The 57,671-nt window shown below is 59.4% G+C and carries 51 protein-coding genes and 1 pseudogene (1 of these 52 only partly in view); 16 read left to right on the top strand and 36 right to left on the bottom strand.

Features of this window, described 5'->3' with window-relative positions; all coding sequences use genetic code 11:
• Positions 1-500, bottom strand: the beginning of a protein-coding gene (locus CCGE525_RS22900) for a trimethylamine N-oxide permease (RefSeq protein WP_120706678.1). Its footprint begins 1,285 nt before the window's first position; only the first 500 of its 1,785 coding nucleotides appear in the window; it begins with the start codon at positions 498-500; its stop codon lies off the left edge, out of view.
• 246 nt (positions 501-746) lie between these two features.
• Here CCGE525_RS22900 and CCGE525_RS22895 point away from each other — a divergent pair, with 246 nt between their 5' ends.
• Complete coding sequence (locus CCGE525_RS22895) at positions 747-3,116, top strand: trimethylamine N-oxide demethylase (RefSeq protein ID WP_120706677.1); 2,370 nt, start codon at positions 747-749, stop codon at positions 3,114-3,116.
• A 3-nt stretch (positions 3,117-3,119) separates the two neighbouring features.
• On the opposite strand, the gene CCGE525_RS22890 is transcribed toward CCGE525_RS22895, so the two are convergent.
• The 14 genes from CCGE525_RS22890 to CCGE525_RS22825 form a co-directional block, all read right to left on the bottom strand.
• Positions 3,120-3,719: a methyl-accepting chemotaxis protein gene (locus tag CCGE525_RS22890; RefSeq protein WP_120708580.1), complete on the bottom strand. Its 600-nt coding sequence runs from the start codon at positions 3,717-3,719 to the stop codon at positions 3,120-3,122.
• 115 nt (positions 3,720-3,834) lie between these two features.
• Positions 3,835-5,172 (bottom strand): NAD(P)-binding domain-containing protein, encoded by a 1,338-nt coding sequence (locus tag CCGE525_RS22885; RefSeq protein WP_120706676.1) that lies wholly within the window; start codon positions 5,170-5,172, stop codon positions 3,835-3,837.
• A gap of 68 nt (positions 5,173-5,240) precedes the next feature.
• The gene (locus CCGE525_RS22880; RefSeq protein ID WP_120706675.1) at positions 5,241-6,281 is read right to left on the bottom strand and encodes a heme-dependent oxidative N-demethylase family protein; all 1,041 of its coding nucleotides are present in this window, start codon (positions 6,279-6,281) and stop codon (positions 5,241-5,243) included.
• Between the two features lie 27 nt (positions 6,282-6,308).
• The gene (locus tag CCGE525_RS22875) at positions 6,309-7,274 is read right to left on the bottom strand and encodes a PDR/VanB family oxidoreductase (RefSeq protein WP_120706674.1); all 966 of its coding nucleotides are present in this window, start codon (positions 7,272-7,274) and stop codon (positions 6,309-6,311) included.
• On the bottom strand, positions 7,271-7,876 hold the full coding sequence (locus CCGE525_RS22870; protein WP_120706673.1) for a dimethylamine monooxygenase subunit DmmA family protein: 606 nt from the start codon (positions 7,874-7,876) through the stop codon (positions 7,271-7,273). Before CCGE525_RS22870 ends, CCGE525_RS22875 begins: the two co-directional genes overlap by 4 nt.
• Positions 7,877-7,886: 10 nt before the next feature.
• Positions 7,887-9,020: an aminomethyl transferase family protein gene (locus CCGE525_RS22865; RefSeq protein WP_120706672.1), complete on the bottom strand. Its 1,134-nt coding sequence runs from the start codon at positions 9,018-9,020 to the stop codon at positions 7,887-7,889.
• A gap of 114 nt (positions 9,021-9,134) precedes the next feature.
• Entirely contained in the window at positions 9,135-10,034 is a 900-nt protein-coding gene (locus CCGE525_RS22860) for a bifunctional methylenetetrahydrofolate dehydrogenase/methenyltetrahydrofolate cyclohydrolase (protein WP_120706671.1), read from the bottom strand.
• A 3-nt stretch (positions 10,035-10,037) separates the two neighbouring features.
• Entirely contained in the window at positions 10,038-10,922 is an 885-nt protein-coding gene (purU, locus tag CCGE525_RS22855; protein WP_120706670.1) for a formyltetrahydrofolate deformylase, read from the bottom strand.
• A 99-nt stretch (positions 10,923-11,021) separates the two neighbouring features.
• Positions 11,022-12,329 (bottom strand): type III glutamate--ammonia ligase, encoded by a 1,308-nt coding sequence (gene glnT / locus CCGE525_RS22850; protein WP_120706669.1) that lies wholly within the window; start codon positions 12,327-12,329, stop codon positions 11,022-11,024.
• 80 nt (positions 12,330-12,409) lie between these two features.
• Positions 12,410-13,738 (bottom strand): FMN-binding glutamate synthase family protein, encoded by a 1,329-nt coding sequence (locus CCGE525_RS22845; protein ID WP_120706668.1) that lies wholly within the window; start codon positions 13,736-13,738, stop codon positions 12,410-12,412.
• Between the two features lie 18 nt (positions 13,739-13,756).
• Positions 13,757-14,443 carry a GltB/FmdC/FwdC-like GXGXG domain-containing protein gene (locus CCGE525_RS22840; RefSeq protein ID WP_120706667.1) on the bottom strand — a complete coding sequence of 229 codons (687 nt, stop codon included), beginning with the start codon at positions 14,441-14,443 and terminating at the stop codon, positions 13,757-13,759.
• A gap of 54 nt (positions 14,444-14,497) precedes the next feature.
• Entirely contained in the window at positions 14,498-15,394 is an 897-nt protein-coding gene (locus CCGE525_RS22835; RefSeq protein WP_120706666.1) for a class II glutamine amidotransferase, read from the bottom strand.
• Positions 15,395-15,484: 90 nt separating this feature from the next.
• A complete protein-coding gene (locus CCGE525_RS22830) occupies positions 15,485-16,168 on the bottom strand; it encodes a helix-turn-helix domain-containing protein (RefSeq protein WP_120706665.1) in 684 nt (227 codons plus the stop codon).
• An 80-nt stretch (positions 16,169-16,248) separates the two neighbouring features.
• Positions 16,249-17,208, bottom strand: coding sequence for a GlxA family transcriptional regulator (locus tag CCGE525_RS22825; RefSeq protein WP_120706664.1), 960 nt, complete (start codon positions 17,206-17,208; stop codon positions 16,249-16,251).
• Positions 17,209-17,294: 86 nt separating this feature from the next.
• Between CCGE525_RS22825 and CCGE525_RS22820 the strand changes: the two genes are divergently transcribed.
• From CCGE525_RS22820 to CCGE525_RS22805, 4 genes are read left to right on the top strand one after another with little or no spacing between them, the layout of a single operon-like run.
• Positions 17,295-18,545, top strand: coding sequence for a sarcosine oxidase subunit beta family protein (locus CCGE525_RS22820; protein ID WP_120706663.1), 1,251 nt, complete (start codon positions 17,295-17,297; stop codon positions 18,543-18,545).
• A gap of 12 nt (positions 18,546-18,557) precedes the next feature.
• Complete coding sequence (locus CCGE525_RS22815) at positions 18,558-18,836, top strand: sarcosine oxidase subunit delta (RefSeq protein ID WP_120706662.1); 279 nt, start codon at positions 18,558-18,560, stop codon at positions 18,834-18,836.
• Positions 18,833-21,766, top strand: coding sequence for a sarcosine oxidase subunit alpha family protein (locus tag CCGE525_RS22810; RefSeq protein ID WP_120706661.1), 2,934 nt, complete (start codon positions 18,833-18,835; stop codon positions 21,764-21,766). The genes CCGE525_RS22815 and CCGE525_RS22810 overlap by 4 nt, the downstream gene beginning before the upstream one ends.
• Entirely contained in the window at positions 21,759-22,283 is a 525-nt protein-coding gene (locus tag CCGE525_RS22805) for a sarcosine oxidase subunit gamma (protein ID WP_120706660.1), read from the top strand. Before CCGE525_RS22810 ends, CCGE525_RS22805 begins: the two co-directional genes overlap by 8 nt.
• A 245-nt stretch (positions 22,284-22,528) precedes the next feature.
• Here the strand turns inward: CCGE525_RS22805 and CCGE525_RS22800 are convergent, their stop codons facing one another.
• The 13 genes from CCGE525_RS22800 to CCGE525_RS22740 form a co-directional block, all read right to left on the bottom strand.
• A complete protein-coding gene (locus CCGE525_RS22800; protein ID WP_120706659.1) occupies positions 22,529-23,983 on the bottom strand; it encodes an NAD-dependent succinate-semialdehyde dehydrogenase in 1,455 nt (484 codons plus the stop codon).
• Positions 23,984-23,993: 10 nt separating this feature from the next.
• On the bottom strand, positions 23,994-25,070 hold the full coding sequence (locus CCGE525_RS22795) for an ABC transporter ATP-binding protein (RefSeq protein WP_120706658.1): 1,077 nt from the start codon (positions 25,068-25,070) through the stop codon (positions 23,994-23,996).
• Positions 25,067-25,867: an ABC transporter permease gene (locus CCGE525_RS22790; protein WP_120706657.1), complete on the bottom strand. Its 801-nt coding sequence runs from the start codon at positions 25,865-25,867 to the stop codon at positions 25,067-25,069. Before CCGE525_RS22790 ends, CCGE525_RS22795 begins: the two co-directional genes overlap by 4 nt.
• Before the next feature lies 1 nt (position 25,868).
• On the bottom strand, positions 25,869-26,741 hold the full coding sequence (locus tag CCGE525_RS22785) for an ABC transporter permease (protein ID WP_120706656.1): 873 nt from the start codon (positions 26,739-26,741) through the stop codon (positions 25,869-25,871).
• Positions 26,742-26,860: 119 nt separating this feature from the next.
• Positions 26,861-27,871: a polyamine ABC transporter substrate-binding protein gene (locus CCGE525_RS22780; RefSeq protein ID WP_120706655.1), complete on the bottom strand. Its 1,011-nt coding sequence runs from the start codon at positions 27,869-27,871 to the stop codon at positions 26,861-26,863.
• Between the two features lie 38 nt (positions 27,872-27,909).
• Entirely contained in the window at positions 27,910-28,242 is a 333-nt protein-coding gene (locus CCGE525_RS22775) for an NIPSNAP family protein (RefSeq protein ID WP_120708579.1), read from the bottom strand.
• A gap of 5 nt (positions 28,243-28,247) precedes the next feature.
• Positions 28,248-29,711 (bottom strand): aldehyde dehydrogenase, encoded by a 1,464-nt coding sequence (locus CCGE525_RS22770; RefSeq protein WP_120706654.1) that lies wholly within the window; start codon positions 29,709-29,711, stop codon positions 28,248-28,250.
• A gap of 5 nt (positions 29,712-29,716) precedes the next feature.
• Entirely contained in the window at positions 29,717-30,757 is a 1,041-nt protein-coding gene (locus CCGE525_RS22765) for an LLM class flavin-dependent oxidoreductase (RefSeq protein WP_120706653.1), read from the bottom strand.
• Entirely contained in the window at positions 30,754-31,689 is a 936-nt protein-coding gene (locus CCGE525_RS22760; protein WP_120706652.1) for a flavin reductase family protein, read from the bottom strand. Before CCGE525_RS22760 ends, CCGE525_RS22765 begins: the two co-directional genes overlap by 4 nt.
• Complete coding sequence (locus CCGE525_RS22755; RefSeq protein ID WP_120706651.1) at positions 31,686-32,528, bottom strand: alpha/beta fold hydrolase; 843 nt, start codon at positions 32,526-32,528, stop codon at positions 31,686-31,688. Before CCGE525_RS22755 ends, CCGE525_RS22760 begins: the two co-directional genes overlap by 4 nt.
• Positions 32,529-32,545: 17 nt before the next feature.
• Positions 32,546-33,148: an amino acid synthesis family protein gene (locus tag CCGE525_RS22750; RefSeq protein ID WP_120706650.1), complete on the bottom strand. Its 603-nt coding sequence runs from the start codon at positions 33,146-33,148 to the stop codon at positions 32,546-32,548.
• Positions 33,149-33,664: 516 nt separating this feature from the next.
• Complete coding sequence (locus CCGE525_RS22745) at positions 33,665-34,360, bottom strand: GntR family transcriptional regulator (RefSeq protein ID WP_120706649.1); 696 nt, start codon at positions 34,358-34,360, stop codon at positions 33,665-33,667.
• Between the two features lie 631 nt (positions 34,361-34,991).
• Positions 34,992-35,801, bottom strand: coding sequence for an SDR family NAD(P)-dependent oxidoreductase (locus tag CCGE525_RS22740; RefSeq protein WP_120706648.1), 810 nt, complete (start codon positions 35,799-35,801; stop codon positions 34,992-34,994).
• 47 nt (positions 35,802-35,848) lie between these two features.
• Between CCGE525_RS22740 and CCGE525_RS22735 the strand changes: the two genes are divergently transcribed.
• Positions 35,849-36,226 (top strand): winged helix-turn-helix transcriptional regulator, encoded by a 378-nt coding sequence (locus CCGE525_RS22735; RefSeq protein ID WP_120706647.1) that lies wholly within the window; start codon positions 35,849-35,851, stop codon positions 36,224-36,226.
• A gap of 256 nt (positions 36,227-36,482) precedes the next feature.
• Entirely contained in the window at positions 36,483-37,511 is a 1,029-nt protein-coding gene (locus CCGE525_RS22730) for an IS110 family RNA-guided transposase (protein WP_120703055.1), read from the top strand.
• A gap of 220 nt (positions 37,512-37,731) precedes the next feature.
• Here the strand turns inward: CCGE525_RS22730 and CCGE525_RS22725 are convergent, their stop codons facing one another.
• Both CCGE525_RS22725 and CCGE525_RS38405 read right to left on the bottom strand, forming a co-directional pair.
• Positions 37,732-38,085, bottom strand: coding sequence for an endonuclease/exonuclease/phosphatase family protein (locus tag CCGE525_RS22725; RefSeq protein ID WP_120706646.1), 354 nt, complete (start codon positions 38,083-38,085; stop codon positions 37,732-37,734).
• A gap of 289 nt (positions 38,086-38,374) precedes the next feature.
• Positions 38,375-38,566 carry an HIT family protein gene (locus CCGE525_RS38405; RefSeq protein ID WP_162950273.1) on the bottom strand — a complete coding sequence of 64 codons (192 nt, stop codon included), beginning with the start codon at positions 38,564-38,566 and terminating at the stop codon, positions 38,375-38,377.
• Between the two features lie 223 nt (positions 38,567-38,789).
• On the opposite strand from CCGE525_RS38405, the gene istA reads away from it, so the two are divergent.
• Together istA and istB are read left to right on the top strand one after the other, a co-directional pair.
• Complete coding sequence (gene istA, locus CCGE525_RS22715) at positions 38,790-40,319, top strand: IS21 family transposase (protein ID WP_120703235.1); 1,530 nt, start codon at positions 38,790-38,792, stop codon at positions 40,317-40,319.
• Between the two features lie 12 nt (positions 40,320-40,331).
• Positions 40,332-41,069, top strand: a complete 738-nt coding sequence (istB, locus tag CCGE525_RS22710) for an IS21-like element helper ATPase IstB (protein WP_120702904.1) — start codon at positions 40,332-40,334, stop codon at positions 41,067-41,069.
• Positions 41,070-41,312: 243 nt separating this feature from the next.
• Here istB and CCGE525_RS22705 read toward each other — a convergent pair whose 3' ends face one another.
• The 4 genes from CCGE525_RS22705 to CCGE525_RS38400 form a co-directional block, all read right to left on the bottom strand.
• Positions 41,313-42,053, bottom strand: coding sequence for an extracellular solute-binding protein (locus CCGE525_RS22705; protein WP_120706644.1), 741 nt, complete (start codon positions 42,051-42,053; stop codon positions 41,313-41,315).
• The gene (locus CCGE525_RS22700; RefSeq protein WP_120706643.1) at positions 41,986-42,579 is read right to left on the bottom strand and encodes an ABC transporter substrate-binding protein; all 594 of its coding nucleotides are present in this window, start codon (positions 42,577-42,579) and stop codon (positions 41,986-41,988) included. Before CCGE525_RS22700 ends, CCGE525_RS22705 begins: the two co-directional genes overlap by 68 nt.
• Before the next feature lie 44 nt (positions 42,580-42,623).
• Entirely contained in the window at positions 42,624-43,046 is a 423-nt protein-coding gene (locus tag CCGE525_RS22695; RefSeq protein ID WP_120706642.1) for a type 2 periplasmic-binding domain-containing protein, read from the bottom strand.
• A gap of 823 nt (positions 43,047-43,869) precedes the next feature.
• The gene (locus tag CCGE525_RS38400) at positions 43,870-44,100 is read right to left on the bottom strand and encodes a hypothetical protein (protein ID WP_162950254.1); all 231 of its coding nucleotides are present in this window, start codon (positions 44,098-44,100) and stop codon (positions 43,870-43,872) included.
• Between CCGE525_RS38400 and CCGE525_RS22690 the strand changes: the two genes are divergently transcribed.
• Complete coding sequence (locus tag CCGE525_RS22690) at positions 44,027-45,955, top strand: methyl-accepting chemotaxis protein (RefSeq protein ID WP_120706641.1); 1,929 nt, start codon at positions 44,027-44,029, stop codon at positions 45,953-45,955. The genes CCGE525_RS38400 and CCGE525_RS22690 overlap by 74 nt on opposite strands.
• Before the next feature lie 236 nt (positions 45,956-46,191).
• On the opposite strand, the gene CCGE525_RS22685 is transcribed toward CCGE525_RS22690, so the two are convergent.
• Both CCGE525_RS22685 and CCGE525_RS22680 read right to left on the bottom strand, forming a co-directional pair.
• Entirely contained in the window at positions 46,192-47,574 is a 1,383-nt protein-coding gene (locus tag CCGE525_RS22685; protein WP_120706640.1) for a sensor histidine kinase, read from the bottom strand.
• The gene (locus CCGE525_RS22680) at positions 47,552-48,235 is read right to left on the bottom strand and encodes a response regulator transcription factor (protein WP_120706639.1); all 684 of its coding nucleotides are present in this window, start codon (positions 48,233-48,235) and stop codon (positions 47,552-47,554) included. The genes CCGE525_RS22685 and CCGE525_RS22680 overlap by 23 nt, the downstream gene beginning before the upstream one ends.
• Before the next feature lie 229 nt (positions 48,236-48,464).
• Here CCGE525_RS22680 and CCGE525_RS22675 point away from each other — a divergent pair, with 229 nt between their 5' ends.
• The 6 genes and pseudogenes from CCGE525_RS22675 to CCGE525_RS22650 all read left to right on the top strand — a co-directional run bounded on the left by CCGE525_RS22675 (position 48,465) and on the right by CCGE525_RS22650 (position 57,412).
• Positions 48,465-49,154, top strand: a complete 690-nt coding sequence (locus CCGE525_RS22675; protein WP_120708578.1) for a response regulator transcription factor — start codon at positions 48,465-48,467, stop codon at positions 49,152-49,154.
• A 175-nt stretch (positions 49,155-49,329) separates the two neighbouring features.
• Positions 49,330-50,478: pseudogene (locus CCGE525_RS39060) on the top strand (efflux RND transporter periplasmic adaptor subunit); the annotation flags it as partial.
• Positions 50,479-50,536: 58 nt separating this feature from the next.
• Entirely contained in the window at positions 50,537-53,695 is a 3,159-nt protein-coding gene (locus CCGE525_RS22665; protein ID WP_120706637.1) for an efflux RND transporter permease subunit, read from the top strand.
• Positions 53,679-55,112 carry an ABC-2 transporter permease gene (locus CCGE525_RS22660; RefSeq protein ID WP_120706636.1) on the top strand — a complete coding sequence of 478 codons (1,434 nt, stop codon included), beginning with the start codon at positions 53,679-53,681 and terminating at the stop codon, positions 55,110-55,112. Before CCGE525_RS22665 ends, CCGE525_RS22660 begins: the two co-directional genes overlap by 17 nt.
• Complete coding sequence (locus CCGE525_RS22655; protein ID WP_120706635.1) at positions 55,109-55,840, top strand: ABC transporter ATP-binding protein; 732 nt, start codon at positions 55,109-55,111, stop codon at positions 55,838-55,840. The genes CCGE525_RS22660 and CCGE525_RS22655 overlap by 4 nt, the downstream gene beginning before the upstream one ends.
• A 657-nt stretch (positions 55,841-56,497) precedes the next feature.
• Positions 56,498-57,412, top strand: a complete 915-nt coding sequence (locus CCGE525_RS22650; RefSeq protein ID WP_120706634.1) for a hypothetical protein — start codon at positions 56,498-56,500, stop codon at positions 57,410-57,412.
• The last annotated feature ends 259 nt before the right edge of the window (positions 57,413-57,671 follow it).

Here is a 57,671-nt window from a genome sequence, read left to right as displayed (position 1 = left end):
GCATGGGCGGCAATATATTCGGCGACGCGAGGGCTATCGGCCGTTACGGAAGCGGCATGCGCGCTGATCCAGGCGATGACGGCCTGCGAATCCGCCGCTGGAATCGGGAAGAAGGCATTCAAGATATAACCGGCCGCGATAGCGCAGCCAAGGGACAGCACCGGCGACCAGGCGAACCAATTGCACCAGACGGAGAGCGGCGCGATGAACTTCGAATAGCGCAGCCATGCGGTGGCACCATAGACCGAGGCGCCGCCGGACTTGTTGCCGAACATTCCAGCAATTTCCGCGTAAGTGAAGGATTGCAGAAATCCCATGATCATCGAGATGATCCACACGGCAAAGGCAAGCTTGCCGGTCGCACCCGCGATGCCGCCGATGGAAAAGAGAACGAGCGGCGGTACGCCCGCAGCAACCCAGAATGCGCCCTTCCAGTCGAGCGCGCGTATAAGCTTACCTTCGGTGCCGGCTGCTACGCCGGCGTCGACTAAATCCGTCATCGGTGAAGTTCCCCATTCTGTTGTTCCGGACGTATCTCTCGTACGTCTCCCTGAACGTGCCTCCCATGGCATCGCAGGCCTGCCGGTGGTTTTAACGTCCGTATTCCCACACGGATTTCCGAGTCTCGACCCTTTATACATAGTGAAGATTTTTTCTTTTTAGTCAATATCCCTTTACTTTCGGAGAGCATTTTGTCAGCATGACCAGAGTGCTGCGATGCACATCATTCCCCTCAAGAGGGTCACATGCGAAATCTCCATCCGACGATGGCCGGGGCTCGGCCCATTTCGGCTAGCATCGTCCGCTATCCCGGCATACCGACGCTACCGGGCGATACCGAGCGCTACCGCTGCAAGGGCGGTGGATCGCTGGTCGTGCGCGTCGAGCCCGGCGATCATGTGGCGGTGACCGACAGTGAGGGCGGTCAGGTCTGCGAGATTTCCTTTCTCGGCGAGAACGGCCGTTTCCAATCTGAGGGCCTCGGTGCCGCCTTTACGAATGCCGCCGAGGGACTGAAGGGCATCCTGTCCTCCGACGCGGAAAGTGCGATCCGAACACGCACCGCCCTGCAGCGGCGTGGCGCCGATCTCGCTTCGGCTGGTACCGTTCGAATCTTTGGACAAGCCTCGTCTCCTGGCAGCAAGGTTGAATTTGCCATCGCCCTGGAAGGCCTACTGATCGTTGCAGCGCCGGGCGAAGCAATGTCGCCGCAGACGCAGGATACGGCAACGCCGATCGAGATCAGGATCCGGCGCAGCCGAGTCATCCGCGACTATCTCTCCGCCCTGCCCGAGCCAGTGGCCGATCCGATCGAAGATATCCGCATCAGGGCCGCGACCGCATCCGCCTATTTCGTCCGCGCGGGCGAGTTCATCCAGATCATCGACGTCTATGGCCGGCAATGCACCGATTTTCAGGCTTTTGCTGCACGCAAGGTGGACAAAGGCCTGGATCTGGCGCTCGATTCCACCGTCACACGCACTTTGCTCGGCCGCAGCTACCCGACGCCGGGCTTGCCGTCCAAGGCTTTCGACCGCGATTTCGAGCCACTGGTGGAGATCGTCCAGGACACGGTTGGCCGCCACGACGCCTTCGCGACCGCCTGCAACTCCCGTTATTACGACGATATGGGCTATCCGGGGCATGCAAACTGCACGGACAACTTCAATGCAGCGCTGGCGCCTTATGGCATAGCCGGCCGCAAGGGCTGGGAAGCACTCAACTATTTCTACAATACCAATATCGATCACAACAATCAGCTCTACCTCGACGAGCCCTGGTCGCGGCCGGGCGACTATGTGCTGATGCGGGCGCTGACGGACCTTGTCTGTGTCTCCTCCTCTTGCCCTGATGATATCGATGCGGCAAACGGCTGGGATCCGACGGATATCCATGTCCGCACCTTTTCCGGAAAAGAGAAATTCTCACGAGCGGTAGCCTATCGCATGACCCCTGATTCAGACGCCGAACTGACGCGGGAAACCGCCTTCCATCCCCGTCTCTCCGCCCTGACGCGGGATTACACCGAATATCGCGGCTACTGGCTGCCGAACCGCTTTGCGGCCGAAGGCCCGGTCGAGGAATATTGGGCCTGCCGGGAACGAGCGGCGGTTATCGATCTCTCGCCGCTCCGAAAGTTCGAGGTCACGGGACCGGATGCCGAAGAGCTGCTGCAATATTGCCTGACACGCGATGTCCGCAAGCTTTCGACCGGCCAGGTCGTCTACTCCGCCATGTGCTACGAAAACGGCGGTATGATCGACGACGGCACGCTCTTCCGGCTCGGCGACAAGAATTTCCGTTGGATCGGCGGCGATGACTACAGCGGCATCTGGCTGCGCGAGCAGGCCGAGAAAAAGGGCTTCAAGGCCTGGGTGCGCTCATCGACCGACCAGATGCATAATATCGCCGTGCAGGGACCGAAGAGCCGCGACATTTTGAGGGAGATCATCTGGACAGCGCCGCGCCAGCCGACGATCGGCGAACTCGAATGGTTCCGCTTTTCCGTCGGCCGCATCGGCGGCTTCGAGGGTGCTCCTGTCGTTGTCTCGCGCACCGGCTATACCGGCGAACTCGGTTACGAAATCTTCTGCCATCCCAAAGATGCTTTGACTGTCTTCGACGCAGTCTGGGAGTCAGGCCAGCCGCATGGTCTGAAGCCCATGGGTCTTGAGGCCCTAGACATGGTGCGCATCGAGGCGGGGCTGATTTTTGCCCATCACGAATTCACCGATCAGACCGACCCCTTCGAGGCCGGCATCGGTTTCACCGTGCCGCTGAAATCCAAACAAGACGATTTCATAGGCCGCGAGGCGCTGATCCGCCGCAAGGAGAACCCACGCCACCTTCTGGTCGGGCTGGATGTCCAGGCCAATGAGGCGGTCGGCCATGGCGATTGTGTTCATATCGGCCGAGCACAGGTCGGCGTCGTCACCAGCGCCACCCGCTCGCCGATTCTCGGCAAGACGATCGCGCTTGCCCGCATTGACGTGACCCATGCCACGGTCGGCACAGCGGTCGAGATCGGCAAACTCGACGGCCAGCAAAAACGCTTGCCGGCCATCATCGTGCCGCTCTCACACTACGACCCGCAAAAGACGCGGCCACGGTCCTGAGCTTCAATCCGTCTTGCGCTGAGCATTCGAGATCGCCCGCGCCGCCTCTTCCGAGGAGTTGGCGAGCGTACGCATTTCCGCCGCCAAGACCGCGAAGCCGGATCCCGCGGTTCCGGCTCTTGCCGCCTCGATGCCGGCGTTGACGGCAAGCAATTTCAGGTAACGCAGTGACTGCAGGATCTCGCCGGTCTTCGACACCGTCACTCGCATGTCGGCCGTCTGCTCGTCTATGCGCTGATAGAGCGATTCGATATTGATGATGCTGCCTTCCAGATAAAGCAGCTCGCCGTTCTCGGCCCAAACACCGCCGCCGGTTTCCGTCACCCAGATGTAATGCCCGTTATTGTGACGGATGCGGTATTCCATCGTCCAATCGGTGTGCTTTTCCAGCGCCATGCCGACGACATTGTCCATGAGAGGCACGTCATCCCCGCACATGATCGAAGTGAAGGTCCGTGTCCGATTGCCGATGATTTCATCCGCGGGATAGCCGAAGACACGCTCGATGCCGTCGGTCATTTCCAGCATCGTATAGTTCTCATCGGCGCGGCAACGATAGAGAAAGCCGCTCATGCGGCCGAGAATGCTCGTTTGAAAATCCATGAAGACCATGCCCGAAGAAAAAGGAATTGCGGATCAAATTGCTTCATTTCGTCTCGAATAGGCCGGCAAGGGCGACGGCGCGCGCGCCTTGCCGGTTACGCAACACTGGAGGCCACTAGTTGCGCAGATATTCCTCCATGGAATCGTCAAGTGCATCGACCCAGGGCGTATGATGCTTCGGCGACATGTTGCCGGTCATCAGCGAGCGATAGGCATGGTCGCGGAAACCCATGACGTTCTCCGCCTTGTGGTGCTCCCACTCCATGAAGGTCTTGTTGGTGCCTTCGATGTCGAAGCTCGGATAGTCGGTTTCGGCAAGCAGCTCCTTCACGTAATCGCCCTGGTACCAGATCATCTGCTCGGCATCTTCCAGCGTTTCCTCGCGGGCGCGCCACATGTCGAAATTCGCCTTCAGGCCCTCTTCCGATGGCAGCTTGATGCGGCCCATCATAACGTCGCGCGCCCACCAGGCCTGCACGTCGAACATGTTGAAGGTATAAAATTGGTCCTGCATGCCGATGTAGAAGAGTTGCGGATTCTTGTCGAAGATCACGCCCTTGTAGAGGCCGTCGGCCCACAGCCGGTTGGCGGTCTTCAAGCGCAACTCGTCCGGCAGGAAGGGGAAATGGTGTTGATATCCGGTGCAGAGGATCAGCGCGTCGACATCCTTCGATGATCCATCGAGAAAGTACGCCGTCTTGTTTTCAAGTCGGGTCAGTAGTGGCCGTTCCTCGAAATTCTCCGGCCATTTGAAGCCCATCGGCTTCGAGCGGTAGCTCGTCGTCACCGACTTGGCGCCGTATTTCCAGCATTGCGATCCAATGTCTTCGGCCGAATAGCTGCGGCCGACGATGAGGATGTCCTTGCCCTTGAATTCCAGCGCATCGCGGAAGTCATGGGCATGCAGCACACGGCCGTTGAAGGTCTTGACACCCTCGAAATAGGGAACGTTCGGCGTCGAGAAATGTCCGGTGGCGACCACGACATAATCGAACGCCTCGTCATACATGCGATCTTCGACGCGGTCGTGCGCCGTGACCGTGAATTTCTTCGCCTCCTCATCGAAACGCACCATGCGCACCGGCGTGCTGAAGCGAACCCACTTGCGCACATCCGCTTTCTCAACGCGTCCCTTGATATAGTCCCAGAGGACGGCACGTGGCGGATAGGAGGCGATCGGCTTGCCGAAATGCTCCTCGAACGAATAGTCTGCGAATTCCAGGCATTCCTTCGGGCCGTTCGACCACAGGTAACGATACATGCTGCCGTGAACCGGCTCGCCATATTCGTCTAGGCCGGTCCGCCAAGTGTAATTCCAAAGCCCTCCCCAGTCCGACTGTTTTTCGAAGCAGACGACTTCCGGAATGTCGGCACCCTTCTTGGCAGCCGACTGGAAGGCGCGCAACTGTGCCAGCCCCGAGGGACCCGCGCCGATAACGGCAACTCTTGTCATGAAGCATTCCCCTCTTGATTATATCGAAATTCTTGTCGCGTGCGGTCGTTCGAACGCTTCGTTCGGCATCAATCCGGGAAGAAGCCGGGACTGGTCGAGGCGCCGTCGTCGTATTTTGAAAGCCAGTCGATCGTGGTCTCGCGGAAGCGTGTGAGCCCCTTGTAGTCGATCAGTTCCGGCGGCAGCGTGCGCAGCACACGCGGAAACCGTCGCGCCCATTTCGGGACGGTGACGAGTTCGCTCATGTTCATCAGATAGCAGCGGATGACGAACAGAATTGCGTTCGAACGCGGCAGGCGCCATAGACTCTGCAATTCGACGCGCAGATGCACTTTCTCGCCGACATTGTCGGGTGTTACCGTCGTGCGGTCCGGGCCCCATTTGGGATAGTTTTCCGGGCTGGTGTCGAGGCGCGGATTGATGGTCATCGTCCAGTTGAAGCGGCGCGTCGGCTTGCCCTGTTGCAGGTTCAGGAGGAATTTCAGCGCGCGGTCGAAGATGCCGATCTGATGGGCGAGCGGCACCGGTCCATGCCATTCCATGAAATTCATGCCGATGTCGAAATCGAGCGACCAGTCGGCCTGTGTTGTGACCATGCCGGCATCCATCCAGAGGTTGCCGTCGCGCTGGTCGACGATGCAGAAGTCGCCCTGGGCCTGACGGGTGATATATTCGAACGGCTCATAGGGCAGCGTCGACGCATCCCCGAACGTGAAGCTGTCATCGATGCCGAGTGGCCGATTGATCCAACGCCACTGGTCACCGTTTTTGACCAGGGAGAAGTGTTCGGGATAGCCGGAGGCCTGTTCTTCCATCAACAGTTCCAGCGTGTCCCATTGTGCCGTCATCATATGCGGCAGCGCCTGATAGCGCAGCGGATCCTCCTTCAGCACGAGAGCCCGGTCGCGCATTTCGGCAACATAATGCTCATCGACATCGATGAGGCTTTCGTAAACGGTTCCATTTTGCCCCTTCACATGCGGTTCCATGTTGACGGAATACATGTACTCGTCGCGGTCGAAGGGAAAGGGAAAACGCCGGATATTTTCCGGACTGTTTCGATAGCTGAAATCGTCCCGGAACGTTTCCTGCTTGAAGGCGATTGCCATGTCCGTTCTCCTGGTTCGGCCCGATGCCTAAAGGTCGAGATGCAGTGTGTTTCCCTCGAAGCGGGAGACGCAGATCATCACCTTGCGGCCGGAAGTCTTTTCTTCATCTGTCAGATAGACGTCGTGGTGCAAAAGCTTGCCCTCGCAGGCGGCGACCGCGGTCTCGCACTGTCCACAAGCCCCGCCGCGACAGAGAAAAGGCGCGTCTACACCTGCCGCCTCGATCGCCTCCAGCATGCTTTCGTGATGGCCGACATGAACCGTCTTCCCGGAACGCGTTAGCTTTATCGAGAAGGGCTTGCCGGGTTGCGAAGAGAGAAAGCGCTCGGAATGCAGGTTCTGCTCCGGCCAGCCGGCCTCCAACCCTGCCTTCAGCACTCCGTCGATCATGCCGGAGGGGCCGCACACATAGAGATGCGTGCCGAGCGGCTGGCTCTCGAGCAGGCGGGCGAACGGAATAAAATTCTTTTCGACGTCGCAATAAATCTTCACGCGATGGGGGCCATAGCGCGCGACGAGTTCCTCGCAATAGGCGCCGCGGTCGCGGGCGCGCACCGCGTAGTGCAGCTCGAAATTGCCGCCCTCGCGGGAAAACTGCTCCATCATCGCGATGAACGGCGTGATACCGATGCCGCCGGCGATCAGCAGATGCTTGCGGGCGCGCCAATCCGGCTGGAAGAGGTTAACCGGATAGCTGACCTTCAGTTCGTCCCCTTCACTCACTTTCTCATGCATGAAGGTGGAGCCGCCGCGTGAATCCTCGACATGCAGCACACTGACCTCATAGGCCGTGCAATCATGCGGAGGCGACATCAGCGAATAGGCGTTACGCCTGATATGGCCGTCATCGTTCATCGAGACGATGATATGGGCGCCGCCGGAGAAATAGGGCATCGGCATGCCATCCAGGCGCTCGAAGCGGAAGCGCTTGATGCGATGGGCGACCGGCGTCACCTTCGTTACCCTAACTGGAATTTCAGTACCGCCGCTCACAGGAACAATTCCTCCGGATCGGGTGCATTTCCAGGCTCTTCCGCATCGATATTGACGCCCTGGAAGGCGCCGAGGCGGCGCGAATAGTGATCGCGCACGAGCAGCGGAAGGCCGCAATGGCTACAGGTGAAGGGGCTATGGGTGACGTCCTCGGTGATGCCTTTGCAGTGGACACATTGCACACGACGCGCCAGAGAACCACGATGCTCCGTCATGACCGAGGCGTGGTCCATACCGTAATCGAGCGCCACCATCATCGCCTGGCCGATAAAGCCTTCGGTGCCGGCAATATAAAGCCGCGTGCCCATATGGGCGGTGGCGAGCGAACCTTTGAGGCGGAAGAGCAGCGTCGCGATCGTCGGCGCTGCGAAGAACATATCGGCGCCGAACCTGCGCAGGATCTCATCACGGCCCTTGCCCCGCGAACCACGTGCTACATAGAGGACTTCGCTTCGAGCGAGCGCCGTTTCGTCAAGCGCAGCCTGCTGCTCGGTAAGGGCCAGCGCGCCCTCGCCTTCCAGAGCGAAAATATGCTTGCGCGCCTTCGGCTGGATGATCAGGCCTCTGTAGACGGGTCGGCTCTTGATGCCTTCAACGAGCATGGCGCGCTCCCTAACCGACGGCGGTCCGCTTCTTCTTCTCCGGATCGTCGAATGGCAGTGTATGCGCGGTCGCATCGGCTTTGACGTTCTTGCCGCGAACCTCAAGCTTTGTGCCTTGCACGGCCTTATCGACGTCGAGACGGGCGATCGCCATGGATTTCCCCGTCAGCGCGGAATAGCTCGGGCAGGTGATGACGCCGACCTTCTTTCCGTCGGCAAAGACCTCGTCGCCGAGATCGGCGGGGCCATCGGCATCGATCAGCATGCCGAAGATTTTGAAGCGTTCCTTTCCCTTCAGGCGCGCATGTTCTTCAGCACCGCGGAAGCCGGTCTTGCCGGGGCTGACCGTGAAGTCGAGGCCAAGTTCCCAAAGACTGTCGCCGGGTGGCTGGTCGGCAAAGGGATACATCTGAGAATTGTCGTAGGGATAGAAGAGCAGGTAACTTTCGACGCGCAACATGTCGAGGACGCTGAAGCAGCAGGGAATGATCCCCATATCTTCGCCTTCGGCGACAATCCGGTCCCACACCATGACGGCATCCTGACCGCGCACGAAGATTTCATAACCACGCTCGCCCGTATAGCCGGTGCGCGAGATCATTACCGGCGCGCCGAAAAGCGTGGTCTGCATATGATGGAAATATTTGAGATCGCGGATGCCAGGCACATATTTGGCGAGATAATCGACCGCGATCGGCCCCTGCAGCGAGAGATCGTGCAGGTCGTCGTCGAAAAGCACGGCGCAATTGCGGCCCGCCGCCTGCTTGACGATTTCCTCGTGGCCGGAGCCCGAGCCATGCACCAGCATCCAGGAATTCGGGCCGGTGCGATAGACGATACAATCCTCGGTGAAATGGCCGCGGTCGTTCAGCATCGCGGCGTAGACCGAGCGGCCGGGATAGATCTTCGTCATGTCGCGGGTGGTGATGTAGTCGAGGACGGCGATGGCATGCGGGCCGACAAGATGAACCTTTTTCAGGCCCGAGACGTCCATGATGCCGGCCTTGGTCCGGATCGCGACATGCTCTTCGGACATGTCCTTATCGTATGTCCAGGCGGTGCCCATTCCGCTCCAGTCCTCAAGCTTCGACCCCAGAGCGCGATGCCGGTCCGCCAAGGCGGAGAAACGCCAAGATAACGTCATTTCGTTCCCTCTTTTTTCCTGTACGGAATATTTATTTCTTGACTATAATCGTCTTTTACGCCGTGGCAAGCCGATGGTAACGATTTTGTCGGCTCCGCCCCCAACGGTATTCACTCAGAACTTCGGCGCCGGCTTGCCGGCGGCACGATGTGCGGCAATGGATGTATTGGCCATCAGCATGGCGATGGTCATCGGGCCGACGCCACCCGGCACCGGAGTGATAACCGCGGCAACCTCCATGGCTTCCGTAAAGGCGACATCGCCGACAAGGCGGGTCTTGCCCTCCCCCTTGTCCGGCGCGGCGATGCGGTTGATGCCAACATCGATGACGGTCGCACCGGGCTTGATCCAATCCGCCTTCACCATTTCCGGCCGGCCGACGGCGGCCACCAGAATATCGGCGCCGCGGGCGACGGCGGCCAAGTCCTTCGTGCGCGAATGCGCCGTCGTCACGGTCGCATTGGCATGAATCAGCAGCTGCGCCATCGGCTTGCCGAAGAGGTTGGAGCGGCCGATGACGACGGCGGTGAGACCCGACAGGTCTTCGCCATGCATGCGGCGCACCAGCAGCATGGCGCCGGCCGGCGTGCAGGAGATCAGGCCGGTGTCGAGATCGCCGGTCGCCAGCTTGCCGGCATTAACGACATTCAAGCCGTCGACGTCCTTGTCCGGCCGGATCGACTGGATGATCGCTTCGGCATTCAGGTGCTTCGGCAATGGCAATTGCACCAGGATGCCATGAATGGCAGCGTCCTCGTTCAGCGACGCCACCAGCCTTGCCAGCTCATCCTGCGTCGTCTCGGCGGGCAGCGTGTGCTGGATGGAATTGAAGCCGCATTCCTTGGCCATGCGGCTCTTGGAGCTGACATAGGTGTGGCTGGCCGGATCATCGCCGACGATGACGACGGCCAGTCCGGTCTTCGTGCCCGTGTCCCTTTCGAGCGCAGCGGTCGCGGTCTTCACCGCATCAATTACCGAAGCAGCCACCTGCTTGCCATCAATGATGTCAGCCATTGCTCACCCCATCCGCTCCGAAGCATAGCTTCCGGGGCTCGCCGGGAAGACGATGGTGCGGTTGCCGTTGAGAAAGGTGCGGTAGTGGATATGGGCATGGATGGCGCGGGCCAGCACCTGGCTTTCGACATCGCGGCCGATCGAGACATAGTCCTCGGCCGATTGCGCATGCGTGATGCGCGCGGTGTCCTGCTCGATGATCGGACCTTCATCCAGATCGCCGGTGACGTAATGCGCCGTCGCGCCGATCAGCTTGACGCCGCGCTCATAGGCCTGCTTGTAGGGGTTGGCGCCCTTGAAGCTCGGCAGGAAGGAATGGTGGATGTTGATGATCCGGCCCGACATCTTCTTGCAGAGCGCATCCGACAGCACCTGCATGTAGCGGGCCAGCACGATCAGCTCGGTGCCGGTCTGCTCGACGAGTTCCATGAGCTGGGCTTCGGCCTGCGGCTTGTTGTCCTTCGTCACCCTGATGTGGTGGAAGGGAATGTCGTGGTTGACGACTACCTTCTGATAATCGAAATGGTTGGAGACGACGCCGACGATGTCGATCGGCAGCGCGCCGATCTTCCAGCGGTAGAGCAGGTCGTTGAGGCAATGGCCGAAGCGCGACACCATCAGCAGCACCTTCATGCGCTTATGGGCATCGTAGATCTCGGCGTCCATCTCGAATTTGGCGGCGACCGGCTTGAAGCCTTCGACCAAGGCGTCCTGAGCCACACCTTCTTCGGAGATGAAGGAGACCCGCATGAAGAACTTGCCGGTATCGAGATCGTCGAACTGGCTGGAGTCGACGATGTTGCAGCCTTGATCGGCCAGATAATTCGCTATCGCCGCAACGATCCCGCGGGTCGACTTACACGTCACTGTCACTACATAGCTCGTCATGGTGCTCTTCCTCCGCCGTCGACGGCCAGAAATCCGCCCGTGTGCCGGGGGATTGCGCCGCGGCACATGGGTCAATTCAGGCATCTTTTCGCTACGCACTCAGATATCGAGCGTGCTGTCGCGCTCCCACTGCGTAAAGTGCGAGCAGTAGGCGTTCCATTCCTGATGCTTGAGCTTGAGATAGGCTTCGGAGAACTCTGAACCGATCGCCTGCTTCAGGCCCTCGTCCTCGTCATAGGCCCGAAGAGCATCCAGCAAATTGAGCGGCAGACGCGGCGCATTCTTCACCAGGTGACCCTCCGCATACATATCGATATCGTGATGCAGGCCGGGATCGGCCCTGCTGCGGAGGCCGTCGAGGCCGGCTGCAATGATGATGGCCTGAAGCAGATAGGGATTGACCGCACCGTCCGGCAGGCGCAGTTCGAAACGGCCAGGCCCAGGCACGCGCACCATATGGGTGCGGTTATTGCCGGTCCAGGTCACCGTGTTCGGCGACCAGGTGGCGCCCGACGTCGTGCGCGGCGCGTTGATGCGCTTGTAGGAATTGACCGTCGGATTGGTGATCGCCGCAAGCGACGAGGCATGTTTCATGATACCGCCAAGAAAGTGCCTGCCTTCCGCCGAGAGGCCGAATTCCGCTTCCCTGTCGGCAAAGACGTTTGTCCTGCTGTCATTGTCCCAGACCGAGATATGGCAATGGCAGCCATTGCCGGTGAGCCCCTTGAAAGGCTTCGGCATGAAGGTAGCGCGAAGCCCGTGCTTTTCGGCGATCGACTTCACCATGAACTTGAAGAAGGAATGCTTGTCGGCTGTCTTTAGCGCGTCGTCGAATTCCCAGTTCATCTCGAACTGGCCGTTGGCGTCCTCGTGATCGTTCTGATAGGCGCCCCAACCGAGTTCGAGCATGTAGTCGCAGATTTCGGCAATGACATCATAGCGACGCATGACAGCCTGCTGGTCGTAGCAGGGCTTTTCAGCGGTATCGTATTCGTCTGAAATCTTGGAGCCGTCGGCGGTGATCAGGAAGAATTCCGCCTCGACGCCGGTCTTGACCCGCTTGCCCTCCGCCTCGGCTTGCTCGATGAGCCTCTTCAGCACGTTGCGCGGCGCCTGGGCGACAAGTTCGCCTTCCATCATACAATCGGCGGCGACCCAGGCGACATCCTTCTTCCATGGGAGTTGGATGACAGAAGATGCGTCCGGTACCGCGAACAAATCAGGATGAGCGGGAGTCATGTCGAGCCAGGTGGCGAAACCTGCAAAACCCGCGCCCTCTTCCTGCATGCCGGCGATCGCCTGTGCCGGCACCAGCTTGGCGCGCTGGCCGGCGAAGAGATCGGTATAGCTGATCATGAAGTATTTGATGCCTTTGTCTTTCGCAAAAGCAGCAAGATCCAGTGTCATTCTCGTTCCCCTTTGGATTTCTTAGAGACACTTTGGTTATGGATGCGAAACGGCCGGGATGTTCGCCCGGCCGGTAGAAATCAGTAGCCTCCCTTTCCCGGGATCCAGTTCGTGCCGGCAAGCGGCACCTGCGCCATGGCGGATGCCTCGATGGTCAGCGCGCAGAGATCCTCCGGTTCGAGGTTGTGGACATGGTTTTTGCCGCAGGCCCGGGCGATGGTCTGTGCTTCGAGCGCCATGACCTTCAGATAGTTTGCCAGGCGGCGGCCGGCGGCCACCGGATCGACACGCTTCATCAGTTCGGGATCCTGCGTGGTGATGCCGGCCGGATCCTTGCCCTCATGCCAGTCATCATAGGCGGCAGCCGTCGTCCCGAGCGCTTCATAATCGGCCGTCCAGCGCGGATCGTTCTCGCCGATTGCGATAAGCGCTGCCGTGCCGATGGAGACAGCATCGGCGCCGAGCGCCAGCGCCTTTGCCACGTCAGCGCCATTGCGGATACCGCCGGAGACGATAAGCTGAACCTTGCGGTGCATACCGAGATCCTGCAGCGCCTGGACGGCCGGCCGGATGCAGGCAAGCGTCGGCATGCCGACATGCTCGATGAAGACTTCCTGCGTTGCAGCAGTACCGCCTTGCATGCCGTCGAGCACGACGACGTCGGCGCCGGCCTTCACGGCAAGCGCCGTATCGTAATAGGGCCGCGCGCCACCGACCTTCACGTAGATCGGCTTTTCCCAGTTGGTGATTTCGCGCAGTTCGAGAATCTTGATCTCGAGATCGTCCGGACCGGTCCAATCCGGGTGACGGCTGGCCGAGCGCTGATCGATGCCCTTCGGCAGCGTGCGCATCTCGGCAACGCGATCGGAGATCTTCTGACCGAGCAGCATGCCGCCGCCGCCAGGCTTGGCGCCCTGGCCCACAACGATCTCGATCGCATCGGCACGTCGCAGATCCTTCGGGTTCATGCCGTAGCGCGAGGGAAGATATTGATAGACGAGGAGCTGCGAATGACCTCGTTCCTCCTCCGTCATGCCGCCGTCGCCCGTGGTGGTCGACGTGCCGGCTATTGTCGCGCCACGGCCGAGCGCCTCCTTGGCAGGCCCGGAGAGCGAGCCGAAGCTCATGCCCGCAATGGTGATCGGGATCTTCAATTCGATCGGCTTCTTGGCGAAGCGCGAGCCGAGCACGACATTAGTGCCGCATTTTTCGCGATAGCCCTCCAGCGGATAGCGGGAGATCGAGGCGCCAAGAAAGAGAAGGTCGTCGAAATGCGGCAATTTACGCTTGGCGCCGCCGCCGCGGATGTCATAGATGCCGGTCGCCGCCGCGCGTCGGATTTCCGACATCGTATATTCGTCGAAGGTTGCCGAAAGGCGAGGCTTTGTGGGCGGATTGTGATAGCTCATGAAGAACCTCGATAGGGCTTAGTAGGCGTCGGCATTGTCGACGTGGAAGCTATAGAGCTTGCGGGCGGAACCGTAGCGGCTGAATTCCTCGGGCCTTGCATCGGTGATGCCGGCCTTTTCGAGGAGGCGGCCGAGCAATTCGATGTGCTCGGAGCGCATCTCCTTCTCAATACAGTCGGCGCCGAGGCTTTGGACCTTGCCGCGCACGAAGATGCGTGCCTCGTAGAGGGAGTCGCCAAGCGCCTCGCCAGCGTCGCCGAGAACGACGAGGTTGCCGGCTTGCGCCATGAAAGCGGACATGTGGCCGATATTGCCACGCACGACGATATCGATACCTTTCATGGAGATGCCGCAGCGCGACGAGGCATTGCCTTCGATCACCAAAAGGCCACCGCAACCGGTCGCGCCCGCGTACTGGCTGGCGTCGCCTTTGACGGTTATCCGGCCGGACACCATGTTCTCGCCGACACCGGGGCCAGCCGAACCGTGCACAGTGATAACGGCCTCGTCGTTCATGCCGCCGCAGTAATAGCCGACGCTGCCGCGGATATCGATGCTGACAGGCGCGTGCACGCCGGCGGCGACCGCATGATGGCCACGCGGATTGACGACTTCGAACTGAAGGTCGTTATCGCCCTGTACAATGTCGTGCAGGGTCTGATTGAGATCGCGAAGCGGGGTCACCGCAAGATCAAATGTGGGCATATAATCGTCCTGAAATGAAATCGAACCGATAGGTTGAAGTTGCCATGCCGGCTTTCAGCGTTCCCAGAAATAAACGGTTGCCGGCTCCGGCTCCCAGACACGCGCCGCTTCGATGCCGGGCAGGCTGACAAGCGCACGATATTCCGAGCCGAAAGCAACATAACGATCCGTTTCAGCCATGACGGCAGGCTTGCAGGCGATCGCATCGCGCACGACGCCGAAGCCTGACTTGGTGCCGACGACGAAGGTGAAAAAACCGTCGAGGTCGTCGACCGCGCTCTCCAGCGCTTCACCCAGATTCTTCCCCTTGGCCATCTCGGCCGTCAGATAGGCAGCGGCAACCTCGGAGTCGTTTTCCGTCTCGAAGGTCATGCCCTGATGCTTCAGTTCGCGGCGAAGATTGTTGTGGTTCGACAGCGAGCCGTTGTGCACAAGGCACTGGTCGGAGCCGGTCGAGAAAGGATGGGCGCCAAGCGTCGTCACGGCGGACTCCGTTGCCATGCGCGTGTGGCCGATACCGTGCGTGCCCGCCATCGCGGTGACGGAAAAGCGGGAAACGACATCCTTCGGCAGGCCGGTTTCCTTATAGATCTCGATCGCATCGCCGCTGCTCATGATCCGCACGTCGGGACGAAGTTCGGCGATTGCCGCGCGGCCGTCGTCGAGCCGGTTCCTTGGCAAGGTGATGACCGCATGCGTACTCTTGACCTCGATCGAAAGATAGCTGTCGAGCGCCCTCATCAATTCCGTTTCCAGGCCAGCGAAATCCTTCTTCGGACTGGCGGACTGAACGGTGATCTTCGCCTTGTCGCCGTCACCGTCGCCATAGATGGCAATGCCGGCGCTATCCGGCCCGCGATCGGTCATCGTCACCAGCATGGACGACAGGAGCGCTCCGAGCTGAGGCTCCAGGCTTTTATCCTTCAGGAAGAGACCGACAATTCCGCACATGATCAAACCCTCCGTTCGCATCTGCAAAATGAGTAACAGGTCTTTTTTTGAACTTCAACTAGGAAGAATAATTTTTTCTTTTAAGGCAAGTTAGGTATTCTTGTTCACTTGTGGATAGCTAATGATCGACAGGTAGCGGCTCGGCAGCTTGACAAGCACTTCGGGGCCATGCGGCGCATCGGCATCAAAGAACAAGCTGTCGCCCGGTTGCATAGGGAAAAGCTGGTCGCCATGACGATAAACGACCTCGCCTTCGAGCATATAGAGAAACTCCATGCCCTCGTGCTGGAAGGTCGGGAAGACGTCGGAATCCGCGGTCAGGGTTATGAGGTAGGGCTCAACGATGACGCCGCTCGTATTATTGTCGATGTGTCCGAGCAGATTATATTGATGGCCCGCGCGCGTGCCGCGGCGTTCGAGTTCGACACCCTGTCCCGCCTTGACGAAGACAGCGTTACGCGGCTCCTCGTAACGGCGGAAAAAGGCGGTGAGCGGCACGCCGAGGGCGCGTGACAGCGATTGCAGCGTCGTCAGCGACGGCGAAATATTGCCATTCTCGATCTTCGACAACATGCCGAGCGATATGCCGGTCGCAGCGGCGAGATCCGTCACCGTGATACCGAGTTTCTTGCGGAAGGCGCGCACCTCGTGGCCGATCGCCATTTCGAGGTTGTTTTCCTTCGGCTCGCGAACGGCATGCGGATCCTGAGTGAAGGCAGAGCGGCTGCCATGCGCGTGGTCCTTCTGCTCCGTCGTTTCGCGCTTGGTATTCATTCAATTTTCCTTCGTCGTCAGATGTTTTCCTGGAATTCACCCTATCGCCGTAGTGAAAATTTCTCAACCGTGAAGAAAGTCTAGTCCCGCCGCATATCGCGCGGCGCCCTGCCATAAGCCTCGCGAAACAGTCGCGAGAAATGGCCAGCGCTGGAAAAGCCGGTCGCAACCGCGATTTCCGAGATCGACAGCGGGCTTTGGCGAAGCAGGCGTAATGCATGCTGCAGCCGGATGCGGCGATATTGCTCGAGAAAGGTCGTTTCCAGATGGGCGGCGAACAGCCTGTCGAGATGGCGGGCGGTAACGCCGGCGATCCGAGCCATCGTCGTACGATCAAGCGGCATCTCAATGGTCTCTTCCATCTTGGCAAGGACGCTGAGCAGGCCCGGGTGGTGCACGCCGTAACGTTCTGCAAGCGAGGCCCGCTGCGGCGCGGCCGGCTCGCCGATCTCCGTATGCAAATACCAGTCGCTGACGCGGCGGGCGAAATCGGCGCCGGTGCGCTCGGCAATCAGCGCATGCATCATGTCCAGCGGCGCGATACCGCCACCGCAAGTGATGCGATTGCCGTCGATGACGAAGCGGGCCTGACGTGGTGTAAGATCCGGGAATGCTTCGAGCAGCGCCGGCGCATGTTCCCAATGAATGGTGAAATCACGCCCGGCAAGCAGCCCTGCGGCGGCAAGCAGGTACGGGCCGCCCGAAATACCGCCGATCCGCACGCCTTCGCGTGCCAACTGCCGGAGGCAGGCATGCACGGTCGGGTGGTGCCAATCGCGCGGCGAACCACCGGCGCAAACGAAGACCATGTCGAGACCAGTGCCGCGAGACGGCAGAGGTGCCGCGGGAACTACGGCACCCGACGAGGACGGCACCGACGTGCCGTGCGAAGAAAACATGGAAAGACGGTATAGTTCGCGTCCAGCGATGAGGTTTGCGGCGCGAAGCGGCTCGATCGCGGACGCATAGGACATCAGCGCAAATCCTGGCACGAGGAGGAAACCGATTTTCTGGACGCTTTTGCTATCGGCTGGGGTCATGTCTCTTTTCTAGCGAATAATGTCCTCTTCATGCAAGTCAGCGCGCTTCGATCTGTCATCATGGGACACCTCTTCCGGATATCACCATGCGCTATTCCGCACTTTCGATCTTTCTGAACGGCCTTCGGGGCAACAAGGACTGGACCGCAGCCTGGCGCAGTCCGGCACCGAAGCCGCATTATGATGTTGTCATCGTCGGTGGCGGCGGCCATGGGCTTGCAACGGCCTACTACCTCGCCAAGACCTTCGGCATCACCAATGTCGCGGTGTTGGAAAAGGGCTATCTCGGCTCGGGCAACATCGGCCGCAACACAACGATCATTCGTTCGAACTACCTGTTGCCCGGCAACAACCCTTTCTACGAGTTGTCAATGAAGCTCTGGGAAGGCCTGGAGCAGGATTTCAACTTCAATGCCATGGTCTCGCAGCGCGGCGTGCTCAATCTTTTCCATTCCGATGCACAACGTGACGCCTATACCCGTCGCGGCAACGCCATGCGGCTGCATGGCGTCGATGCCGAATTCCTTGATCGAACGGCCGTGCGTAAGATGCTGCCTTTCCTCGATTTCGATAATGCCCGCTTCCCTATCATGGGCGGCCTGTTCCAACCGCGCGGCGGGACGGTTCGTCACGATGCGGTCGCCTGGGGCTATGCTCGTGGCGCCGACAATCGCGGCGTCGACATTATCACAGGCTGCGAGGTAACCGGTATCCGCGCCGAGAATGGCAGCGTGACCGGTGTCGAGACCTCAAGGGGCTTCATCGGCTGCGGCAAGCTGGCGCTCGCCGCAGCCGGCAATTCCACCACCGTCGCCGATATGGCGGGCCTACGCCTGCCGATCGAAAGCCATGTGCTGCAGGCCTTCGTGTCCGAGGGCCTGAAACCCTTCATCGATACGGTCGTCACCTTTGGCGCCGGCCATTTTTATGTCTCCCAATCGGACAAGGGCGGCCTTGTCTTCGGCGGCGACATCGACGGGTACAATTCCTATGCACAGCGCGGCAATCTCGCGACCGTCGAACATGTCGCCGAGGCCGGCGTCGCCATGATCCCGTCGCTGACCCGCGTGCGCTACCTGCGCACGTGGGGCGGCGTCATGGATATGAGTATGGACGGATCGCCGATCATCGACCGGACCCATATCGACAATCTCTATCTGAATGCCGGCTGGTGTTACGGTGGCTTCAAAGCGACGCCTGCCTCCGGCTACTGCTATGCCCACCTGATTGCCCGCAATGAGCCGCATGAAACCGCCCGGCAACTGCGGCTTGACCGCTTCCGACGCGGCTATCAGATCGATGAAAAGGGCGTCGGCGCCCAGCCCAACCTGCATTGAGGACAAAACGAGATGGCAAGCCTGATTTCCTGCCCTCACTGCGGCCTCCGCCCCAAGGAGGAGTTTTCCATCAAGGGCGATGCAAGCCTGACACGTCCCGCCCCGAATGCCGGCCCTGAGGCGTGGTATGACTATGTCTACCTCCGAGACAATCCGAAGGGGCGCCACAAGGAATATTGGCACCATTCCTCCGGCTGCCGCCGCTGGCTGGTCGTCGAGCGCGACACCGTCACCCACGCCGCTTATGAGGTGAGCGACGCTGCCCTCGCCAAGCTCGGAGGCCAGGCATGACGAGCTACCGTCTCTCCGTCGGCGGTCAAATCGACCGCTCGAAAACCGTCAACTTTACCTTCGACGGCCGGGAGCTGACAGGCCATCCCGGCGACACACTCGCCTCCGCCCTGCTTGCCAACGGCATCCAGCTCGTGGGCCGTAGTTTCAAGTATCATCGGCCGCGCGGTATCCTGACGGCGGGTGCCGCCGAACCCAATGCGCTGGTGACGACAGGGACCGGCGGCCGGACCGAAGCCAATAGCCGCGCCACGATGATCGAACTCCATGAAGGATTGATCGCGCGCAGCCAAAACCGCTGGCCCTCGCTCGGCTTCGATATCGGCGCCGTCAACGGCCTGTTCTCGCCCTTCCTCAGCGCCGGCTTCTATTACAAGACGTTTATGTGGCCGGCAGGCCTTTGGGAGAAACTCTACGAACCGCTGATCCGCAAGGCCGCCGGCCTCGGTAAGGCGTCCTACGAGGCCGATCCAGATTCCTATGAGAAACGCTGGGGTCATTGCGACCTGCTTGTGATCGGTGCGGGACCGACGGGCCTCGCCGCAGCCCTGACGGCGGGACGCGCGGGCGCCCGCGTCATCGTCGCCGACGAGGGTCCTGCACTCGGCGGTAACCTTCTCCTTGAGGCCGGCACAATCCTGCGGGATATTCTCGACGAACTCGAAAGCCTCCCGAACGTGCGGCTCCTGTCGCGCACCACAGTCATCGGCTGGTACGACGATAATGTCTTCGGCGCCGTCGAGCGCGTGCAGAAACATCTGGCAACGCCCGATCCGCACCGTCCGGTCGAGCGCCTTTGGCGCATCATCGCCACGCGGGCGATCCTTGCGACCGGCGCAGAGGAACGCCCTCTCGTCTTCGGCGGCAACGACATTCCTGGCGTTATGATGGCCGGCGCCATGTGCAGCTACCTCAACCGTCAAGCGATTGCTCCCGGCGTTCGCACCGTCGTCTTCACAACGAACCAATCCGGTTACCGCACCGCCGCCGACCTTGAAGCCGCCGGCCTCGAGGTCGCCGCCATCGTCGACAGCCGTGCCAATTCCCACGACACCTGGTCAGGCCGTGCTCCGGTGCTAACCAATGCCCGTGTCGTCGACGCGCATGGCCGCAAGTGCTTGCATCGTTTGAGCGTCGCGACCGCCTCGGGCACTCAACGCATCGAGGCCGATGCACTGGCTGTGTCCGGTGGCTGGAGCCCGATCATCCACCTTGCATGCCAACGCGGCGCAAAGCCCATCTGGTCCGCGGAGAAAGCCGCGTTCCTGGCACCGGAAAGGCAAGAGGGCTTGCTGATTGCCGGCTCGGCCGCCGGCCTTGCCGCCACGGATGCCTGCTTAGGCGATGGCGCCGGCAAAGCGGTTGAGGCACTGAAGGCGATCGGCTTCAGCAACGTCATGCCAGCCTTTGCAGTGGTGGAGGAGATCTCCCCGGCCGTTGCGTCGCTCTGGTATGTTAAAGGCGGCAAGGGCAAGGCGTTCGTCGATTACCAGAACGACGTTCATCTGAAGGACCTCGGCCTTGCCGTGCGCGAAGGCTACGGCCATGTCGAGCTCGCCAAGCGCTACACCACCAACGGTATGGCGACCGATCAGGGCAAGCTGTCCAATATCAACGCTATCGGCATCCTTGCAGAAGCGCGCGGCGTCTCGCCGGCCGAGGTCGGCACGACAACCTTCCGCCCGTTTTATACGCCGGTCTCCTTCGGCGCGCTGACCGGCACCGCGCGCGGCAAACACTTCCAGCCGGCGCGCAAGTCGCCGCTGCATAACTGGGCCAAGAAGAATGGCGCCACCTTTGTCGAGACGGGCCTTTGGTATCGCTCATCCTGGTTCCCGCGCCAAGGCGAGACCACCTGGCGTGAAAGCGTCGATCGAGAGGTGCTGAACATCCGCAAGAACGCCGGTATCTGCGATGTCTCGACGCTCGGCAAGATCGAGATCCTCGGCAGGGATGCGGCAACCTTCCTTGACCGCGTCTATTGCAACGGCTTTGCCAAGTTGTCCGTCGGCAAGGCACGGTATGGCGTCATGCTGCGCGAAGACGGCATGATCTACGATGACGGCACGACCAGCCGGCTCGGTGAAAATCACTTCTTCATGACGACAACGACGGCGCTCGCGGCCGGTGTGCTCACTCATCTCGAATTCTGCGCCCAGACGCTCTGGCCTGAACTCGACGTCTACTTCGCCTCCTCGACCGACCAATGGGCGCAGATGGCGATTGCTGGCCCAAAATCGCGGGCAATCCTCTCCGAGATCGTCGATGAGGATTTGTCCGACGTTGCCTTCCCCTTTATGAGTGCCCGCATTGTCTCGCTCTTTGGCGGTACGCTCGAAGGCCGACTCTTCCGAATCTCCTTTTCCGGCGAACTCGCTTATGAGCTCGCCGTACCTGCCGGTTACGGTGAATGGGTGGCGGATGCCATCATGGAGGTTGGCGAGAAGCACGGTATTTGCCCTTACGGCGCCGAAGCGCTCGGCGTGATGCGCATCGAAAAGGGCCATGTCACCCACGCCGAAATCAACGGCACGGTGACGCCAAATGATCTTGGCCTCGGTCGGATGGTCTCAGCGACCAAGTCGGATTTCATCGGCAAGGCCATGCTGACTCGCGAAGGCCTGCAGTTACCCGACCGACCGCGCCTTGTCGGCGTGAAGCCGATCAATCCTGCCACGAGCTTCCGCACCGGCGCCCATATCCTGGCGGATCGGGCCGCCGCCACGCTCGAGAACGACCAGGGCTATGTCACCTCCAGCGCATTTTCGCCAAGCCTCGGCCACACGATCGGCCTGGCACTGATCAAGCGCGGGCCGGAGCGTATTGGTGAAAAGGTCACGGTCTGGAATGGCCTTAGAAACGAATTCACCGAAGCGCTGCTCTGCAGCCCGATCTTCATCGATCCTGAGAACGAGAAACTGCATGCGTGATCGTCCCGCACACAGACCGGCACTTGCCGGCAAGGCCGTATTCGAAGGGTCGGGCATCCGGCTGGAGACCCTGCCGGAAGGCCATCTACTGCATGTGATGGGCTCGATCGATACCAAAATCCTAGCCGGCTATCTTTCGGCAGCCGACCTTGCGGAAAGCAGTCTCCGCCCGGCCGGCTTCCGGCAATGGTTCGTCGTCGGCGACGACAAGCTTGCACCTGCGCGCATTGCCGCTCTCTCATCAATCCTCCAAGGGAATGCCTTTGTCTCCGACCAGAGCCATGGGCGGGTTCGTATCGGCCTTTCCGGTCCCCTTGCGGCCGAAACCCTAGCGAAAGGCACCGCCGTCGATCTCGATCCCTCAGTTTTTCCCGAAGGCCATTCGGTGGTCACGCTTTTCGGCCATGTCTCGCTGCACCTGACGCGTACCGGACTGGAGCGGTTCGAACTGACGGTATTGCGCAGCTATGCCGAACATCTCCATGAAGAGCTGGAGCACCTGGCAGCCGCCGCCTGAAGCGAGTGTCTCGCCCATCGCGCTTGAGCAGCACGTGAACGCGGCGATATTGTCGGGAGCAACTGATACCGCGGCATTGTCATTTCAACTATGAAATCGTTTGGCGGTTTGCCCTGTCTTTGAGCGCTTATCGCTCGTGCATGGCTTCTGACGTATAACTCGAATAAAAGTGATCGCCGCTCTGACGGATCTTCCGCTGGCCGCGCTCCATATTACAAATGACCGCCCGTAGCTCTGCCTTGCGCCTAGGAAATACTCCCAAGGCAAACATATTTCAGCTCCGTGTATTCCTCCAATCCGTGCCTGGACCCTTCGCGGCCGAGACCCGACATCTTCACGCCGCCGAACGGAGCCTCCGCCGTAGAGACGAGACCGGTATTGACGCCGACCATCCCGAATTCGAGCGCTTCGGCCACACGAAAGACACGCGAGAGATCACGAGCGTAGAAATAGGAGGCGAGCCCGAATTCAGTGTCGTTTGCCTGTTCGATGACGTCCTGCTCGTCGCGGAACCGAAAGAGCGGCGCGAGAGGCCCGAAGGTTTCCTCACGCGCGACCTGCATGCTGGCATCGACGTCGCGGAGAATGGTTGGCTCGAAGAAGAGGCCGCCAAGTGCATGGCGTTTCCCCCCGGAAACGATGCCCGCACCCTTTGCCACGGCATCGTGAATATGGGTGTCGATCTTGGCGACGGCGTTTTCGTCGATGAGCGGGCCAAGCACAACGTCGCGCTCCAGCCCGTTGCCGACCTCCAATTTCTCAACCGCATCGGCGAGCTTGGCCGCAAAAGCTTCGTAGACACCATCCTGGACATACAGGCGGTTGGCGCAAACGCAGGTTTGTCCGTTGTTGCGAAACTTGGCGATGATCGCACCCTCGACCGCAGCGTCGAGATCCGCGTCGTCAAACACGATGAATGGGGCATTGCCACCAAGCTCGAGACCGAGCTTCTTGATCGTCGGCGCGCATTGCCGATAAAGCAGTTCGCCCGTGCGCGTGGACCCGGTGAAGGTCAGAACCCTGATGGCCGGGCTTGCGGTCAACGCCCCGCCAATTGCCGCGGCATCACCGGTGACGATATTGAGAAGGCCCGGCGGCAGACCCGCGCGCTCCGCAAGGACGGCAAGCGCGATGGCGGAAAAAGGCGTCTGTGGCGCTGGCTTGAGGACGACTGCGCAGCCGACGGCAAGCGCCGGGCCGACCTTGCGGGTCACCATGGCATTCGGGAAGTTCCAGGGCGTGATGGCAGCGACGACGCCTGCAGGCTGGCGCAGGACAAGGATCCGCTTGTCCTGCTGATGGCCAGGTATGGTCTCGCCGTTGATGCGCCTCGCCTCCTCGGCAAACCATTCGATGAAGCTCGCACCATAGGCAATTTCCCCCTTGGCCTCGGCCAAAGGCTTTCCCTGCTCCAGCGTCAGGATCATCGCCAGATCATCGATATTTTCGATCATCAGGCGATGCCACGCCTTCAATATGGTAGCGCGCTCCCCCGCGGTCTTCTTTGCCCAGAGCTTTTGGGCGATGACGGCAGCCCGGATTGCCTCCTCGGTTTCCGCGGCCCCCAGATCCGGAACTGCGCCCAGTGCGTCGCCAGTGGCCGGATTGCGGATCGTCGTCGCCTGATGATCCTTCGCTTCGATCCAATTGCCCGCGACCGGACATGCCTGGCGAAATAGTGAAACATCATTCAGCTTCATGGGACGACTTTCAGCAAAATACGTGAGCAGCATCCGGATCGAAATCCAGATGCACCTGTTCGCCGCGGCTGAGCCCGGTGATGGCCTCATGCCCGAAGGGAAGACGCACGGCCAATGCCTCGCCGGCTGCAGTCTCGGTGGCAACGTGGACGTTGTTGCCGAGGAAAGTGATATCGCTGACCGTTGCCGCGAGGCTGCCCTTCTGCATCTGGTTTCGCGACAACCGGATGCGTTCCGGCCTCAGCATCAAAGCTCCCCTTCTGCCGGAGATGGCCTTGCCATGCACCGGGATCCTAAAGACGGCGTCGCCACCCAGCGAGATCGTCGCATGCCCATCCGTCGAAGACAGCAAATCGCAGGAGATAAAATCGCTGTCACCGATGAATTCGGCAACAAAGCGTGTGCGCGGATTGGCGTAAAGTTCCGGCCCGGTCCCGATCTGGTCGATAACGCCCTTGGAGAAGACCGCAATGCGATCGGAAAGACGCAAGGCTTCCTCCTGATCGTGTGTGACGTAGAGGATCGTCACCTCTGTCTGCTGGTGGATCCGGCGTATCTCATGCTGAATTTCCTCGCGAAGCTTCTTATCGAGCGCAGAAAGTGGCTCGTCCATCAAAAGCACCGGCGGATCGTAAGCGAGTGCCCGGGCGAGTGCCACGCGCTGCTGCTGGCCGCCCGACATCTGCGCAGGCTTGCGATCCTCGAATCCTTCAAGCCTGACGAGCCGCAGCATTTCCTTCACCTTGCTGTCGACTTCCGCCTTGGACTTGCGCCGTACCTTGAGGGGAAAAGCGATGTTTTCGCCGACCGTCAAATGCGGAAACAAGGTGTACCGCTGGAAGACCATGCCGATATTGCGCTTGTGCGACGGGGTCGAAAGCAGCGTTTGGCCGCTGAGGAGTATGTCGCCCTTTGTCGGGTTTTCGAAGCCGGCCAAGATGTAGAGCGTCGTGCTTTTGCCCGAACCGGACGGTCCGAGAAAGGTCAGGAACTCGCCACGCTGGACCTCGAGATTGACATCTTGCACCGCGACGACAGGGCCGTATTCCTTGCGGATGCCTCTGATCTGTAGGAAAGACTCGTTCATGATTTCAGTACCTTGCGTGCGATCGCGACAAGCGCCATCAAAGTGATCGTCAATAGGATGAGAAGGGACGATGCCGCAGCGATGACCGGCGTCAGATCTTGCCTGAGGGTGGACCATACCTTCACCGGCAACGTCTGCAGCGTGGGGCTCGCCATGAAAATCGCCACCACCACTTCGTCCCAGGATGTCAGGAACGAGAAAACAGCGGCGGAAAACAGTCCATGGCTGATGGCTGGCAGGGTCACCCTGATCTTCGCTTCAAGAGGCGAGGCACCGCAGAGCACCGCGGCATCCTCGATGGATTTGTCGAAGCCTTCGAGCGCATTCGAAATGGACAGGATGGAGAAGGGCAGTGCCAGAACGAGATGCGAAATGACAAAGCCGATCGTGGTTCCGCCGAGACCCATCCTCAGGAAGAAGGCATAGAGAGCAACGGCAAGGACGACGACGGGCAGGATCATCGGCGTCAGGAAAAGCGCCTTCAGCGCATCGCGGAACATGAAGGTTCCGCGCACCAGACCGAACGAGGTTACCAGCCCAAGCAGCACGGAAAGAACCGTGACGATCGAGGCGATCCTAAAGCTCGTCCAGGCGGATGCCAGCCATTGCGGATCGGCGAAGAGCTGGCTGTACCATTTAAGCGTCCAGCCCGGAGGCGGAAAGATCAGCCACTGCGAAGATCCGAAGGAAAGCGCGGCGATAAAGAGGATGGGCAACAGTAGGAAGGCAGCCGTCAAGACGGTCACCGCCACAAGCACATATTTCCACCAGCCGAGGCGATCGAAATCGAGCAGCATGTCAGCGCCCTCCCGTGTTCTGCACGCCGAACAGCCGTAGCTGGACTGCATAGAGCGAAAGCGTGACGACGAGGAGAACCAGGGCCGCGGCACCGCCCATTCCCCAATTGACGAGGGACTGCACGAACTGGGCGATGAGTTCGGCCAGCATCATATTCGCCGTTCCGCCGAGAAGCGACGGGGTAACGTAGTAACCAAGCGACATGACGAAGACCATCAGCGCACCGGCAACCATGCCTCTCGCGGCCAAGGGCAGAAGAACGCGCGTAAGACATTGCCAGCGATTCGCTCCGCAAAGTGCCGCCGCCTGCAGAATGGCCGGGTCGATCTTCTTGATGACGCCGTAGAGCGGCAGGATGATGAATGGCAGCATGATATAGGTCATGCCGATCGTCACACCGGTCAGATTGTTGACGAGCGGCAGAGGCTGGTTGATCAGCCCCATTCCCATCAACATCTTGTTGATCAGTCCGGTGCGCTGCAGCAGGACCATCCAGGCGTAGGTTCGGGCCAGCAGATTGGTCCACATCGACAGCAGCAAGACCGCGAAAATCAGTGAAGCCAGCCTGGTGGGCATGATTGCCAGCGTCCACGCGACCGGAAAGCCGATCAGCAGTGAAATCGCGGTGACAAGACCGGACACAATGAAGGTGTTGGCGAAGATCTTCAGATAGGTCGCCGAGCCCAGCAGTTCGGCATAGTTGCCGAAGCCGGCAACCGGTTCAAACACGCTTCGCAACAGGAGCGCGACGACCGGGACAATGAAGAAGATCCCGACGAAAAGCAGCGCCGGCATGATTTCGCCGAAGCCCGTAGGCCTTGCGGCCTTGGATGTGGTCGCAGTTTCACTGGCGACGTCAATATAGGTCGACATGGCAATCCTTTCCCGCCGTAGGATCAGACAACGGCGCCAGCTCCCAGGAAGATTTAGAACCTGCGCCACACACCGCGAGCAGAATGACGCTCGCGGTGCTGCCTCGGAGTTTCTTCAGCTTATTTGGCCTGCCAAGCATACCACCGCTTGCCGATGGCATCGCGATTTTCAGCCCAATAAGCCATGCTGGCATTGACCTGGCTTGCGGTCTGCTGATCCGGCAAGGTCTTGGCCGTTGCCGGGTCCATCAACTTGGCCGAGTCGATGTTGATCGGTGCATAACCGGTCGTCTTCGCCAGATCAGCCTGGGGCTGTGCCGACGTCGCAAGGGCAATGAACTTCATCGCGGCTTCAGAGTTCGGCGCACCCTTCGGCACGACGAGCGAATCGGCCGCCGTGATGTTCTGCTCCCAGGAGGTTTCCGACTTGACGCCGCTGGCGGCGAGCGCAGTCATGCGGCCATTCCACAGGCTGCCGAAGGGAGCCTCGGCAGATGCGAGAAGCTGCTGCGACTGAGCGCCGCTGGACCACCAGATGATATCGGATTTGATCGTATCGAGCTTCTTAAAAGCCCGATCGAGATCAAGCGGATAAAGCTTGTCGGCGGGAACGCCATCGGCCAGCAGAGCCGCTTCGATCACGCCCGGTGCCGACCACTTGTAGAAGGTGCGCTTGCCGGGAAATTTCGTCGTATCGAAGAGATCCGCCCAGGTCTTGGGGCAGGCTTTCACGGCATCCGCATTGCAGCCGATCACGAAGGAATAGTAGAAGCTGCCAACCGAATAGTCCGTGACGAAACGGGGATCGAGCTTGGACTTATCGATGACGGAGAAATCCAGCTTTTCCAGCAGCCCGTCCTTGCCAGCCTGTGCGGCGTAGTCGCCTTCGACGTCGACGACATCCCAACTGACCTGGCCAGCTTCGACCATGGCTTTCAGCTTGCCGTAATCGGTGGGTCCGTCCTGTGCGATGACGATGCCGGTCTTATCCGTGAACGGATTGGCCCAGGCGACCTTCTGCGCGTCCTGCGTCGTTCCTCCCCAGCTCGTGAAGACGAGCGTATCGGCCTTTGCAGTCCCGGACACAGCCATTATTGCGGCGAAAGCCGCGAGTGCAATTGTTCTTTTCATGTTCCCTTGTCCTTGTATTGTTGTCTTACAGGCATGCTTTATGCGGCTGGCGCACTCTTCCCGAGAGGAGAGAAATTCGCCGGCTTCATAATCTTGTTCTCGGCCAGTTCGATCAGGTCGCGTATCTTCGGCAGGAAAGCCTGCCATTGCGGATCGGACGCCAATCTCTGGCGCCTTTCCTCGCGATCATCGAGGCTCGCATAGGCCCAGATATGAACGATCTCGTTGATGGTCCCGATCTCCGAATAGAAGTAGCCGACCAGATTGCCGAGATGCGCTTTCTGAATGGCGATCCCTTCGTCCTCGACGACCTTCAAATATTGCGGGATTGCACCGTTCTTCAGCCGATAGGTCCGGATTTCATAGAACATCGGCATCACCTCATGACGAAAGGATCGGGGATCGGATCGTCCGACGTCCTGAGCCAGATCGTCTTCGTGCGGGTATAATCGAGCGCCGCGGCCAAGCCGCCTTCCCGGCCGTGGCCGGAAAGGCCAAAGCCGCCGAAGGGAGCGATCGGCGATACGGCGCGATAGGTATTGACCCAGACGATACCGGCACGGATGCCTTTCATCAGGCGATGGGCGCGGGTGAGGTTCTGGGTGAAGACACCGGACGCAAGGCCGTAGCGGGTATCATTGGCAAGCTTCAACGCTTCGGCTTCGGTGTCGAACGCAACAACGGACAGCACAGGACCGAAGAACTCCTCGGCAAGCGAAGGCGATGCAACGCCGTCGCAGTCAAGAATCGTCGGCGGGAAGTAAAAGCCGTCGCCGCTCGGCATTTGCCCACCCGTGACAATGCGGGCGCCGCTTTGAACGGATTTGTGAATGAGCGCTGCAACATGATCCTGCTGGCGCTTCGTCGCCAGCGGACCGACTTCGGTCGCCATATCCAAGGGCGTGCCGACACGGATCGCCTCGGCCTTGTCCTTCAGCAGGTTCAGGAACCTGTCCTTGATGCTTCGCTCGACGATTAACCGCGAACCGGCAACGCAGCTTTGGCCGGTCGCAGCGAAGATTCCCGCGACCTGGGCATTGGCGGCGCTTTCGAGGTCGGCGTCGGCAAAGACGATGAAAGGCGACTTGCCGCCAAGCTCCAGGGATGTCGAGGCAAGGTTTTCGGCCGAATTTCGGACGATATGGCGCGCTGTTTCAGGCCCACCAGTGAAGGCGATATGGGCGACCTTCGGATGCCGGCTAAGGGCAGCGCCGCACGATGCGCCGAAACCTGTGATAATGTTGACGACGCCCGCCGGGAAGCCTGCCTCATGAATGAGGCGAGCGAATTCCAGAAGCGGCGCCGGTCCATCTTCGGACGCCTTGACGACCATCGTGCAGCCGGCTGCCAGCGCCGGACCTATCTTGACGGCGGAGAGAAACAACTGGCTGTTCCAGGGCACGACCATGGCCACGACGCCAATCGGCTCACGTCGCAGCCAGACGTCCATGTCCTGCTTGTCGATCGGGAGATAGGAGCCTTCGATCTTGTCGGCGATACCGGCATAGTAACGGTAGTAGTCGGCGACATAGGCGATCTGCGCCGAAGTCTCGCGGATGATCTTGCCGGTGTCGCGCGTCTCCAGTTCGGCGAGCTTCTGGGCATTGGCGGCCACCAGATCGGCAAGCTTATAAAGGAGCTTGCCCCGTTGCGTAGCGGTCATCTTCGACCAGGGGCCGTCATAGAGTGCCTTTTCGGCCGCATTGACCGCGCGATCGACATCCCCCTCGCGCGCTTCCGGCATATCCGCCCAGTTCTTGCCGGTGGCGGGATCGATGCTTTGATATCGGGCCTCTCCGTCCAGAAATTCGCCATCGATATAACTCTGGAAACGCTGCATGGGGTTCACTCCGCAAATGCCGGCATGACCTCGGCGATAAAGCGCTCAAGTGACGCTTTCTTCCGCTCGAAGGACATGCCCGTATCGATCCAGAAGGAATATTCGTCGTAGCCCATGGCTTCATAGGCCTTGAGCCGAGCAATGACGGTCTCGGCATTACCGACGACGTTGTTGCTGCGCATGACCGCATCGGAAAGCATCGCGTTCGCGCCGATCTCCTCTTCGGGTATCCGCTCGATCAGGCCCTGCTTGATAGGCTTCTCGTTTTTGAACCAGGCGAAGAAGTAGTTGTAGTAGACGCTGAGTTCGTGGGCCGCCTGGGCTATGTCCGCCTCTGTCGAGCCGACATAGGTATGGCGCAGCAGCATGATCTTGGGCCGATCGATATCCGGATTCTTGGCGCAGGCATCGTTGAAACGGCCCATCAGCGCCACGACTTCTTCATCGCCCTGCCAGAGCGGCGTCACCTGAACATTGCAACCATTGGCGACGGCGAACTCATGCGAATTCGGATCGCGCGCGGCCACCCAGATTGGCGGGTTCGGCTGTTGCAGGGGCTTCGGCGCCGAAGTGGTCGCCGGGAATTTATAAAACTCCCCATCATGCGCGTAGTCGCCTTTCCATATGCCTTTGACCGCTGGAATGAGTTCGCGCATCCGCTGACCGGCGCCCCAGGCATCGAGACCCGGCAGCAAGCGCTCGTATTCAAAGGAATAAGCACCGCGCGCGATACCGATATCTAGCCTTCCATCACAAATGATGTCGGTCATGGCCGCTTCGCCGGCGAGCTTGATCGGATGCCAGAACGGCGCGATCACCGTCCCCGTACCGAGCCTTGCGCGCGAGGTGCGGCGCGCCAGATCGGCAATGGTGACGAAAGGATTGGGCGCAATGGTGAAATCCATGCCGTGATGCTCGCCCGTCCAAATGGCATGCATGCCGCCTTTGTCCGCGATCTCGCAGAGAGCGACGAACTCCTCATAGAGGCTCTTGTGGCTCTGGCTGGCGTCGAGACGCTCCATGTGAACGAAAAGAGAAAATTTCATGGCTGTGCCGCCTTTGTTGGAACCGAACGGACCGTGCCGACGGTCTCGTCGCCGAAATAAACGCCAAAATTGCCGAGCTGGCTCTCCACCGCGAAGCGCGCAACGATGTCGGCGGTCGAGCTTGTCTTGAAATGGGTCTTGGCCAACGTATCCGGCTTCAGGAACCTGCCATTACGCGGCTCGCCTTCCGAAGCGAAGGCACGGTAGACAATGTGTTGCTTGCCGTCGCTCTTGCCCTCATAGACCGAGTAGAGGAAGCCGATCGTCACCGAAAGACCGGTGAGTTCCTCCAGATAATCCCGAAGTATGTCAGCGGGGCTTCCGTCCTTGCCGTCACAGGTCGGCAGGGAAAAGACATCATCGCCGATAAGAAGAACCTCGCTATGACGCTCCAGAACGGCTCCGAGCTCGATATTGCCTTCCGCTGCGGCCGAAACGGCCTTGCTGGCGAGGATGGGCGTGAAATAGCCGCCGCGGGCATAACCCAATCCATTCAGTCCGCTGTTTTCGAAGGCTTCGATCCGCCCCATCAGGATGACGTGGTCACCCGCTTCGACCAGCTTTTCGGTCGCGCATTCGAACCACGCTGAGACATTCCCCAGGATAGGGCACCCGGCGGCGCCTGCTTGCCACTCGACCGCGGCAAACCGGTCTTCGACAGGCCGCGCAAAGGTGTTGGAGACATCCTTCTGGCCTTCCGACAGAACATTGACGGCAAAATGCTTCGCACCCGTCATAGTCGCGTAATTGCGGGAGGTCTTGGCCAGGCAGACAAGCAAAAGAGGCGGATCGAGCGACACCGATGTAAATGAATTTGCCGTAAAGCCGATGGGCCTTCCATCGGCATCCTGGGCGGTCACGACCGTTACCCCTGTCGCAAATGCGCCAAAGGCATCGCGCAACGCTCTCGGGTCCGCAAGCTGTAGCGTCATTTCACATCCTCCCCTTCGGAAAGCCATTCGGCGAGCAGCGCATTTACGATGTCGGGGGCCGTCAGATTGACCATGTGACGATGGCCCTCGACGATCCGCACCCAGCCATTGGGGGCGAGTGCCGCCATTTGCGTCGCCATCAACGGCGTCGAATTGGGATCATCCGATCCCGTCAGAAACAGCGCCGGGCCCGCCACGTCCTTCCAGCGATCCGCATAGGTCTCGTCTCCTTCGGCAAATGCCGAATAAGCAACGGCATACCCCTCCGGATCGACGAGGTTCAGCCAGTTGCGCGTCAGATCGCGTGCAACGACACTATCCGGATCGTCGCCGAACCATCGAAGCAACGGGCCTTCCTTGTCCACACCCGTCAGCGGAATCGCAGCGGCGCGTGCCAACACCGCCGCTTTTGCCGCCGGATCGCGCCGGTAGACGCCATTGAGGTATGCCACCCGCTTGATACGGCTGCCAAACGTTGCGGCCGCCCCGCCAGACACCAGAGCACCCATCGAATGGCCGGCGACATTTGCTGTCTCGATTGCCATTTCGTCCAGGAATTGCCCGAACCAGGCGACGAATTGCTCAAGGCGGCTTCCGACCGGTAGCCTGGCAGTTTCGCCATGCCCGGGCATGTCGACGGCGATCACACGGTGGCCCGCAGACAGGGCGAGAATCTGCGGCGCCCAGGCTTCGAGCCGCATGCCGACACCATGGATCAGGACAAGCGGCTCACCGTTGCCGGCTTCGTGATAGGCCGTTCCACCTGCAGTCTTGTTCCTTGCAAAGACCCAGTTGGTCTTTGCGGAAGCGCCCGGCGCAGTTGATCCAACGGTCAGCATGTCAGCGCCCAGCCTTTTCAAACGTCGGCGGGGTTGGCGACGTCTTGGCCCAGATCCTTGAGATCCTGGTAGCGATCGCCGATGCGATGATGGGGACGCCCGCCCACGGATGCGCCAAGCGCCACGACAATTTCGTCGGCTGCGGGTGCATCCGGGATCGCGGTCTGGATCGTCAGGTAATGCGAGCGGCGCCCTTCATCGTTTTTGTCCATCAGCGGGATCATGATCGGCGCATTGGCAGGGCCGCGCGTGTTGCAGAAGGCGAGGTAGGATTTCGCGCCAACAGCATGGCGATAATGATTGCCGAAGCGAAGCGTGTGGATCAGCGCCGAGGCATGCTCGAGCTCGCCGTCCAGACCGACCACCGCGCATTTTCCATAGGCTTCAACCCCATCGCCGGAGCCAACGGCCTGGATGATCATCTTGGTCAGCAGCTCGCCAAGGATCGGAGCGGCCGCATGAATTTCGGGCTTCAGGTCTTCGACGAAGCCACGTCCCGCCCAGGGATTCTTCACGACGGCGTAGGCGGTAAACAGCTTCAGCGGAACCTGCGCTGCCTTGCCACCCTCGATCAGCGTCGTCTCGATCTGCAGCCCGGTTTTGCGAATTTGAATGGTCATCGAACACCTCAGTTTTGACGTTATATATTATGGTATGCCATAATATGAAAGTGTCAAGCCGATTCCTTCCCGCTGCGAAGGTTCAAAAGCGAAGCTCTAAAATACGTCGTAAAATCACGTAATTGCCGCGGCGCCGATGGAGCCGCCAGGGGCGAACCCCTCAGATCACGAAGACTTCAAGGTCGATGCAAGGCACTTCGAACGGATATCGGCCAACCTGATCTCTCCAAGCGCGAGCGTCAGCCTCGGCGGGCAATGTCTGCTCGGATATCCTTAGATGCGGGTGGGCGTTGGGAGGCACGGCAATGCACTTCATATGATGCTCCGCCTTATTACTTAATATGGCATACCATCACATCGAGCAAAGTTAGGTGTCAAGCTTGCAATATTGCTTTGCCGTCTTTTGCGGAGTCGCGATCGCGCCCGCGAGCAAACCCGCGTCCCGAAACGGATCGAAAGAAAAGGTCGAAAGATATTTCCAGTCGCTCCGGCTGTAAGCAGGGAGCATCCACCGCTTTATTCGGCGGATTCCTTTGCGGATAGAACCGCTTCCGCAATAGCGCTGGCGGCGGCAACGTGGTCCATGGCAGCCTTATATGCGGCCTCCCCGTCACCATTGCGGATCGCCTCCACGATCTTCGCCATTTGGCGCGGGCCTTCGATGTCTCGATTCTTCGTCTTGATCGTCATCGACCGCAGATGGTTTATTCGCACCGTGAGGAGATTGACGACGCCCCAGGCGACATGTCTGTCGACCATTGTGAACAGCGTTTGATAGAAAGCAGATGTGTGCGCCAGCACTCCGGGCATGTCCTTGTCGCGGTAGCTGTCGCGGATTCCCTGCAGCGACGTTTCCAGCGCCGCCACAATATTAGGACTTCTGCGCTGCGCGCACAACCGCGCTGCCATGCCCTCAAGCACACCGCGGATCTCGTAGATCTGCTTGGCCTCGTCGAGATCGAGCTGGGCAACAATCGGGCCCTTGTTTGGCAGATTGGCAACCAGCCCTTCCGATTCCAGATGCCGAAGAACTTCGCGCACGATCGTCCGGCTCACGCCGAGCTGAGCGCACATGTCGCGTTCGACAAGTCTATCTCCTGGGAGAAAATATCCGTTCACAATGGCTTCGCGGACCTTATCGAGTGCCAATTCCCGCAATGTCTTTGCAGGACGCTCAACCCTGATTGCTGTGTCCTTCACAGCACCGCTCATTCTGCACCTCAATGTTAGACCGGAGTCGCGCGCGCAAAGTCCGCCGCGGCAGTCAAATTCGGAAATTGTATTATGGCGTACCACTTACTGCAACTGGTGGCTAGGAGCAATTCAACAAGCACCTGTGCCAAGGCCGGTTTACGCACCACATCCGGTCCCGCCGAAGGCCGCTCTGACCGAGCGACAGGGGATTACTGCCACTGCGGAAAAAGCGGACCCAAAGCCTTACGGCCATAACTGGGTCGAATTTTACGTGCCGCCGCGCTGCCTCCCATATCAATTTGCACAAGATCACCGACGGTGTCCGATTCGCATGGATGGACATGTCGCTAGGACGGACACGAACCTGCGCTTCGACCGACGAAGGAGAAATTGCACTCGCATCGGTAACCTTGAAAAGGAAAGGAACTGTCGATCCCGCTATTCCGCAATCGGGCAGTTGAAAGGGATCGAACCAGCGACCCTGTTGTTACAAAAGTTCTCCGTCTCTATCGCCCGAGACTTGGAGTGGACATAACGACCAATTTGGGGGCCGGAAGCGGACTTTCCGCTGCTAAGGCGGTTATTAACAAAAGCAGACATCCAAAGGCGTTGGTGTGGAGGTCCGAGATCGGCTTAAAGCCGACGAAGCTCAGAGTCCGGGCCAGAGGCCGCCGTCGAGCCTCAAGTTAACGCCGGTAACGTAACTAGCTCGCGGGCTGACGAGAAAGGCGACGGCATCGGCGATCTCCTCAAGGTTGCCGACCCGCCCCATCGGAACTTGCGCGAAAAGCGGCAGAATCTCCCGCTCGACATCCGGCCAAGGCGCATCGGCGGCAAGACCCCGGCCGACGGCCGCCTTGCGGAAAGCCTCGTCGAGGCTGATGCTGTGGATCGTTCCCGGCGATACGGCATTCGCCGTGATGCCGTCCATCGCGACGGACTTGGCGAGCGAGGCGGTCATGGCGATCATCGCCGCCTTGGCCGCTGCGTAATCCGGTCTTGCTGCGGGCGGCATCATGCCTGCGAGGCTAGAGATATTAACGACCCGTCCCCATTTCGCCGCACGCATGGCAGGCAGCAGGCGGGCGGTGATCCTGACAGCCGTAACCACATTGCGGTCATAGCCCGCCGCCCAAGTCTCCGGTCGCGTCGTCGCCCAGTCCTCCTGCCCGCCGGAGCCTCCAGCATTGTTGACGACGATCTCGACGGGCCGCACGAAGGCTTGGGCCTCATCGATCAGACGCTGCACCTCATCTTCCTGAGTTAAATCGCCGATGACCACATGCGCACGGCCGCCTTCGACAATTATGTCGTGTGCGACTTGCTCGGTTTTGGCCCTATTGCGACCGTGGATGATCACGATGGCCCCCTCGCGCGCAAGGCCGCGGGCAATGCCCTCGCCGATTCCCTTGCTGCCGCCCGTCACCAGCGCGATCTTTCCGTCTAGTTTCAAATCCATCGACGCGTTCCCATGTTAAACTCGATGCGGGATAAGAAAGTAGGACGATGGATGAGGCAATTACGCACTTAAAAGTGCCCATGGATCACGAGGAGCGGGCAGTTTGCCTAGGACCGGACGGCTCTGTAGGGCATGTTGGTCGTGTCTTCAGGATGTTGAGCGGGAGGTGGAAATTAGCGATACTGTTTCGCCTCTTTGCCGCTCCATCGATGCGCAGTTCGCAGCTGCTGCGCGACATGCCGGGTATCTCGCAGAAAATGCTGACCCAGCATCTGCGGGAACTCGAAGGCGACGGGCTTGTCGAGAGACAGGACTTTGGTGAGCAACCTCCCCATGTCGAGTACCGGCTGACGCGCGCTGGGTCTAGCCTCATGCCCGTGCTGCTAGCTGTCAGAGAGTATTCGCGCGACCATCTAACCGTATGACCGCTAGTGGCGCATAACAGTTCGGTCGATTTTCTCAAACGAGGGCCGTTTGCGCCGAGACGCACCCCCCGGCTGGGTGCGGGGCCACACATTGTCAAATCTCTGTGTGCTCCGCCAGCTCCAGTGCATCCTCAACCAAGAAAGAAACGGCCACATTCTTACGTTTAAGATGGGATGGTTGCCGCCCTCCCCCAACGGCATCGCAATGTGCCAGGATGGTGGTTCGTTAGGGCCACCGAGCGGAGAGGACGGCGGAATGTACGATACTATGATTGGCATTGATCTGGCAAAAAATGTATTTCAGCTTCACGGGGCATCGATGATGGGGGAAGTGAAGTTCCGCAAGAAAATTGGCCGCGTGCAATTTCTCAGGTTTATGGAAGCGCAGCCGCCATGCGTCGCGGTTATGGAGTCGTGCGGTAGCGCGCATTTCTGGGCGCGCGAGCTGGTGAAGCTTGGACATGCAGTCAAGCTAATCGCCCCGCAATATGTGCGGCCCTTTGTCAAAAGGCAGAAGAATGATGCTGCAGATGCCGAGGCGATTGTCACTGCCGCGCAGCGTCCCGAAATGCGCTTTGTCGAACCAAAGACGGAAGCTCAGCAAGCACGAGCGATCTTATTCCGCGCACGCGAGCGCATCGTCCATCAGCGCACCGAACTGGTCAATGCTTTGCGCGCCGTGCTCTACGAATACGGTCATGTCGTTCCGTTGGGGATCAGTCATATCAAGCGTATCGAGGCCATTCTCGATGAAATAGGCAATGATCTGCCTCAGCTCGTCCAGGAAGAGTGCCGCGATCTTTTGGCTCAGATTGCGGAGAAGACCGCCAGGATCGATGATAAGACAAAGAAAATTGGAGAGGTCGCCAAGCAGACGGATATCGCGCAGCGGCTTCAGACCATGCCCGGCGTCGGCCCGATGACGGCAATGGCCGTTGAAGCCTTCGCGCCGGCAATGAGAAGCTTCCGTCGCGGCCGTGATTTTGCGGCATGGCTTGGTCTTGTCCCAAAACAGTTTTCCTCCGGCGGGAAAGAGCGCCTTGGCCGCGTTTCCAAAGCTGGGCAGGCCGACATTCGCAGGTTGCTGATCATTGGCGCGATGTCGCGCATCACATGGATGGGTCGTAAACGGATTGCTGACGGTTCGTGGCTGGCCCGGATGCTGGCAAGAAAGCCGCGCATGCTGGTGGCGATCGCTCTCGCAAACAAGATGGCGCGGGCGATCTGGGCCATGCTGGCGAAGGGTGAAAATTATCGAGTTCCGGCGTCGGGCATGGCTGTATGAACTTCATGCAGAGCATGCCTGAGTAACGCAGGGAGACGGGTGTGAGAAGGCAATGACCAGAATGGGCGCATGATCGAACCGATCGGGACGGGAAAACCAGTTTGGCACTTTGAGCATGCAAGCTCGGAATTAAGATTTGGACCCGCTCCGCAGATCACCATACCGGCCGGCGGCCTTTGGAAGCGTCGCAACGAAAGGCCTGACAGAAGACCGCACTCGATCACACGCACAAAAGGTCAGAAACTTCTTGCAAAACGGGCGGCAACCACAGAAGTGCCAAACGACACGACAATATGGGGCAATAGCGCGAAACGATAGCGTTGCCATGCTGCCGACGTTCCGTGGCGCCGCGCGAAGACATGGTATCGATATTCGGTCCCCAGGCGACGGCGTAGCCTGGAAACCGTTGTTTGATCATCTCGACCTGACCGTGGAAGTCGGTTCTTGACCAACCGACGTCAATTTCTTGGAGTGCAACGATGTCCGCGTGCGAAACTTCGTCCAGGGTGCGACCGAGATCATAGTGATCGTCTTTACCGATTCCGTAACGGATGTTGCAGGGTGCAGGTAGCATCGTGGTGTCTCTTATCGCTCCGACTTCGCCAGCCGTGCGGTTTATGGCGATGAATGTTCAATTGCGGATCAGGCGAAGATAACGTCGATCCCATCGCGCCTGCAGAGTTGCGATAAGGTATTTCGCAATTCTGTTCGCACGATTGCGAGTTCCTCGTCAGACAGGAAGTGCGATTCGATCAAATTGCGATCGAGCGTCCAGATCGAATCTTCGGGAAGCGGGTCGTTGCCATAGCGCGGTATGATGTTCCAATGGACGTGGGCCCAAAGGTTGCCGAAGAAGGCGACGTTCATTTTTTCGGATTGAAGGCAAGCTGCACGGCTTCGGTTACAAGAGACATTTCCAAAAGGTGTCTGCTGCGAAGCTCTTCAGGCATTTCATGAAGCTCGCGGGCCCGCTGCTTGGCTGCGAAAAAGCAATAGCCTCTGAAATATTGTCGATTGCGGCTGAGCCAAAGATAACCGGTTTCGAGTTCAGCCACGAAGTGCCGATCATCGGCGCCATCGACGTGCTGCAAATTCCGAGGCAATCCGCCCCCTGATTCCGAAATGATGTCGCCCCCCAATTCCGAGAATTAGTCGCCCCCTTGTTCCGAGATGATGCCGCCCCCTACGGAGGGATGTGGCAAGGGTGTTCTGCCGGTGTGAAGTTCCTTCCGTCAATGATGACAAGGAAGGAACGGGATGCCTGCGGAGAGACTGGAGATGCGGCGTGTCCGCGAGATACTGAGATATCGGTCCGAGCAAGGGCTGGGCCACAAATCGATTGCGGTTCGGGTCGGAGCAGCAGCCTCGACGGTGCGCGAGACGCTGCGACGGGCGGCGGCTGCGGGGCTTTCGTGGCCGTTGGATGATGACGTGAGTGATGCCGTCCTGGAGGCGGCGCTCTACCGTGCGGCTGGGACGAAGACGGGTCATCGTCGCGCACCGGAGCCTGACTGGGTGCAAGTCCATCGCGAGCTCAAGCGCAAGCACGTGACGCTGCAAATTCTCTGGGACGAATACATAAGCCGTTATCCCGATGGTTACCGCTACAGCCGATATTGTGACCTCTATCGCGGCTGGGCGTTGAAGCTGCCGGTGACGATGCGGCAGGATCATATGGCGGGCGACAAATTGTTCGTCGACTACGCCGGCGACACGGTCACTGTTGTCGTTGATCGGCTGTCGGGCAAAACACGGCAGGCCCATTTATTTGTCGCTGTCCTGGGGGCATCCAGTCTTTCGTTCGCGCAGGCGCGCTGGACCGAGACGCTTCCGGACTGGGTCGAATGCCATGTTCAGGCGCTGGAGTTCTTCGGCGGTGCGCCGGCGTTGCTGGTTCCCGACAATGCCAAGGTGGCGATCATCAAGGCGTGCCACTTCGATCCCCAGGTCAACCGGACGTATTGCGCGATGGCAGCGCATTATGGCAGCGCCGTCCTGCCGACGAGGCCGAGACGCCCCCGCGACAAGGCGAAAGTCGAGGCTGCGGTTCGTATCGTCGAGCGTTGGCTGCTGGGCCGCCTCCGCCATCGCACCTTCTACAGTCTGGCCGAAGTCAATGCGGCGATTGCCGACTTGCTATATGATTTGAACGACAGGCGTGTCCTTCGCCGGGTTGGCGTCACGCGCCGCCAATTGTTCGAAGAGCTCGACCGGCCCGCTTTAAGGCCATTGCCCGTTGAACGCTATGTCTTTGCGGAATGGCGTATCCGGCGTGCTGGATTGGATTACCACGTCGAGATCGAGCGGCATTATTACTCCGTTCCCTATCGCTTTGCTCGCGAGCAAGTCGAGGCGCGCATCACCGCCAATACGATCGAGATATTCCACAAAGGCGAGCGAATAGCCGCTCATCGCCGCTCCAGCGGTAACGGCAAGCACACCACAATCCCCGATCACATGCCCTCGGCCCACCGCCGCTTTGCCGACTGGACGATCGAACGCATTCAACGCGAGGCCTCTTCCATCGGGCCGGAGGTTGCATTGCTGTGTGAGAAGATCCTCGCCGACAGGCCGCACCCGGAGCAGGGCTTTCGAGCCTGCATGGGAATTATCCGCCTGAACAAAAGCTTTGGCCGCGACAGAGTGAACGCTGCTTGCAGCCGTGCGCTTGAGATCGGGGCCCGGACCTACGGTTCGGTGCGCTCCATCCTCGACAATCATCTCGATCGAGCCGCCTCCACCAATGGACCACCTTCGCATGAGCCTATCCAACACGAAAACATCCGTGGACCTCGCTATTACCACTAAGGAGAACAAAGAATGCTTGCCCATCCAACACTCGACAAACTCAATTCCATGGGCCTGGCCGGCATGGCAAAGGCCTTCGGGGAGCTCGTCACCAACGGCGAAGCCGAACATCTCTCGCATGCCGAGTGGCTAGGACTGCTGCTCGAACGGGAGTGGAGTTCCCGCTACGATCGTAAGCTTGCCGCACGCCTCAGGTTTGCCAAGCTTCGCCACCAGGCCACCCCGGAAGATGTCGACTACCGCAGCGAGCGCGGCCTTGATCGCGCGCTCTTCATGAAGCTGCTCGGCGGCGACTGGATCAACGCTCATGACAATCTGGCCATTTGCGGACCCTCGGGTGTCGGAAAAAGCTGGTTAGCCTGCGCTCTCGGCCACAAGGCTTGCCGTGACGATCGTTCCGTTCTCTATCAGCGTGTCCCACGACTGTTTGCTCAGCTCGCACTTGCTCGCGGCGACGGCAGGTATGCTCGGCTGCAACGTACCCTGGGCCATGTTCAAGTCCTGATCCTCGACGACTGGGGTCTCGAACCGCTCAACGAACAGGCCCGGCACGACCTCCTCGAAATCCTGGAAGATCGCTACGGCCGCAGATCAACCATCATTACCAGCCAACTTCCGGTGTCGGCATGGCACGACGTCATAGGAAACCCGACTTATGCTGATGCCATCCTGGATCGCCTCGTTCACAACGCCCATCGCATCGAATTGAGCGGCGATAGCCTACGCCGAAACCTGCCCCGAAAAGCTTGACACCCCGCCTAAATGGACTGACAACAATCATCGCCTGCAGACCCCACTAAACAGGGGGCGAGATCATCCCGGAATCAAGGGGCGCAATCATCTCGGAACAAAGGGGCGGCTTCATCGGAATCGGCAGACGTGCTGCATGGCCGCTTCGCGAGAGTGAATTTCAACGGGCATGATCGGGTCTTTCTCGAATGAGAGCTGAACGCATTCTCGGCTCGACCGACCGAGAATGCAGATGGATGCGGGTCAGTGTTTGGGCAGCAGCTTTTCGACGTCTGCCACCATCTTCGGCATAACTTCCGCGGGCGTCTGCTTTAGGGTGACGACACTTTGAAGATGGTCACGGATGACCGTCGTGATGCGCTGGCCGTTGTCGCCGGGATAGAGGTTCTGAATCTTGATTCTCGGAAGCTCTTCAATGGCAGGCAGCGCGTTCGGGTTGGCCTTGTAGTAGTCTCCGAGATAGGCCGGATCCTTGACGGCGAGCGTATTGACCGGAGTGAACCCGGTAGCCTTAACAATCATCGTCTGCGCTTCCGGTCCCGAAGTGAATTTCAGGAACTTCCAGGCAGCTGCGATCTTCTTGGGATCCTTGCTGGTGATCGCCAAGCCGCCGCCGCCGGAAGCAAGCTTTCCGTCTGCCGCAGATTGCGGAAACGGCCCGGTCTGGATATCGAGCGAGGAACTTGCATTGGCAGTCAGCGTCTTCAAGCGAGAATTCGAAGCGAAGTAGATGCCGATCTTGCCGGAGGCGAAAGCTTGTCGCGCCTGCTCGGCCGTCATGTCAACCATTCCCATCTGCCCGAAACGCTGCATCAGATCCAGTGAGTCTCGTCCCGCCTTTGAATCGAAGCCGATCTTGCCATCGTCGGTGAAAACGTTCCCACCGTGGCTCAGCAGGAGCGAATTAAAAGTCCAGTTATAGCTGTCTGCATAGTATTCGAAGAAAAGCGGCATGACGTCCGGGGAGGATTTTCTTGAGGTCATCCGCAATCGCCAGGATGTCGCTCCAGGAAAGCTCAAATTTTTTGAGGTCCGGCCGAACTTTCCTGATCAAGCTCATATTGTAGTAGGCGATGCTTGCAGACACCGATTGCGGAATCGCGAAGACGTGTCCCTGGACGGTTGTCGTCGCGAGCGCGCCGGGTGCGACACCGACATTCTTCCAGTCGGCGTCATCGGCAATGAGCTTGTCCAACGGAGTAAGCATGCCGCGCTCCGCCAGCGTCGGCATGTCGGTGTAGCAGACGCCCGATACCATATCGGGAAGCGAACCCGTCACACCGTCTCGGAGCAGCTGCTGGAGCAGCGCCGGGCAGTCGGTCGCATTCGCCTCAAGCTCAATCTTGATGTCAGGGTTTTGCTGCATGAATTTTTCGGCGATCGGCTTTAGAAAGAGGCTGTCGCGGTTCGGGAAGGCATGCGTAAGGTGGAGCGTTATCTGCTCTGCCTGCGCGGTCACGGCGAAGGTAAGCAGACCAATCGCACCGAAGATCGATAGTAGACGTTTCATTATCGTAATCCTGGACGTTTGAAGGGTATCGGTCGGTCCGAAGCTCAGCTCAGCAGCTTGCGCGTTTGCGACGCCATGCGAGCCAATGCTTCATCGGCCCCTATGCGATGGGTGATCACGTCGTGCATCTGATCGGCCATCATTTGGACGATCTTCACGGTGTTGTCGCTTGGGAAAGAGAACTGGTCACCTGTAATGGCCAGCCGTTCGACGACGCCGCGATGATAGGGATTGATCCTGAAATAGGCGTCCAGGAAGGCCGGATCCTTCGATGCAAGGATATTGATCGGCATATATCCGGAATTCTTTGCCAGGATCATCTGGCCTTTCTGGCCCGTCGCGAACTTCATGAATTCCCAGAGGACCTTCTGCTTTGCAGCGTCCTTTGTGAACATGAAGAAGCCGTGTCCGGCGCCGGCCAGTCGGCCATTGGCACTCGCAAGCACAGTGTCAATCGAAACGAACAACAAGTTCCATGCAGACTATGTCGAGCCGGAATTAGTCGTCGAGGCTAAAAGCATGATCGGAGCTGGGGACCGATTCAGTGGTGCATTCTTGTTCGCGCTACTTCGAAATGCTGACGTTTACGAGGCGCTAGCCGAAGCCAGTCGAACGGTTGCCAAGTGGCTGCGTACAGGCTGATGAGATCTAATCAGAGTATCAAAAAGCCGAACATGCGGACTTAAAGCCCCTCCGGGACAACATCGCGGCGATCTCTAAAGACTCACGCCTGATAGGAGTCGAACAGCAGACACCCCAAATAAAAGCACAGGATAACAGCGATTTAGAAAATAGACAGATGATGTGGCCGCGCCACGCTCCCGGCCCTAATGCGCCTCCTGCACGGTGCTTGTTCATTCACCCTGCAAGGCCCAAACAGGATCGGTGGCCCAGCCTTCATGTCCATGGCCGTATTCATACTGGTCCGCCGCATTGAGGCGCTGGTGCATTGACCCAACGCTTAGACCGATTCCGATCTTTAATGATGTTGACTATGCTGGAGCTGCTTGCACCTCGCCTTTCAATGCGCATGCGCTAATGTAGGTCGTGGTTGTATTTTTTCCACCTGAATGCAATCAAAGCAAACAACAAGTAAAAGTTGGAATCAACAAAGCCTGCTCTACCATTCAACGGTATATCTAAAACTAAATTGTCAAATTATATTTAGACAACATTTTTTTAAATTGCATAAATCTTCGTGAAAACAACTTATAATAGTTATTTCACCCGCCAACAAGTGACAGAAGTACTTTATTCAATTAGTACGATTTTTCGTTATTAATTGTTTCATCAGATGTCTCTGCCAGTTTTGACGGTGCAGCGCCATCGGCGACGAGCAGGATGCTCTTTACTGCGATGCTCCCGATCCCAAAGCAGGCAATTTTCAGTACGAACGCGCTGCGGTGCGCAGGCAGTTGTCAGCTCTTCACGAAAGGCAAGCGACATCATGTCATTTCTCCAGAACGCCAAAATCAGGACGAAAGTACTCTCCATCATGATTCCGATCTGTTTGATCGGCATTGCGGGCGTCTTCTTTATGTCCAGCCAATATAAAGACAGTGTCGCGACCTATTCGAACTTCATCTCGAAGGATGAAACGGCGGCTGTGGAGATGTCGAGGGCTAGCCAGCGCGTTACCGCTATGAGCTACAACGCCTATCAGATCCTAGTCTACAGCACGAAAGATCCGCAGATGAGTACGTTCTCGAAAAACTACGAGGAGAACAAGAAGGTCCTTCTCGCTCGTTTCGCATCGGTCAAGCAGTTGATCCCCGCCGAAGCAGATGCCATCGACAGGCTGGCAGCGAAGGCCGACAGCATCATTGCACTGACGGATCGGGCCGTGAAGGCCGGGCTCGTAGATGACAACGAGACCGCCAGCAAACTCTTGAAGCAAGCGGACCCACTCATCAATGACGAAGTTCTCGCCGTTCGGCAGTGGCTCGATACCTTCAACAAGAACATTAGCGCCAAGAGCGACACGCTCAACGAGCATACGTCAAGCACCGTTACGAATACGCTGATCGCGCTCGGCATTCTTTTTGCCGCTGCGATCCTGATTGCAGCCGTTGTTTCAGCACGCGGCATCGCCGCGCCTATCGAACGCCTGCGGGCGCGCATGGTCTCACTTGCTGACGGCAAGACCGAGGAGGAAATTGCGGGCATCGGACGCAGGGACGAAGTCGGTCAGATGGCCGAGGCCGTCGCGGTGTTCCGTGACAATGCCGTCGAACGAATCCGCCTGGAACAGGAAGCTGCCGACGGTCGCAGTCTCTCAGAAAAAGAGAGGTTGGAACGCGAGGCTCAAAAGGCCAAGGACACGGCTGACATCCAATTTGCCGTCGATGGCCTTGCAAGTGGTCTGGCCGAGCTTTCAAACGGCAACCTGATCTACCGCATCGAGCAGCCATTTGTCGCTCATCTTGATCGCCTGAGAGCAGACTTCAACGCATCGATGGCAAAGCTTGAGGAAACGCTGCGCGCCATCGGCCAAGGTGGCCAAGCCATCGCGGCCGGCGCCAACCAGATCCGCTCTGCCGCGGACGATCTCTCCAAGCGTACGGAGCAACAGGCAAGCTCCGTCGAACAGACGGCAGCCGCACTTGAGGAAATCACCACGACCGTCAAGGATTCCACTCGGCGCGCAGAGGAAGCAAGCTCGCTGGTTGGCCGTGCTCGCATCGGCGCCGAGAAGTCCGGCGAAGTCATGCAGGAGGCGGTTGCCGCAATGGAGGCAATCTCGAAATCGTCGGGCGAAATCAGCAACATCATCAGCGTGATCGACGATATAGCCTTCCAGACGAACCTGCTTGCCCTCAACGCCGGCGTCGAGGCAGCACGTGCGGGCGAAGCCGGCAAGGGTTTTGCCGTCGTCGCGCAGGAAGTGCGCGAGCTTGCGCAGCGATCCGCCACTGCCGCCAAGGAGATCAAGACGCTCATTTCGACGTCCGGTCAGCAGGTAGGCAGCGGCGTCGATCTTGTCACCAAAACCGGGCAATCGCTCCAGCAGATCGTCAGGGAGGTGGAAGAGATCGACCGCAATGTACGAGCGATCGTCGAAGCCGCGCGCGAACAGGCAACCGGCTTGCAGGAGATTAACACGGCCGTCAACAGCATCGACCAGGGAACGCAACAGAATGCAGCCATGGTCGAGGAGTCTACCGCCGCAAGCTATAGCCTGGCCAAGGAGGTGACAGCGCTGAATGACCTCCTCGGGCAATTCAATCTGCAAAGCGAACGCAGCCATGCACGACCGGCTACCGCGACGGAACGGTCCAGTCCCACCGCATCGCCGGCGCGCTCGCTCCGGTCCAAAATTGCCGGCGCATTCGGTGGCTCCGGCGGAGCCGCAGTGGCATCCTGGGAAGAGTTTTGATCTTGTAGGTCTCGGCCAGTCCTTGAAGGATTGTCAGGTTTCAAGATCGAGGATCGCGGGAAGGTACCGTCCCCTTCCCGCGACCACGTTCGACCGATATCGTCACGTCGCCCGAGTTTTCGGCTGAAGCGTCATTGCCTCGAACTACTCCATCAAGATTGAGCCGCCCACACCCTTTGCGACTGACGCCGCTCGGATGGAGAGAGCGGACCTAGACGGCTCCATGTGGTTCTAATTTAGTACTTCGATGTGCCTGGCGTGATCGGATAGCGCAGCGAGACGGAGGCGCCCATCGTCGGCTGGTCAATGATCAAAATCATTCCATGCAGACGGGCAACGGCCGCTACGAGACTGAGCCCCAGACCGTTGCCGGGCGTGTGGCGACTTCGTTCCGTCCGATAGAAGCGCCTGAGAATGGCCTCGCACTCCCGTTCTGGAATTCCTGGTCCCGTATCTGAAACCGCGACGCCGGCTCCCTCGGGCCCGTCAAGGATTCTGACCGAAACGCGCCCGCCCTCTGGCGTAAACTTGATCGCATTGTCGACGAGATTGCCGATCGCCTCGAATAATAGGCTCGGCTCACCGGGTATGGTGGCATCCGGCGACCCCTCGACTGAGAAGCTGATATCGATTGATTTTTCTTCTGCCGCCGGCTCGTAGAAATCGACTGCGTCCGCAGTCACGGCGACAAGATCGACCGGCCTGAAGCCGGACCGGCGGACACCATCCTCGATCTCAGAAATCTTGAGCATCGCGCTGAATGTTCTAAGGGCAGCTTGCGTCTCGCCGATGGCTTCGTCGACGCCGTGGCGATAGTCGTCCATCGAGGAGGCGCGACGTTGGACCCGCTCAAGTCCTGCCAGCAGACGCGTTAGAGGTGTGCGCAAATCGTGAGCAATGTTGTCGCAGACACCCTTGACCTCGTGCATCAACCGCTCGATCTCGGCAAGCATCTCGTTGACCACGTTCGCCAACCGGGCGACGTCTCCTGAATTGCCCCGCGCCGGCAGCCGCTTCGAAAGGTCGCCTGCCATGATGTCGCGCGCGGCACGCGTAATGCCATCGATTTGGCCGACTGCGCCGGTCCCCACTATAGCGGCCCCGGCCAGCCCCATGGCGGCTATGATAGTCCCGGCGAGCAGCATCGCACCGGAAAGCACTTCGTCGAACTCGCGCAACTCACCGACGTCTTGGGCGACCAGCAGACTGTGTCCAGACGCGAGGCGGTGGACCACGCCGCGGAAATGCGTATGTCCCGGAGGTCCCTGAATTCTGAAATCGAACAAACCATCTCCGTCGGGAGCCGTTGACGGAAGCAGAATGTCGCTGCCAGCCACGCGAACGCCCGCTTTGTCGAACAATGCGATCGGACGCTCGACATCCGGCCCTCGCGCTGTTCGGCCTCCCAGCCGAAAGACTATGTCATCGATAGGACGCTGGGCAAACTCCTGCACTTCGCTCCGGACCCATTCGTCGACCTTGTTCTGCATGAAGTTCTTCGTTTCAAGATACATGAAACTGAAGAGCACAAGGGACGCTAGCCCGAACAAGGCCAGGAACGACATCGACAGGCGAAAGCTGGTCGTCCGGCAGATGTCATTTAGGCGCTGCAAGAACATAGCCCGAGCCCCTGATGGTTTGAATCATGGAAGCGGCACCCGCTTGATCGATCTTACGGCGCAGCTTGCTCACATGCACGTCGATCAGGTTGGTCGGTTCGTCATAGCGATAGTGCCAAACTTCCTCGAAAAGCATCGTTCTGGTGACGATCTGACCTGCATGCTGCATAAGATATTCCAGAAGACGGTATTCACGTGGCAACAGATCGACGACATCGCCTGCTCGGCGTACCACGTGCCTCAGGAGGTCCAGCTCCAGATCACCGACGCGCAGGACTGTCGCGACAATCGGGCCGGATCGCCGCTTCATGAGAACGTCCAGTCGTGCCGTCAATTCCAGGAATTCGAACGGTTTAGTCAGGTAGTCGTCCCCGCCAGCCTTGAGGCCGCGAACACGCTCGTCCACGGCCGACAGTGCACTCAGGATGAGGACCGGTGTCTGCACGCCCGCAGCGCGCAGCGCTGCAAGGACACCGAGGCCGTCGACATCGCCCGGCAGCATGCGGTCGAGAATAATGGCATCGAACGTCTCGGCAATAGCCAAAAGAATGCTTTCACGCCCGGTGGCCACCCGCTCGACACGATGGGCAGCATCGGCAAGCGCGGCCTCGATCTCCTCCGAGGTTCGCTCATCGTCTTCGACCACCAGGATTCGTGACATCGCATTTCTCCGGCACCAGTTGCCAGCCGTGTCGACTCAAGTCAACCAGCCTAGCGTGTGCAGCCACTATCTCACTTGAATATCAGCCTATGCTTCGCACGAACATGAAATCTAATTAATCTTGGCTTTTCCGCAATGTGCACCCAAGTATGTGAGCCGATTGCGGGACTGGCTTCGGTAGCGACCGGTGTTCGTTGAATCGCTTAATCTCGCATCGGACGGCAAAATCATGCGTATCCTGATCGTAGAAGACGATGAAAAGACCGCCGCATATTTGACGCGGGGTTTGTCGGAGAGCGGCTACATCGTCGACCGGGCACCCGATGGCGATACCGGCTTGACCATGGCTCTCGAGGGCATCTACGATGCCATGATCCTAGACAGGATGCTTCCAGGGATGGACGGACTCGATATCGTGCGGCGTCTTCGTGACGATCAGCTTGAACTGCCGATTCTCATGATTAGCGCACTTGCCACCACCAGCCATCGGATCGAGGGCCTTCGCGCTGGTTGCGACGATTATCTCGTCAAGCCCTACGCCTTTTCAGAGGTTCTTGCCCGGCTCGAAGCGCTAAGCCGCCGCGCTGGCCGTCACCGCAACACCACCATGTTGCGCGTCGGCGACCTTGAGCTCGATCTGCGGCGGCGAAGCGCAGCGCGCGCCGGACGACCGATCGCGCTTCACCACCGCGAGTTCTTGTTGCTTCAGACATTGATGCTTCATGCGGGCCAGGTCGTCACCCGGTCCATGCTGCTCGAGGCAGGCTGGAATTACGACTTCGAACCCCGTGGCAACATTATCGAAATGCACATTCATCGCCTGCGGCGCAAGCTCGACAACGGTTTCGATACGCAACTCATTCAGACCGTGCCGGGCGCGGGCTACATGATTGCCTCAGCAGGTACCCGCACGCCCTGAACGCACGAAGTCGGACGAAGCAACTGCCATCCTGAATCGAATTTCACGTTCGTGAGACGCCAGCTCCATCGAAGGGCGACCATGATGCGAATCCGTCGCGAGGAATGCGACGGGCCGAGGCCCGATCGTGTCCTCGCGCCGCAACGGATGATGGCGGAGACAGTTTGTGAAAAACATGGACGAGGAGCGACCATCTCGCAGCAATCGCTGGCTGCAGGCGCTCGTGACAACCCTTGTGCTCGGCGCTATTTTCGGCAGCGGCTGGTTCGTCTTGCAGCCCAACAACAGGTGGCCGTTCCCACAGGCCAAGAAAAGCGGTGAGGCCGCTCCGTCCTCGAAGCCCGCGGCAATTCCAGTGACGGTGGCAAAGGCCTCGACTCGCGATCTCCGAATTGAGCGATCCGGGCTCGGCACGGTGATTTCGCTCAATGCCATCGACGTCAAGTTCCGTGCTGACGGACAGTTGCAGGCGATAGGCTTCAAGGAAGGGAGAGACGTTCAAGCCGGAGATGTCCTCGCGCAGATCGACCGTCGCCCGTACGAGGCCCAACTTGCGCAGGCCGAGGCCGCATATCAGAAAGACCAGGCATCCCTCAACAACGCGAGAGTGGATGAGGCTCGCGCCGAGAAGCTAGGTACCTCAGGCGCGGGAACGAACCAGGCGGTGGAGACAGCCAAAGCTCAGGTCGCCATATTCACGGCAGCCTTGGCCGGCGACCAGGCGGCGATCGATGCCGCCAAACTCAACCTCGAATTCACGACTGTAAAGGCGCCGATTGCCGGGAGGGCGGGCATGAGGCAGGTCGACGAGGGCGCCGTCGTCCATGCAAGCGACTCGACCGGTCTCGTCAGCATTACTCAGATGTCTCCCATCGCCGTGCGATTCTCCCTTCCGCAGGACGACTTGCCGGCGCTTGTCGCAGGGCAGACACAAGGCGATCTTGCCGTCGCCGTCGACAGTCGCGACGGCAGCCGTCACCTCGCAGATGGAAAGCTTGAGGTCATCGACAGCCAGATCGACGTCGCCACGGGCATGGTCCGGCTGAAGGCCGTTTTTCCCAACGACGCACGAGTGCTCTGGCCCGGAGAACTTGTGGACGCTCGCGTTCTCATGGGCGTTGATCATAACGAGACCGTCGTTCCCTCGGCCGCTGTCCAGAACGGCCAGGACGGTTCATATGTCTTCGTCGTCCGACCGGACAAGACGGTGTCGGCCGTTGCAGTCAACACTGGCCTCACTGTCGACGGCTATACCGCACTGCTATCAGGCGTGTTACCCGGCCAGGAAATTGTGCTCGACGGCCAATCACGATTGACCAAAGGAAGCCTAATCAGTCCTAGGACCGAGACCGGCGACTCAAACAAAGCACAGGGCCTTCGACATGACCCTCTCGGAGGTTTTTATCCGCCGTCGGATCGGCACGGCCTTGCTCGCTCTCGCAGTCGTGCTGCTCGGCGCAGTCGCCTATTTCAGCCTACCGGTGGCACCCCTGCCGCAGGTCGACTTTCCGACGATCCAGATCCAGACCAGCTTGCCGGGGGCAAACGCGGACACGATGGCGACATCAGTCGCTACGCCGCTTGAAAACCAGCTCGCAAACGTGTCCGGCATCACGCAGATGACCTCGTCGAGTTCGTCCGGCCAGACCAACATTACGCTCCAGTTCGATCTGACGCGCGACATCAACAGCGCTGCCCAGGACGTTCAAGCTGCCATCAACGCCGCCGCAGGCAACCTGCCCAAGAACCTCCCGAACCCACCAACTTACGAAAAAACGAACCCAGCCGAGGCAACGCTCCTGACGCTTGCCCTCTCCTCCGATCTACTCCCTCTCACCGATCTTGATCATTACGCAGAAGACGTCATCGCGCAGCAGCTCTCTCAGATGACCGGCGTAGGGCTGGTGGACTTCCATGGTCCCCAACGGCCGTCGGTGCGTATCCGCCTGGATCCCGATAGGCTCGCGTCGCGCGGCCTCAGCCTCGAAGACATCAGAAGCGTGATCTCCGCTCAGACCGTCAACGCACCGAAGGGTTTGTTGAGTGGATCCGACCGGGCGGTCGTTCTCAATGCCACCGACCAGATCGTCGACGTGCCATCCTACGAATCCATGATTGTCGCCTACAAGGACGGCGCCCCGATCCGGCTGCAGGACCTCGGCACGGTCGTGACCGGCCCTCTCGACACCCATCAGGCTGCCTGGTTGCAGTCCAAGCACGCCGTCATGATCGACATCCACAAGCAGCCCGGCTTCAATGTCATCGAGACAATCCAGCGGATCAAGGACAGGCTGCCGGCGCTTGAAGCCGGCCTGCCAGCAGCCGCGAAACTGTCCGTCGTCGGAGATCGTACACAAACGATCACCGCGTCGGTCAATGACGTCCAGATCACGATGCTGATCACGATCGCGCTTGTCGTCACGGTGATTTTTGCTTTCCTCAGAAATATCTGGGCTACGCTAATTCCGAGCATCACGATCCCGCTGTCCTTGTTGGGCACGTTCTGCGTCATGTATCTGCTCGGCGACAGCCTCGATAATCTTTCGCTGATGGGCCTCACCATCGCCGCCGGATTTGTGGTCGATGACGCCATAGTCATGATCGAGAACATCATCCGTCATATCGAGATGGGCAAAACCAAGATTCAGGCGGCGATCGATGGCGCGAGCGAGGTGGGATTCACCATCATATCGATGACGGTGTCGCTCATCGCCGTGTTCATCCCCATTCTGCTGATGGGAGGAATCGTCGGCCGCCTTTTTCGAGAGTTCGCGGTCACCGTGAGCGTTGCGGTCCTGATGTCTGGCCTCGTTTCCCTCACCGTTACACCGATGCTTTGCGGATGGCTGATCCATCATGAGCAGGAACGATCGCATGGGCGACTCTACCGGGCGTTTGAACGAGCGTTCGACGCCGCTGCGCACGGCTACGGCGCCTGCCTCGACGTCGTCCTGCGACACCGGTCCATCGCGCTTCTTGTCACCCTGCTGACATTAGCTACGACACTCTGGCTCTACACCGTGGTCCCCAAAGGCTTTCTGCCGCAGCAGGATACCGGTTTCATCCAAGGACGGGCACAGGCGGCGACGGACATATCGTTCCATGCCATGTCGAACCGAATGCAGGAACTTGGCAAGATCATCATGGCCGATCCGAGTGTCGACAATGTCGCCTACTGGATCAACCCAAGCCCCTCTTCGGCCATTGGCCAGGTGCAAATCAATCTCAAGCCATTCGGCGAGCGTCAGGCGACCGCAGCCCAGGTGATGGCCCGATTGAAGAAGGCAACCGCGGCCGTGGAGGGGCTGACTCTTGGCATGCAAATCCGCCAGGACATCCAGGTGGGCGGCCGTCCTTCCGCTACTCAGTACCAGTACACACTTCAGGATGGCGACACCGCCGAACTTACGCAGTGGTCGGACGCAATGCAAAAGGCCATGTCGTCCATTCCGCAAATTCAGGATGTGACCTCCGATCGGGAAGCAGCCGCGACGAGCGCGACGCTCGTCATCGACCGCCCAACCGCCTCACGGCTCGGTGTGAGCGTGCAAGCGATCGACGATGTGATCTACGACGCCTTCGGCCAGCGTCAGGTCGCGACCTTGTTTACGCAGGTTAGCCAGTATCACGTCGTCGAGGAACTCGACCCCTCCTTTCAATTAACGACCGCCGCTCTCGACCATCTCTTCGTACGCTCGTCCACCACCGGAGCACTGGTGCCGCTGCGCGTCCTTGCTTCCGTACATGATGGGGTGATGCCAGTGACCATCAACCATCAAGGCTCGCTGCCCGCGACAACGCTGTCCTTCAACCTCACGCCGGGAACGTCACTCGGCCAGGCTGTCGACGCTGTTCATGCCGCCGAGCTTACTGTTGGCATGCCAATCACTGTGGCAAGCACGTTCCAAGGCACGGCGCGCGCGTTCCAGGATTCGCTCAGCAGTCAGCCGTGGCTGCTGTTGGCCGCCGTGGTTGCCGTCTACATCGTTCTCGGCGTTCTCTACGAGAGCGTGGTGCATCCGCTGACCATCATATCGACCCTGCCTTCAGCGGGATTGGGCGCCTTGCTCGCGCTCCTTGTCTGCGGCCAAGATCTTTCGATCATGGGAATGATCGGGATCATTCTGCTGATCGGTATCGTGAAGAAGAACGCCATTATGATGATCGACTTCGCCCTTGACGCCGAGCGCGAGCAGCACCTGCCGCCGCAGGCTGCCATCCGCCAGGCTTGCCTCCTGCGTTTCCGTCCCATCATGATGACGACGTTCGCAGCGCTGTTCGGGGCGCTGCCTCTGGCGCTTGGCACCGGGCCAGGATCGGAGCTCCGCACGCCGTTGGGAATTGCCATCGTTGGCGGATTGCTCATTTCCCAGGTCCTCACGCTGTTTACGACCCCGGTGGTCTACCTGGCCTTTAGCGGTCTGGCCTCGCAAGGGCGTCACTTCCGCCGTGCCCCTGTCACCGCTCCTACACAAGAATCATCGGCGGCGCCCGGCTCCCCGAAGGAAAGGAGGTCGGCATCGCGTGCTAACGCTCTATAGAGAAGAACTGCGCGCCCTGATGCGCGGACGCTTCGCCTGGCTGGGCGTCGCGGTCGTCCTGCTCGGACTGGGCGGGCTCTCCGCCGTCGCCTCCCAAGACAGTTGGCTCGACGGCTACGGCGTCATTGCCTATTTCCTGGCCCCCATATGCTTCCTACCTCTTTCGGCAGGAACGATCGCAAGTCCCCGTGCAACCAGATTTGTGGAGAGCGTCTTCACCGCTCCGGTGGACCGGGCCAAATGGTTCCTTGCCAAAATCCTCGTGCTACTGACGGTCGCCCTCGCCTACTATGTAGCCGTAGCACCTCTTGCGGCCGTTTACATTGCCAATGTCGGCATGCCTTTCCTGCTTGAGATGTATCTCCTTTGGACGCCGGGCATCCTGCTGGTCAGTATTGCGGTGGGCACGCTCGTCGGGGTCATGTTCATCGGAAGAAGCGTGGCTCCCCCTGTGGCGACGGGCGTCGGCATCATGCTTGTTTATGCCGTGCTGCCGCCGCTGCAGGAACTGCTAGTTACCCGAGGTTTCGGCGCCACCGCGATGGGACATGTGACGCTGGCGAGTCCGCTGGTGCTGCTGAAGAACGGACTAGGCTTCACGCTCGCGACTGGCGAAATTCCAAATACCACCGCAAGCACCTGGATTTGCCTGGCGATCGTCGTCGTCGGATCGTTTGCCCTATCCGCATGGATCTTCCTGCGGGCGCAGGGGGTCGAGTCCTGGGAAGCCAGTTCGCGACAGCGTTGGATCATCGCCCTCGGTATTCTGACGCTCGTACTGGTGCCTATTGTCTTCGGCGATACCAACTATGGCAAAGCTGCCCCCGCCCAAAATGGCGCCCCATCCATACCCGGTCTTTTTCTGCGCGGCGGCGGCCAACTTGCGCTTGTCGAGCCCTACGAACCGCTTCCAGCCTCCTGCTGCGACACCCTCCTCAATCGCGATAAATGGCCCTCACTTCCAACCGGCCAAGCAACGCGCCAGGACCTGCTTTTGTATCTTCCGGTCGACGTGACGCAGCGGCTTGTCCAGCTGGACGTTCACGTCGTCGGCCAAAGCGGACTCGATGTCCGGGTGTTACCCCACGACCTCCTGCGCAACCTTGAGACACGCGTCTATGCAGCAGGCATCGGACCGACAGACGCAGATGGACGTCGCGTTGAAATTGGGTGGGTCGCCCGGATTCCTGTCGACATCGTTCCGACGGCGCCATGGGACATTGGCGGCATTCGTTACCCGATCGACCTCGACGCGTCCTACATTGTCGAGGGCGGCACGCAACCGAATACGCTGAAGGCGCGCGCCGCCGTTGAAGCCCACGTTCCGAATGCGCTGGCAGAAATGGCAGTCGTGGGCGCCGTAGTCCCCATCGTCTGCATCGGTGCGATGTTCAATCGCTGGAGGCGGACGCGATGACCGATTTCGCTATCGAAACGCACGCCCTCAGTCGCAGCTTCGGCTCTCTGGTTGCAGTCGACGAAATCAGCTTCAAGGTGGCGAAAGGCGAGCTCTATGGATTCCTCGGCCTCAATGGCGCCGGCAAGACCACCACAATTAGGATGCTGACCACCCTTCTGCCACCGACTTCGGGAAGCGCAAGGCTATGGGGCCATGACGTCGCCTCGGAGCCGCTGGCTGTTCGCCAACTGATCGGCCTCGTCAGCGACGAAACGAGCGAGAGCCAATCAGACTGGACAGCGCGAGAATATCTCGCCTACTTTGCTCGGATCCGGGGGATCGAGGGGGTTTCCGAGACGGTCGAACGTTGCCTGACCAGCGTGGGATTGGCACAACAGTTTCGCGGGAAGCTGATCGGAACATACAGCACGGGCATGAAGCGCCGCGTCGAAATCGCGCGCGCCCTGCTCGGCCGCCCAAAGGTGTTGTTTCTCGACGAGCCGACGCGCGGCCTCGATCTCCCTGCAAAGCGGGAAACGTGGAGACTTTTGAAAGACCTTGCTGCGCAGGAATCAGTCACGACATTCCTGAGCAGCCACGACGCGCAAGAGATCCGCACGCTGTGCAGCGAGATCAGTATCGTCGCCGCTGGAAGGCTGGTGTTTACGGGGCCAACGCGAGAATTGGGAAGCGACCTCGACACATTCGAGGACCGGCTGATCAAGTTGCTGACCTCAAGCTGCTAGCGAAGCCTGATTGCTTGTCGCTTTCAGTTCCTATTCAACGCGCCAAGGAACCTCGATCTACCTGACAGCTTAAAGTAGTTGCGCAGAACATCAGTCAGATAGCGCATTCGAATCCCCAGAACCGAAATGCAACCTAGGCAGATTATTTTGTGAATGCAACTGCGGCTCATTGCAACGCAAGAGCGCGTGTGGGCATCGCCGTATTAGGAGAAATTGGGCCGCCGACGGGGACGATGTTGGCGGCCCAAGGTGACTACAGGCGTAGCCACGTAGGCGGAGAGTCGCCTAACAATTAAATAATATCATTAAATTTTTTAATCTCAACGATACATTTAAATTAATTAAATAGAATATTGAATTGGTGAATCCGTCGGCAAGTTTGTCGCCGGAACTGGTCGCCAGCAAGACTGCGTGGCCGCGACGCAGCAGACCAGGATAGTTGCCGGCGAGAGGCGCTACTTGTCTCCATGGCAGCGAAGCACCACTCAAGGGTAGGGTTTCGTGTTTGCACCGCCGCGACGTTGGTCGCCGAGATCAGTTTTCGTGGCTAGAGGCCTGAGGGCAGCCTGCAGCATCCATCCTATGAAGGTCTGCGTGAAATCCAGGGCACCCTGTATTTGAAGTGACGGATTCAACGAAAGCCCTACATGAACGTGTATGGAAGACGGCACGAGTCCGACGAGCACCCGCAAAGACCAAGCCACCTGCGTTGCTGACGATCGCGAGAGGGACGGGGCGCTCGCGAGCTTCCCGTTCGATCGCATGACGGCGCAGCGATTTCGCCAGACATTCCCTCGTGCCCGATGGAGCGACAAGCTCCAGGCCTGGACAGTACCAGGCAAGACTGCGCGCCGGCGCATCGACCGTTGGCTGGCGCAGGAGGCGGCGAGAACGGACGTCTTTGCAAACGAACGCGGACGGGATGCTTACGCGTTCGAACCCATCCTGAGCCCCTATCTCGAGGTGGACGACGTCGGCTTCCGGATCAGGACGCCGTATTCCAGAACGGTCGTCGAAGAGCTTCGCCAGATTCCTGTTGCGCGGTGGGACAGCGACCAGCGTATTTGGAGAGTTCCCTTCGCCTCATATGACGATCTCCAGCGACGCTGGGAAACCATTGAAGAGGCCGCTAGACGAAACGAACCGGAAGAACGGCGCAAGCGTATCGACGCGCGCAAAGGCACTGCCGAAGAACAGCGATCGAAGCGACGGTCGGCCGAGAGACGCCGCCGCCGTCTGCCATTGCCATGCGACGACCTTCCGCCAGTTGGTCGACCCGTCGCTACATCGGCCTACGGAATCGTCGTTGTTACCGAGATTACTGGAGAGCTCGCCGATCCTGTTTTTGCCGATCTCTATCCGGAACTCATGGACGAACATGTCTGGTGCCATTGGGAATTACCGACGCTCGGCGAGCTTGTTCATACCTGGCCAGCGAAAGCGACGCCGGGGAGATACGAACGGATGCGCAGTTGGTGGCAGCCCACAATCGAAGAGCTGCGAGAGGCCAGGCGAGCCGCACGATCGCGAGAGAGGCGAAAAATGCGACCCGAGGCACTCCAGGAGGATTGATTTGGCCGTATGGCTTTTGCAGAGCGCCCGCGCTCACGATCATTGTTGCGGCCATTTTCTACTGCGCCCAGGACCGTGCCAGGCATATGCTAGCGGGGTAGCATTCCCTGATAGACCTGTGGCCATAGCTGGCTTGATGACTCCCTTGGCCGGGAGACGAGAAGATGGCTGTGTTCAATCGCTGCGCCGCAATTCATAATAGATGGCTCACGGCGAGAGCGCTAAGTTGCAATCGACGAAGGTTACACTAGCGCTAGAC

The sequence above is a fragment of the Rhizobium jaguaris genome (assembly GCF_003627755.1).
GTDB lineage: Bacteria > Pseudomonadota > Alphaproteobacteria > Rhizobiales > Rhizobiaceae > Rhizobium > Rhizobium jaguaris.
The sequence above is the reverse complement of the archived record's forward strand: the minus strand, read 5'-3'. Positions and strand labels throughout refer to the sequence as shown.

Coding starts and splice junctions, on each gene's coding strand:
- CCGE525_RS22895 (WP_120706677.1), top strand. CDS start 747: ATGCGAAATCTCCATCCGACGATGGCCGGGGCTCGGCCCATTTCGGCT.
- CCGE525_RS22890 (WP_120708580.1), bottom strand. CDS start 3,719: ATGGATTTTCAAACGAGCATTCTCGGCCGCATGAGCGGCTTTCTCTAT.
- CCGE525_RS22885 (WP_120706676.1), bottom strand. CDS start 5,172: ATGACAAGAGTTGCCGTTATCGGCGCGGGTCCCTCGGGGCTGGCACAG.
- CCGE525_RS22880 (WP_120706675.1), bottom strand. CDS start 6,281: ATGGCAATCGCCTTCAAGCAGGAAACGTTCCGGGACGATTTCAGCTAT.
- CCGE525_RS22870 (WP_120706673.1), bottom strand. CDS start 7,876: ATGCTCGTTGAAGGCATCAAGAGCCGACCCGTCTACAGAGGCCTGATC.
- CCGE525_RS22865 (WP_120706672.1), bottom strand. CDS start 9,020: ATGACGTTATCTTGGCGTTTCTCCGCCTTGGCGGACCGGCATCGCGCT.
- CCGE525_RS22860 (WP_120706671.1), bottom strand. CDS start 10,034: ATGGCTGACATCATTGATGGCAAGCAGGTGGCTGCTTCGGTAATTGAT.
- purU (WP_120706670.1), bottom strand. CDS start 10,922: ATGACGAGCTATGTAGTGACAGTGACGTGTAAGTCGACCCGCGGGATC.
- glnT (WP_120706669.1), bottom strand. CDS start 12,329: ATGACACTGGATCTTGCTGCTTTTGCGAAAGACAAAGGCATCAAATAC.
- CCGE525_RS22845 (WP_120706668.1), bottom strand. CDS start 13,738: ATGAGCTATCACAATCCGCCCACAAAGCCTCGCCTTTCGGCAACCTTC.
- CCGE525_RS22840 (WP_120706667.1), bottom strand. CDS start 14,443: ATGCCCACATTTGATCTTGCGGTGACCCCGCTTCGCGATCTCAATCAG.
- CCGE525_RS22835 (WP_120706666.1), bottom strand. CDS start 15,394: ATGTGCGGAATTGTCGGTCTCTTCCTGAAGGATAAAAGCCTGGAGCCT.
- CCGE525_RS22830 (WP_120706665.1), bottom strand. CDS start 16,168: ATGAATACCAAGCGCGAAACGACGGAGCAGAAGGACCACGCGCATGGC.
- CCGE525_RS22825 (WP_120706664.1), bottom strand. CDS start 17,208: ATGACCCCAGCCGATAGCAAAAGCGTCCAGAAAATCGGTTTCCTCCTC.
- CCGE525_RS22820 (WP_120706663.1), top strand. CDS start 17,295: ATGCGCTATTCCGCACTTTCGATCTTTCTGAACGGCCTTCGGGGCAAC.
- CCGE525_RS22815 (WP_120706662.1), top strand. CDS start 18,558: ATGGCAAGCCTGATTTCCTGCCCTCACTGCGGCCTCCGCCCCAAGGAG.
- CCGE525_RS22810 (WP_120706661.1), top strand. CDS start 18,833: ATGACGAGCTACCGTCTCTCCGTCGGCGGTCAAATCGACCGCTCGAAA.
- CCGE525_RS22805 (WP_120706660.1), top strand. CDS start 21,759: ATGCGTGATCGTCCCGCACACAGACCGGCACTTGCCGGCAAGGCCGTA.
- CCGE525_RS22800 (WP_120706659.1), bottom strand. CDS start 23,983: ATGAAGCTGAATGATGTTTCACTATTTCGCCAGGCATGTCCGGTCGCG.
- CCGE525_RS22795 (WP_120706658.1), bottom strand. CDS start 25,070: ATGAACGAGTCTTTCCTACAGATCAGAGGCATCCGCAAGGAATACGGC.
- CCGE525_RS22790 (WP_120706657.1), bottom strand. CDS start 25,867: ATGCTGCTCGATTTCGATCGCCTCGGCTGGTGGAAATATGTGCTTGTG.
- CCGE525_RS22785 (WP_120706656.1), bottom strand. CDS start 26,741: ATGTCGACCTATATTGACGTCGCCAGTGAAACTGCGACCACATCCAAG.
- CCGE525_RS22780 (WP_120706655.1), bottom strand. CDS start 27,871: ATGAAAAGAACAATTGCACTCGCGGCTTTCGCCGCAATAATGGCTGTG.
- CCGE525_RS22775 (WP_120708579.1), bottom strand. CDS start 28,242: ATGTTCTATGAAATCCGGACCTATCGGCTGAAGAACGGTGCAATCCCG.
- CCGE525_RS22770 (WP_120706654.1), bottom strand. CDS start 29,711: ATGCAGCGTTTCCAGAGTTATATCGATGGCGAATTTCTGGACGGAGAG.
- CCGE525_RS22765 (WP_120706653.1), bottom strand. CDS start 30,757: ATGAAATTTTCTCTTTTCGTTCACATGGAGCGTCTCGACGCCAGCCAG.
- CCGE525_RS22760 (WP_120706652.1), bottom strand. CDS start 31,689: ATGACGCTACAGCTTGCGGACCCGAGAGCGTTGCGCGATGCCTTTGGC.
- CCGE525_RS22755 (WP_120706651.1), bottom strand. CDS start 32,528: ATGCTGACCGTTGGATCAACTGCGCCGGGCGCTTCCGCAAAGACCAAC.
- CCGE525_RS22750 (WP_120706650.1), bottom strand. CDS start 33,148: ATGACCATTCAAATTCGCAAAACCGGGCTGCAGATCGAGACGACGCTG.
- CCGE525_RS22745 (WP_120706649.1), bottom strand. CDS start 34,360: ATGAGCGGTGCTGTGAAGGACACAGCAATCAGGGTTGAGCGTCCTGCA.
- CCGE525_RS22740 (WP_120706648.1), bottom strand. CDS start 35,801: ATGGATTTGAAACTAGACGGAAAGATCGCGCTGGTGACGGGCGGCAGC.
- CCGE525_RS22735 (WP_120706647.1), top strand. CDS start 35,849: ATGGATGAGGCAATTACGCACTTAAAAGTGCCCATGGATCACGAGGAG.
- CCGE525_RS22730 (WP_120703055.1), top strand. CDS start 36,483: ATGTACGATACTATGATTGGCATTGATCTGGCAAAAAATGTATTTCAG.
- CCGE525_RS22725 (WP_120706646.1), bottom strand. CDS start 38,085: ATGCTACCTGCACCCTGCAACATCCGTTACGGAATCGGTAAAGACGAT.
- istA (WP_120703235.1), top strand. CDS start 38,790: ATGCGGCGTGTCCGCGAGATACTGAGATATCGGTCCGAGCAAGGGCTG.
- istB (WP_120702904.1), top strand. CDS start 40,332: ATGCTTGCCCATCCAACACTCGACAAACTCAATTCCATGGGCCTGGCC.
- CCGE525_RS22705 (WP_120706644.1), bottom strand. CDS start 42,053: ATGACCTCAAGAAAATCCTCCCCGGACGTCATGCCGCTTTTCTTCGAA.
- CCGE525_RS22700 (WP_120706643.1), bottom strand. CDS start 42,579: ATGAAACGTCTACTATCGATCTTCGGTGCGATTGGTCTGCTTACCTTC.
- CCGE525_RS22690 (WP_120706641.1), top strand. CDS start 44,027: ATGTCATTTCTCCAGAACGCCAAAATCAGGACGAAAGTACTCTCCATC.
- CCGE525_RS38400 (WP_162950254.1), bottom strand. CDS start 44,100: ATGCCGATCAAACAGATCGGAATCATGATGGAGAGTACTTTCGTCCTG.
- CCGE525_RS22685 (WP_120706640.1), bottom strand. CDS start 47,574: ATGTTCTTGCAGCGCCTAAATGACATCTGCCGGACGACCAGCTTTCGC.
- CCGE525_RS22680 (WP_120706639.1), bottom strand. CDS start 48,235: ATGTCACGAATCCTGGTGGTCGAAGACGATGAGCGAACCTCGGAGGAG.
- CCGE525_RS22675 (WP_120708578.1), top strand. CDS start 48,465: ATGCGTATCCTGATCGTAGAAGACGATGAAAAGACCGCCGCATATTTG.
- CCGE525_RS22665 (WP_120706637.1), top strand. CDS start 50,537: ATGACCCTCTCGGAGGTTTTTATCCGCCGTCGGATCGGCACGGCCTTG.
- CCGE525_RS22655 (WP_120706635.1), top strand. CDS start 55,109: ATGACCGATTTCGCTATCGAAACGCACGCCCTCAGTCGCAGCTTCGGC.
- CCGE525_RS22650 (WP_120706634.1), top strand. CDS start 56,498: ATGGAAGACGGCACGAGTCCGACGAGCACCCGCAAAGACCAAGCCACC.